At 44.6% G+C, this 57,671-nt stretch carries 52 protein-coding genes (1 of these 52 running past the window's edge); 35 read left to right on the forward strand and 17 right to left on the reverse strand.

Features of this window, described 5'->3' with window-relative positions; translation table 11 throughout:
- Window positions 1-267: 267 nt before the first annotated feature.
- The 8 genes from tatC to rraA form a co-directional block, all read right to left on the reverse strand.
- The gene (tatC, locus tag AB4135_RS04635) at window positions 268-1,035 is read right to left on the reverse strand and encodes a twin-arginine translocase subunit TatC (RefSeq protein ID WP_371990724.1); all 768 of its coding nucleotides are present in this window, start codon (window positions 1,033-1,035) and stop codon (window positions 268-270) included.
- 3 nt (window positions 1,036-1,038) lie between these two features.
- On the reverse strand, window positions 1,039-1,434 hold the full coding sequence (tatB, locus tag AB4135_RS04640) for a Sec-independent protein translocase protein TatB (RefSeq protein ID WP_371990726.1): 396 nt from the start codon (window positions 1,432-1,434) through the stop codon (window positions 1,039-1,041).
- Window positions 1,435-1,440: 6 nt separating this feature from the next.
- Complete coding sequence (tatA, locus tag AB4135_RS04645; protein ID WP_220736837.1) at window positions 1,441-1,680, reverse strand: Sec-independent protein translocase subunit TatA; 240 nt, start codon at window positions 1,678-1,680, stop codon at window positions 1,441-1,443.
- Between the two features lie 61 nt (window positions 1,681-1,741).
- The gene (gene ubiB, locus AB4135_RS04650; protein ID WP_371990728.1) at window positions 1,742-3,391 is read right to left on the reverse strand and encodes a ubiquinone biosynthesis regulatory protein kinase UbiB; all 1,650 of its coding nucleotides are present in this window, start codon (window positions 3,389-3,391) and stop codon (window positions 1,742-1,744) included.
- Entirely contained in the window at window positions 3,388-4,011 is a 624-nt protein-coding gene (locus AB4135_RS04655; protein ID WP_371990730.1) for an SCP2 domain-containing protein, read from the reverse strand. The genes ubiB and AB4135_RS04655 overlap by 4 nt, the downstream gene beginning before the upstream one ends.
- An 11-nt stretch (window positions 4,012-4,022) precedes the next feature.
- Window positions 4,023-4,778 (reverse strand): bifunctional demethylmenaquinone methyltransferase/2-methoxy-6-polyprenyl-1,4-benzoquinol methylase UbiE, encoded by a 756-nt coding sequence (gene ubiE, locus AB4135_RS04660; protein ID WP_220736840.1) that lies wholly within the window; start codon window positions 4,776-4,778, stop codon window positions 4,023-4,025.
- 202 nt (window positions 4,779-4,980) lie between these two features.
- On the reverse strand, window positions 4,981-6,012 hold the full coding sequence (locus tag AB4135_RS04665) for a formimidoylglutamase (protein ID WP_371990732.1): 1,032 nt from the start codon (window positions 6,010-6,012) through the stop codon (window positions 4,981-4,983).
- Window positions 6,013-6,207: 195 nt separating this feature from the next.
- Window positions 6,208-6,693 carry a ribonuclease E activity regulator RraA gene (gene rraA / locus AB4135_RS04670; protein ID WP_371990734.1) on the reverse strand — a complete coding sequence of 162 codons (486 nt, stop codon included), beginning with the start codon at window positions 6,691-6,693 and terminating at the stop codon, window positions 6,208-6,210.
- A gap of 335 nt (window positions 6,694-7,028) precedes the next feature.
- Here rraA and AB4135_RS04675 point away from each other — a divergent pair, with 335 nt between their 5' ends.
- From AB4135_RS04675 to AB4135_RS04690, 4 genes are all read left to right on the forward strand, one after another.
- Complete coding sequence (locus AB4135_RS04675) at window positions 7,029-7,280, forward strand: YgjV family protein (RefSeq protein ID WP_020910667.1); 252 nt, start codon at window positions 7,029-7,031, stop codon at window positions 7,278-7,280.
- A 501-nt stretch (window positions 7,281-7,781) separates the two neighbouring features.
- On the forward strand, window positions 7,782-8,294 hold the full coding sequence (locus AB4135_RS04680) for a phosphatase PAP2 family protein (protein ID WP_371990736.1): 513 nt from the start codon (window positions 7,782-7,784) through the stop codon (window positions 8,292-8,294).
- Between the two features lie 9 nt (window positions 8,295-8,303).
- A complete protein-coding gene (locus tag AB4135_RS04685) occupies window positions 8,304-9,359 on the forward strand; it encodes an MJ1255/VC2487 family glycosyltransferase (RefSeq protein WP_371990738.1) in 1,056 nt (351 codons plus the stop codon).
- A 108-nt stretch (window positions 9,360-9,467) separates the two neighbouring features.
- On the forward strand, window positions 9,468-10,139 hold the full coding sequence (locus AB4135_RS04690; RefSeq protein WP_371990740.1) for a Crp/Fnr family transcriptional regulator: 672 nt from the start codon (window positions 9,468-9,470) through the stop codon (window positions 10,137-10,139).
- Between the two features lie 50 nt (window positions 10,140-10,189).
- Here AB4135_RS04690 and tsgA read toward each other — a convergent pair whose 3' ends face one another.
- The 9 genes from tsgA to priA form a co-directional block, all read right to left on the reverse strand.
- Entirely contained in the window at window positions 10,190-11,359 is a 1,170-nt protein-coding gene (tsgA, locus tag AB4135_RS04695; protein ID WP_371990742.1) for an MFS transporter TsgA, read from the reverse strand.
- A gap of 96 nt (window positions 11,360-11,455) precedes the next feature.
- Entirely contained in the window at window positions 11,456-12,160 is a 705-nt protein-coding gene (gene deoD, locus AB4135_RS04700) for a purine-nucleoside phosphorylase (RefSeq protein ID WP_371990744.1), read from the reverse strand.
- A gap of 243 nt (window positions 12,161-12,403) precedes the next feature.
- Window positions 12,404-12,796: a gamma-butyrobetaine hydroxylase-like domain-containing protein gene (locus AB4135_RS04705; protein ID WP_371990746.1), complete on the reverse strand. Its 393-nt coding sequence runs from the start codon at window positions 12,794-12,796 to the stop codon at window positions 12,404-12,406.
- 383 nt (window positions 12,797-13,179) lie between these two features.
- On the reverse strand, window positions 13,180-14,505 hold the full coding sequence (gene hslU, locus AB4135_RS04710; RefSeq protein WP_371990748.1) for an ATP-dependent protease ATPase subunit HslU: 1,326 nt from the start codon (window positions 14,503-14,505) through the stop codon (window positions 13,180-13,182).
- Between the two features lie 45 nt (window positions 14,506-14,550).
- Window positions 14,551-15,075: an ATP-dependent protease subunit HslV gene (hslV, locus tag AB4135_RS04715; RefSeq protein WP_220736851.1), complete on the reverse strand. Its 525-nt coding sequence runs from the start codon at window positions 15,073-15,075 to the stop codon at window positions 14,551-14,553.
- A gap of 187 nt (window positions 15,076-15,262) precedes the next feature.
- Entirely contained in the window at window positions 15,263-16,411 is a 1,149-nt protein-coding gene (locus AB4135_RS04720; RefSeq protein ID WP_371990750.1) for a hypothetical protein, read from the reverse strand.
- Window positions 16,412-16,588: 177 nt separating this feature from the next.
- Window positions 16,589-17,158, reverse strand: coding sequence for an SPOR domain-containing protein (locus tag AB4135_RS04725; RefSeq protein ID WP_371990752.1), 570 nt, complete (start codon window positions 17,156-17,158; stop codon window positions 16,589-16,591).
- Between the two features lie 10 nt (window positions 17,159-17,168).
- On the reverse strand, window positions 17,169-18,914 hold the full coding sequence (gene argS / locus AB4135_RS04730; RefSeq protein WP_371990754.1) for an arginine--tRNA ligase: 1,746 nt from the start codon (window positions 18,912-18,914) through the stop codon (window positions 17,169-17,171).
- Between the two features lie 125 nt (window positions 18,915-19,039).
- Entirely contained in the window at window positions 19,040-21,235 is a 2,196-nt protein-coding gene (gene priA, locus AB4135_RS04735) for a primosomal protein N' (RefSeq protein ID WP_371990756.1), read from the reverse strand.
- A 105-nt stretch (window positions 21,236-21,340) separates the two neighbouring features.
- Here priA and AB4135_RS04740 point away from each other — a divergent pair, with 105 nt between their 5' ends.
- The 31 genes from AB4135_RS04740 to tldD form a co-directional block, all read left to right on the forward strand.
- The gene (locus AB4135_RS04740) at window positions 21,341-22,078 is read left to right on the forward strand and encodes a FimV/HubP family polar landmark protein (protein ID WP_371990758.1); all 738 of its coding nucleotides are present in this window, start codon (window positions 21,341-21,343) and stop codon (window positions 22,076-22,078) included.
- A 190-nt stretch (window positions 22,079-22,268) separates the two neighbouring features.
- Complete coding sequence (rpmE, locus tag AB4135_RS04745; RefSeq protein WP_012156969.1) at window positions 22,269-22,481, forward strand: 50S ribosomal protein L31; 213 nt, start codon at window positions 22,269-22,271, stop codon at window positions 22,479-22,481.
- A 276-nt stretch (window positions 22,482-22,757) separates the two neighbouring features.
- The gene (locus AB4135_RS04750) at window positions 22,758-23,537 is read left to right on the forward strand and encodes a thermonuclease family protein (RefSeq protein ID WP_371990760.1); all 780 of its coding nucleotides are present in this window, start codon (window positions 22,758-22,760) and stop codon (window positions 23,535-23,537) included.
- A 183-nt stretch (window positions 23,538-23,720) separates the two neighbouring features.
- Window positions 23,721-24,971, forward strand: coding sequence for a malic enzyme-like NAD(P)-binding protein (locus AB4135_RS04755; protein ID WP_371990761.1), 1,251 nt, complete (start codon window positions 23,721-23,723; stop codon window positions 24,969-24,971).
- A gap of 426 nt (window positions 24,972-25,397) precedes the next feature.
- On the forward strand, window positions 25,398-27,314 hold the full coding sequence (gene csrD / locus AB4135_RS04760) for an RNase E specificity factor CsrD (RefSeq protein WP_371990763.1): 1,917 nt from the start codon (window positions 25,398-25,400) through the stop codon (window positions 27,312-27,314).
- 214 nt (window positions 27,315-27,528) lie between these two features.
- Window positions 27,529-28,410, forward strand: a complete 882-nt coding sequence (locus tag AB4135_RS04765; protein WP_371990765.1) for an MSHA biogenesis protein MshI — start codon at window positions 27,529-27,531, stop codon at window positions 28,408-28,410.
- Window positions 28,407-29,018 carry a PilN domain-containing protein gene (locus AB4135_RS04770; RefSeq protein WP_371990767.1) on the forward strand — a complete coding sequence of 204 codons (612 nt, stop codon included), beginning with the start codon at window positions 28,407-28,409 and terminating at the stop codon, window positions 29,016-29,018. The genes AB4135_RS04765 and AB4135_RS04770 overlap by 4 nt, the downstream gene beginning before the upstream one ends.
- On the forward strand, window positions 29,015-29,671 hold the full coding sequence (gene gspM, locus AB4135_RS04775; protein ID WP_371990769.1) for a type II secretion system protein GspM: 657 nt from the start codon (window positions 29,015-29,017) through the stop codon (window positions 29,669-29,671). Before AB4135_RS04770 ends, gspM begins: the two co-directional genes overlap by 4 nt.
- The gene (locus AB4135_RS04780; RefSeq protein ID WP_371990770.1) at window positions 29,652-29,987 is read left to right on the forward strand and encodes an MSHA biogenesis protein MshK; all 336 of its coding nucleotides are present in this window, start codon (window positions 29,652-29,654) and stop codon (window positions 29,985-29,987) included. The genes gspM and AB4135_RS04780 overlap by 20 nt, the downstream gene beginning before the upstream one ends.
- Window positions 29,988-29,991: 4 nt before the next feature.
- Window positions 29,992-31,662, forward strand: a complete 1,671-nt coding sequence (gene mshL, locus AB4135_RS04785) for a pilus (MSHA type) biogenesis protein MshL (protein WP_371990772.1) — start codon at window positions 29,992-29,994, stop codon at window positions 31,660-31,662.
- 2 nt (window positions 31,663-31,664) lie between these two features.
- Window positions 31,665-32,573 (forward strand): ExeA family protein, encoded by a 909-nt coding sequence (locus AB4135_RS04790; RefSeq protein ID WP_371990774.1) that lies wholly within the window; start codon window positions 31,665-31,667, stop codon window positions 32,571-32,573.
- Window positions 32,570-33,793: a tetratricopeptide repeat protein gene (locus AB4135_RS04795; RefSeq protein ID WP_371990776.1), complete on the forward strand. Its 1,224-nt coding sequence runs from the start codon at window positions 32,570-32,572 to the stop codon at window positions 33,791-33,793. The genes AB4135_RS04790 and AB4135_RS04795 overlap by 4 nt, the downstream gene beginning before the upstream one ends.
- On the forward strand, window positions 33,793-35,529 hold the full coding sequence (locus tag AB4135_RS04800; protein WP_371990778.1) for a GspE/PulE family protein: 1,737 nt from the start codon (window positions 33,793-33,795) through the stop codon (window positions 35,527-35,529). The genes AB4135_RS04795 and AB4135_RS04800 overlap by 1 nt, the downstream gene beginning before the upstream one ends.
- Window positions 35,529-36,749 carry a type II secretion system F family protein gene (locus AB4135_RS04805; protein WP_371990779.1) on the forward strand — a complete coding sequence of 407 codons (1,221 nt, stop codon included), beginning with the start codon at window positions 35,529-35,531 and terminating at the stop codon, window positions 36,747-36,749. The genes AB4135_RS04800 and AB4135_RS04805 overlap by 1 nt, the downstream gene beginning before the upstream one ends.
- Before the next feature lie 21 nt (window positions 36,750-36,770).
- Window positions 36,771-37,262, forward strand: coding sequence for a hypothetical protein (locus AB4135_RS04810; RefSeq protein ID WP_371990781.1), 492 nt, complete (start codon window positions 36,771-36,773; stop codon window positions 37,260-37,262).
- Window positions 37,263-37,335: 73 nt separating this feature from the next.
- On the forward strand, window positions 37,336-37,944 hold the full coding sequence (locus AB4135_RS04815; protein ID WP_371991060.1) for a prepilin-type N-terminal cleavage/methylation domain-containing protein: 609 nt from the start codon (window positions 37,336-37,338) through the stop codon (window positions 37,942-37,944).
- 83 nt (window positions 37,945-38,027) lie between these two features.
- Window positions 38,028-38,528: a type II secretion system protein gene (locus AB4135_RS04820; protein ID WP_371991062.1), complete on the forward strand. Its 501-nt coding sequence runs from the start codon at window positions 38,028-38,030 to the stop codon at window positions 38,526-38,528.
- Window positions 38,529-38,541: 13 nt separating this feature from the next.
- Window positions 38,542-39,015, forward strand: a complete 474-nt coding sequence (locus tag AB4135_RS04825) for a type II secretion system protein (protein ID WP_371990782.1) — start codon at window positions 38,542-38,544, stop codon at window positions 39,013-39,015.
- A 232-nt stretch (window positions 39,016-39,247) separates the two neighbouring features.
- Entirely contained in the window at window positions 39,248-39,721 is a 474-nt protein-coding gene (locus AB4135_RS04830; protein WP_371990783.1) for a Tfp pilus assembly protein FimT/FimU, read from the forward strand.
- Window positions 39,711-40,274 carry a prepilin-type N-terminal cleavage/methylation domain-containing protein gene (locus tag AB4135_RS04835; RefSeq protein ID WP_371990785.1) on the forward strand — a complete coding sequence of 188 codons (564 nt, stop codon included), beginning with the start codon at window positions 39,711-39,713 and terminating at the stop codon, window positions 40,272-40,274. Before AB4135_RS04830 ends, AB4135_RS04835 begins: the two co-directional genes overlap by 11 nt.
- The gene (locus tag AB4135_RS04840; protein ID WP_371990787.1) at window positions 40,274-41,134 is read left to right on the forward strand and encodes a PilW family protein; all 861 of its coding nucleotides are present in this window, start codon (window positions 40,274-40,276) and stop codon (window positions 41,132-41,134) included. The genes AB4135_RS04835 and AB4135_RS04840 overlap by 1 nt, the downstream gene beginning before the upstream one ends.
- A gap of 16 nt (window positions 41,135-41,150) precedes the next feature.
- Window positions 41,151-41,633 carry an MSHA biogenesis protein MshP gene (locus tag AB4135_RS04845; protein ID WP_371990788.1) on the forward strand — a complete coding sequence of 161 codons (483 nt, stop codon included), beginning with the start codon at window positions 41,151-41,153 and terminating at the stop codon, window positions 41,631-41,633.
- The gene (locus AB4135_RS04850; RefSeq protein WP_371990790.1) at window positions 41,626-46,263 is read left to right on the forward strand and encodes a DUF6701 domain-containing protein; all 4,638 of its coding nucleotides are present in this window, start codon (window positions 41,626-41,628) and stop codon (window positions 46,261-46,263) included. The genes AB4135_RS04845 and AB4135_RS04850 overlap by 8 nt, the downstream gene beginning before the upstream one ends.
- A gap of 172 nt (window positions 46,264-46,435) precedes the next feature.
- Window positions 46,436-47,485, forward strand: coding sequence for a rod shape-determining protein (locus tag AB4135_RS04855; protein WP_371990792.1), 1,050 nt, complete (start codon window positions 46,436-46,438; stop codon window positions 47,483-47,485).
- Between the two features lie 39 nt (window positions 47,486-47,524).
- A complete protein-coding gene (gene mreC / locus AB4135_RS04860) occupies window positions 47,525-48,412 on the forward strand; it encodes a rod shape-determining protein MreC (protein WP_371990793.1) in 888 nt (295 codons plus the stop codon).
- Window positions 48,409-48,897 carry a rod shape-determining protein MreD gene (gene mreD, locus AB4135_RS04865; protein ID WP_371990794.1) on the forward strand — a complete coding sequence of 163 codons (489 nt, stop codon included), beginning with the start codon at window positions 48,409-48,411 and terminating at the stop codon, window positions 48,895-48,897. Before mreC ends, mreD begins: the two co-directional genes overlap by 4 nt.
- Window positions 48,898-48,985: 88 nt before the next feature.
- Window positions 48,986-49,582 carry a nucleoside triphosphate pyrophosphatase gene (locus AB4135_RS04870; protein ID WP_371990795.1) on the forward strand — a complete coding sequence of 199 codons (597 nt, stop codon included), beginning with the start codon at window positions 48,986-48,988 and terminating at the stop codon, window positions 49,580-49,582.
- 137 nt (window positions 49,583-49,719) lie between these two features.
- Window positions 49,720-51,186, forward strand: coding sequence for a ribonuclease G (gene rng, locus AB4135_RS04875; protein WP_371991064.1), 1,467 nt, complete (start codon window positions 49,720-49,722; stop codon window positions 51,184-51,186).
- Window positions 51,186-55,379, forward strand: a complete 4,194-nt coding sequence (locus AB4135_RS04880) for a YhdP family protein (RefSeq protein ID WP_371990797.1) — start codon at window positions 51,186-51,188, stop codon at window positions 55,377-55,379. The genes rng and AB4135_RS04880 overlap by 1 nt, the downstream gene beginning before the upstream one ends.
- Window positions 55,303-56,136, forward strand: coding sequence for a carbon-nitrogen hydrolase family protein (locus tag AB4135_RS04885; RefSeq protein WP_371990799.1), 834 nt, complete (start codon window positions 55,303-55,305; stop codon window positions 56,134-56,136). The genes AB4135_RS04880 and AB4135_RS04885 overlap by 77 nt, the downstream gene beginning before the upstream one ends.
- A 110-nt stretch (window positions 56,137-56,246) precedes the next feature.
- Window positions 56,247-57,671 carry the 5' portion of a metalloprotease TldD gene (gene tldD / locus AB4135_RS04890; RefSeq protein ID WP_371990801.1) on the forward strand. It continues 24 nt past the right edge of the window, so the window shows 1,425 of its 1,449 coding nt (coding positions 1-1,425); its start codon is at window positions 56,247-56,249; its stop codon lies beyond the right edge, outside the window.

A 57,671-nucleotide genomic window follows, 5' to 3' on the forward strand; every position in this document is an offset into this window, starting at 1 on the left:
TATACTGATTGGTATAACCATTTCTTTACCAATGTGTTTTGAATTGAAAAGACAGGGGGGCTCTGAACGGGTCAAATACTTAATGCCATTGGTAAATAGAGAGTTAAAGGTGGCTTGCTACTGCTGATTTAGGGTTGTAGGACGGTATGAATTGCAGAGGTGCTCTAAAGTCTAATCAAGCTCTAATGTTACAAACAAAAAAGGTATTGCTTCATCTTTGATGAACGGCAATACCTTTTGTTAACTCGTTGTATTTATATCTCTTGGCTACTTACTGCCTTCACTCTCTTCTGTGGTGTCTTCATCGTCCTCTTCTTCGGACTCACCTTTACTGTAGAAGCGTGCAGCGATTAAGCCACCTTCAAATAACACTAGCATTGGAATCGCGAGCATTGTTTGTGAAATGATATCCGGCGGAGTTAATAACATGCCGACAATAAATGCGCCTACCACAATATAAGGGCGTTTCTTCTTCAGCTCTTCCGGTGTAGTCACACCGGCCCAGCATAAAAGCACTACCGCTACAGGTATTTCAAAGGCTAAACCAAATGCGAAAAATAGCTTTAAAATGAAACTTAAATAACTACTGATATCAGTCGCAACTTCAACGCCATCTGGGGCTACGCTAGTGAAGAAGCCAAACACTACTGGAAATACCACGTAATAGGCAAATGCAATACCGAGGTAAAATAGCAAGGTACTGCTTGCGAGTAGTGGCACCACTAAACGCTTTTCATGCTTATAGAGCCCTGGCGCAACAAATGACCATATCTGAAACAGAACATAAGGAATGGCAATAAAGAAAGCCAATACTAAGGTCAGTTTGAATGGTGCAAAAAATGGTGCGGCAACATCCGTTGCAATCATGCTGCTCGATTCGGGCAGAGCTTGCATGAGTGGGATGGCCATATAATGGTAAATATCATTGGCCCAATAGACCAAACAGATAAACACCAAGAGAACACTACCAATTGCTCGAAGTAGCTTATTACGCAATTCAAGCAAATGGCTTATTAACGGCTGTTGTTGTGACATGGACTACCCGTTAGGTTTGTCAGACTTAGCGTTCTCTGTCGAAGTTGCCTCAGGAGTCGTTGTTTCTTTGGCGGGTGTTTCTTTTGCCGAAGGAGCATCTTCTACTTGATAAGGACGGTTAACAGATTCCGCTGCTTGTTTTAGTTGATCGATTGAATCCTGTAACTCAGGTGCAAGGTTTTTAAGGCCTTGGTTTTCTGCTTTCTTCAAATCAGTATGCAACTGCTCGATTTTAAGCTCTTGCTCTAATTCGTCTTTCACTGAGTTCGCCATCTTCTTCATGGCGCGGATCCAGCCTGAGATTGAGCGCACGGCGACGGGAAGTCTTTCAGGGCCGAGTACAACTAGCCCCAAGACTCCAATCAACAGCAACTCCATAAAGCCGATACCGTCGAACATAGTCGATTACGCCTGTTCTTTGTCCTTAGATTCAGCCTTTTTTTCGGCTGTGTCAGTGCTTTCAGCTGTTTTTTCAGCTGCACTGTCTTCTAGAGCCTTCTTCTCTTCTTCAGAAGACATGGCGTTCTTGAAGCCTTTAACTGCTCCACCTAAATCGCCACCTAGTGAGCGTAACTTCTTAGTTCCAAACAATAATACTACAATTAATGCAATAATAAGAAGTTGCCAAATACTAATGCCACCCATGTACGAATCCTCTTAATTTAGATACTGGTTCTATTATGAACCTTTGGTTATTTAGGTCTAGCTAAAATTTGCGATTCTTTGGCCTAGATCGCCATCCGAGCACCCATAAAATGAGGCCAGCGCCGATGCTGCCGTAAGAAGCCCATAGTGTAGCGTCTTGATTTAACAAAATAGTGCCACAGATCACTAAACTAGCGGATGTGATCAAAAGATAGTTACTTTTATGGGCTTTTTGCTGATGTTTTAGATATCGATCGAGCAATTTGTTATGGGTTTTAGCCAAATTACGACCCATTTTTAAATTGTCGTAGATGAGCTCTGGCAACTCTGGCAGCTGGTCAGCCCAATAGGGAAGCTGCTGCTTAATTTTTCCTGCCATGGCTTTAGGACCAACTTGCTCTGCCATCCAATCTTCTAAGAAAGGTTTAGCGGTTTGCCATAAATCCAGCTGAGGGTACAGCTGACGCCCAAGGCCTTCGATGTAAAGTAGTGTCTTTTCAAGAAGCACTAGTTGTGGTTGTACTACCATGTCGAATCGACGTGCGGTTCTAAATAATTCTAGCAGTACGTGGCCAAATGAGATCTCATCCAGTGGTTTGTTAAACATTGGCTCGCAGACGACTTTGACGGCTTGTTCAAAAGCGCTGACATCAGTATCGGCAGAAACCCAGCCTGATTCGATGTAGAGCTGCGCAATACGGCGATAGTCGCGATTAAAGAAAGCGAGGAAGTTCTCGGCTAAGTAGCGTTTATCTTCATCGGTAAGCGTGCCCATTATGCCGCAGTCTAAACCGATGTAGAACGGATCGTTTGGATGTTCTCGGCTGACAAAGATATTGCCTGGATGCATATCTGCATGGAAAAAATTGTCGCGAAATACTTGGGTGAAAAACAGCTCGACGCCACGCTCAGCCAATAATTTCAAATTGGTGCCTTGGGCTTCGAGTGCTGCTTTATCTGAAACGGGTACGCCGTCGATGCGTTCCATCACAATGAGTCGGGTGAAACAAAACTCTTCGTACATATAAGGAATATAGAGCGCATTTGAATCAAGGAAGTTATTGCGTAACTTTATTGCATTGAGCGCTTCGAGCTTAAGGTTTAGCTCGCCTTCAATGGTCGTGCGGTAATCTTCAATCACTTCAGCTGGACGTAGGCGATTATTGGCGCCTAGTAATGTCTCTAAAAAGTCAGCTGCTTGCGACATCAGCTGAATATCAGCATGCACTTTTTGCTCTACATCAGGGCGTAAAACCTTGAGTACTACTTTGGCACCATTGGACTTTAGTGTTGCAGTATGCACTTGTGAAATGGATGCTGATGCGAGCGGCGTATCTTCGAAATCATCGAAATAGGTTTCGATAGGGGCATTGAGTGCTTGTTCGATTGACGCGCGAGCAATGGCCGAATCAAAAGGAGGCACTCTGTCTTGCAACATCGCTAGCTCTTCTGCCCACTCATCGCTGAGTAGATCGCGGCGAGTCGACAGCATTTGGCCAAACTTTATGTAAACCGGCCCAAGCTCTTGCATTGCAAGCTTTAAGCGTTCACCACCGACTTTATCTTTGTGTTTATTTCTAAGCCAAAATAGACAGCCTCTTAACAACTTAAAATACCAAGGCGTTACCTTTGAGGGGATTAAATCATCGAGACCATAGTGGAGCGTGGTGCGGATGACTTGATAAGCGCGTTTGATACTTTTTACTGTCATTGTTTAGCTTTAGCCCTATTTAGTAGTAGCTCTATCCGTGAGCCTAAAGCATCGACGTCTAGTGCGATATCTTCGATAGTATCACTTAAGTGAATATATTCGAGTTTATGCGGTGCCAGTCGATACTCTTCGGTGGTTAATTGGCCCAAATGAGAGCGAGTCTTTTGAAATACTTGGCTGATATCTTGTTTTGCTTGCTTTAAACCTTGGCTAACAAAATGGGTTGGAGCATCACCTATATAATGAGAAAGCGGTTCAGCTATGTCTAGCTCGACACTTTGCATATAGTGGCTAAACGACTGCAGTAAACTGAGATCACCTTCAAGGCTAAGCTTGTCTTGCTTAATAAGCTCAGTCAGATTTGCGCCTTCAGTCAGTTGATACAGCGTCGTGATGTCGGCATTTACCTTGGTGGTTACATCACCTTCATATTGGCTAAACACTTGGACCTGTTTAGCAAATAATAGGTAAATAGGCCAACTTAATTGAGTCAATTGAATACAAAGCACTTTGCCATGAAGACTACGCAGTGATCTGTAGTCTTCAGGCGATTGAGCGATTAGCTTGTTTAAGCCCGTTTCAATTGCTGCGCAAGTGAGTAGAGACATGTCACGAGGCATAGTGAGTCCAATCAGAATTTGTAACCTTTATGCAAAGCCACGATACCGTCAGTCATATTGGTATAGTTTACTTGCTCAAAACCTGCGGTTTCCATCATCTGCTTCAAGGTCTCTTGATCAGGGTGCATACGGATAGATTCCGCAAGGTATTCGTAACTGTCAGCATCTTGGGTAATCAATGCGCCCATTTTTGGCATTACTTTAAAGCTATATAGGTCATAGACCTTACGCATAATCTCATGCTTTGGCTTAGAAAACTCAAGGATAAGTAGTTTTCCACCAGGCTTTAGTACTCTCAACATTGACGCAATGGCTGCATCTTTGTCGGTCACATTACGTAGGCCAAAAGCGATAGTGATGATATCAAAGTGGTTGTCTGGGAATGGCAGTGCTTCAGCATTTGCTTGCACGTAGTTCACGTTGCCAACAATACCTTTGTCACGCAGCTTCTCACGGCCGACCTTGAGCATTGAATCATTGATATCCGCTAAGGTTACTTGGCCTTTTTCGCCGACAATGTGCGAAAATTTAGCTGTCAGATCACCTGTACCACCGGCTAAATCGAGTACCTTCATACCTGGACGTGCACCAGCACTTTCGATGGTGAAGCGTTTCCACATGCGGTGGATACCAAAAGACATTACGTCATTCATTATGTCGTATTTAGCGGCAACAGAATGGAATACGCCAGCGACCATGTCGGCCTTTTGCTCAGCTTCAACGGTCTTGTAACCGAAGTGAGTGCTCTTTGGAGTTTCCTCTGACATCTATCTATTCCTATACGTTAACTGTTGAATTATGGCGATTGTAAGTCATCAAACCGAATTGCTGAATCTTTCATCTATCACTATGTGATGGATCTATCAATCAGCCACTGGATCTAGCGAAAAAAGCCGTAGATGCAGGCAATCGTAAAATTGACTGCGCATTACACCATAATACCAACCAATGTTGAATCGTTATTATTCACTACAATGCATTAATACGTCCGTGGATATAGCTATAGATCAATTCGCTGATACTTTGCCCTGTTTCGCGATATCCAGCCTCCACACCTGCAACATGACAGCTCGGCGCGGCTTCTGCTAAATGTAGGTATGCACAAGGACAGTGCTTAGCGACATAACTCACGTAGAAAAGGGCGTCAAGTAGCGGTACGCCAGCTGCCGTCGAGGCGCTGCTAGGCATATTGGTGATAGCATCCAAATCTAGTTCTATAGCAACAGGTAACTGGCTGTTGTTCAGCTCTTTAGTGATGGATTTCAGCGCAGTGTCTAAAGTCAGTTCTCGTCTAACCCAGATCTGTTGAAAAGTATGCCAATCACCACCAAACGCCTTAAGTTGCTCTAATGTCGCTTCGCTATTTTTAAGTTCGTGGAGCCCTAGCACATGATAAAGCCCTAAAGCGCCTGATGCTGCAGCGTAACTAAATCCATTACCACTATGACGACCCTCTCTGGGCCTGAAATCTGAATGAGGGTCAAGATTCACGGCTGCAATCGGACGTTTATGGCTGGCTTTCGCTGCCATGAGTAATCCATAGGCATTGTTATGGCCGCCACCAATCACAATAGGCTCTAGTCCTGCTTGCATTACCTGAGATACCACTGCAATCACGCGTTTATCTAAGTGTTCTACATTGTGACGAAGCTGCTCAGCATCAGTGCCATCGGGTAGTTGTAAATCTGTGGTTTCAATTTGCCCGAGTAGTAAACACTCTGCACCATCCAAGAAACGGTTAGACTGCATATTAGTGAACTGCTGCATGGCACTGTCAAAAGCATCGGTTGAGCCGCCGCGCCCCAAATTGGCGCGCGGGCCAATATCTTCACCAATACCTATGATTGCAAAGCGGCACTCTGCGGCTTTAGCCAGAGTCAGTTCGGTCGTAAGATCATTACTTGCAGGAATACGCAAACGTTGACCTAGCTTAGTTTCACCCTCTCTAGGGTTGAGTAAGTTGGTTAACTTGGTGCTGGTGAAGGGAGTGACGTACTTCATATTCTTATTCTTATTGTTTAAAGCCTGATGGGCGATAGTGTAATACCAATCGTAGCTGTTTGCCAAAATGCATCAGAGTCACGATTTGTAGCTATCAGCTGGACTTGTTGTGGTAAAACAGCCATTAAAAAAGCCAGCGGTTAGGCTGGCTTAACGGGTCGAATTGAAAAGAGCAGGGCTCTTCACAACTCATCGCTAGTCAATATCTAGCGGCTCTGGAGATAAAATAATACCAGTATTATCGGCATAAACATGGTCGCCTGGTAAGAAAGTCACACCGCCAAAGTTGACTGGGATCTCAGGTTCACCAACCGCATTGCCATCGGCGCCGACAGGAATAGATGCCAAAGCTTGTACGCCAATATCTAAATCTTCTAATGCATCAACATCACGTACAGAGCCGTAGATGATAATCCCTTCCCAGTTGTTATCGACAGCAACCTGAGCGATTGATGCATCGAGTAAGGCGCGGCGCAGTGAACCACCACCATCAACTAATAGTACTTTGCCTTCGCCATCTTCTTGCAGAGCATCGATGATAAGGCCATTATCTTCGAAACATTTTATGGTGCTGATAGAACCACCAAAAGAGTTACAACCACCGTAATTACTGAACATCGGTTCGACAACATCAACCACATCGATATAAGTGTCACAAAGTTCTGAGGTGTTGTATTCCATAAGAACGCTCCTGCTGGGTAGGCATAGCTCATAAATCTGAGCAAATAAGTAATTTAAACCAGTATATAAGGGATTCTTGAAAAGAAAAGTGTTATCAATCACGCAATTGTCCATAAAGGCACCGTTTGGCACTCTTGTGGTAATATTTCAACACCTAGGTTACTAAAACAGCAAAAACATGACTTGGGTCATTATATAACGTTTTTTTATTACCAATTTGGTTCAATTTTGTTAGCATGCATGCAGATATATTAACTTAACTTAATTTTGAGTCGCTTTAGGGGCACGGATCCCCCAGTTAGCTTAGGGAAGGCAGAGGGCCTAAAAGGTGCCTTATGGAAGCTATTAATACTATTGAAATCATTGGTTACGCTGCATCAGTGATGGTCGCGATTTCACTGATGATGAAAGATATAATCTGGTTGAGATGTTTAAACTTTACTGGTTGTTCACTGTTCGTCATTTACGGTGCATCAATCGAAGCTTGGCCTGTAGCGGGTATGAACGCTTTCGTAGCGTGTATCAATATCTACCACCTACTAAAGATCTACCGCAATCGCAATAATGCTGAACTGGCTGCTGATTAAGCCTGTTTAAAATTATATACCCGTTCTACTTGAATATGCTCGTTTCAGAGGCATTGTGCCAGTTCAATTCTAGGCGCATTAATGTAGAAATGGTTATTCCCTTTTAAGTTAGTGCAACAACGAAGTGGGCTGGCACAAGGCCTTCTGCGATGGGCGTTTCCTATATAAAAAGCAGGGGCTTTACTCGGTGTTATTGATTTTACTAAGGGAGCGACCATTAATGGCAATCAATGCAAGCACCAGGGATGGTGCGAATGTCAGTTTAGCAGGAGCAATAACTGACTTTGATTAAAGCCCATTAAACTCCCACTGAATCCTGCATATTCAGGTAGCACGGGTATACTAGCCTGATCGTCTGTCGATGATTGGGCTAGCAGATTGACTCCTCATCCAAAATATCCCAGCCAATTTTCTCTATGTCATAAAACTTTAGACTCTTTGTCACTTAGGCGTCATGCACATTTCATAGCTTGCTATCAAACAATGTTTTGGGAGCTTGCAATGTTCGCCTCAATTTCAAGGTTAGATAAACGCTGTTATCGATTTGTAGTGCGCCATGGTCAAGACAATGGGCTGCAGCCAATAGCATTAACATTATCCTCCTCGGGTAATGGCCCTGCTTATCTCTATGTTGCGCTGCTATTTTTATTGTTAGACAGCAATGGCGAGTCGCTACTTAACATGTTGTTAGCAGCTTATTTGATTGAACTCCCTCTGTACCTAGTCCTTAAAAATATGATCCGCAGACAGCGTCCTTGTCATGCTTTAGCTGACGGTGTCGCGCGTTTTGAACCTGCTGATAAATTCAGTTTACCATCTGGCCATACAGCAGCTGCCTTTGTAATGGCGAGCAGTATTTACCTTCTCTATCCACAACTGTTTTATATTGCCGCTCTATGGGCAATAGGTATTGGTTTATCACGGGTGATCCTCGGGGTTCACTACCCATTAGATATTGTCGCTGGAGCGGCACTTGGTGTGTTTTCTGTTGTATTAAGCCAGCACATATTTTAGGAGCGAGCATTGAAAATCCTTTATGGAGTACAAGGCACGGGCAACGGCCACTTAAGCCGCGCTAGAGTGATGGCCAAAGCCATGCAAAAACAAGGAGTCGATGTTGATTTTTTCTTTTCAGGCCGCTCTGCCGAGCAGTTCTTTGATATGCAATGCTTTGGTCAATACCGGGTGCAGTCAGGGCTGACATTTGCGACCCAAAATGGTCGAGTTAATGTGGCACAGACCGCAAAAATGAATGCATGGTTAGGGTTTGTGAAGGATGTCAAAAACCTCGACTTAAGTGGTTATGACTTGGTGCTCAATGACTATGAACCCGTGTCTGCTTGGGCAGCGAAGAACCAAGGGATACCGTCGATAGGAATTAGTCATCAAGCAGCGCTTAACTTTGCAGTCCCCAAAGCGGGGGATAGCTGGTTTAACGAAACCATGTTGAACTACTTCGCTCCGGTTGATATCGCACTGGGCTGCCATTGGCATCACTTTGGTTTTGCTATTTTGCCGCCCTTTGTCGAGGTAGATAAAATCGATAAGGTGCTGTCATCTCAAGTATTGGTATATCTGCCTTTTGAGTCGCCACAGTCGATTGTTGAGTTTTTAACGCCTTTTTCTGACTACGTATTCTTGGTCTACCACGCAGCTAAAAGCCCGCAAGGGTTGCCTGCACATATAAAGTGGCATGGCTTTGATAGAGAAGGCTTTAAAGGGTCTATGGCAAGATGTGGTGGCGTGATTGGTAACGCGGGGTTTGAGCTGGCCAGCGAGGCGCTAACGTTAGGTAAAAAATTACTAATTAAACCGTTACTTGGTCAGTTCGAGCAGCTATCAAATGTTGCCGCGCTTGAACTACTGGGCGCCGCAGAATGTATGAAGTCACGGCTTGAACCAGACGTACTTCGCCGCTGGTTAAAAGCGCCTATGCCAGAACCTATTAGCTATCCAGAAGTCGGGGATGCACTGGTGAGTTGGATCCTTAAAGGTGATTGGCGAGAGCCAGAGGCTTTATGCCAGTCACTTTGGTCACAAGTTAGCTTACCATTAAGTTGGCAAAAGAAGAGTGGTTAGCGGCTAAAGGTTGTTGTCTTTTGGCTTAGCGATCAAGCGAGCAATTTAAGATGACTTAAGTATACTACTTAGGTCTTTCGCCAAACGACTCGCTAAACCGATATTATTATGCAACTAAAACCACTTGAAAAAGGGCGCTTTCACGCTTTATGGCAGCAAGAACATGATGCTATTGAGCAGATCATGCGCGAGTGTATTACCGAAACGAAAACGGTTGCTGCTCAATATAAGTTAATGCAGCAGGGGCAGCAGGTAACCGATTTATATTTGGTGCCCCATGGGCGGATCTCAATGGGTTACACCGCTAGAAATGGTCGCAGTTTTCAACTCGGCACCATGACTTGTGATTCGCAATTGTTTGGTGAGATGGAGTTTTTTACCGATTACTTATGTCAGCTGGATATTGTTGCCGAAGAGCCGTTAGAACTGTCGATTATTAATGGTGATAAGTTACAGCAAGCATTATTGAAAACGCCGCAGTTTGCGCTGTTTTTTGCCAGTGCAATTGCAATAGATTACCAAGATACCGTTGATATTTTTACTCGCAGAATGCTTTATCCTATTGCGTATAACATCGCTTATGACCTCTACCATCAGTATTTGCAAGATCAACCCGTTGAAGGTTTCACTAAATGCTATTTAGAGGCAGAACGCTTTGCCACGACCGACAGAGTGTATCGCCGAGCGGTTAAGAAGCTTGAAGATCTGCAGTTGATTAAGCGTGATAAGGAGGGGTTGATTATTTGCGATCTTGAAGGCTTAAAGGCCTTTATAGAATAAACCTCAAGCCGTAGCTCGAGGTTTATTTTGCACCGTTTAATCAATAATCTTTAGGCTGTTTGCGCCGTTAGAGCCGCTTTTTGTTTATTAGAGATAAGCAGCATCGCGATAATTAGGCCGTAGATAACAGGGATGGCGTACATCACCGTTTGTAGGCCAATGATGCTTTCAAACATTGAGCTAATCGCTGGGCTGAACATCGCACCGGCACTACCGCTTATCAAGATGTAAGAGACATTGCGGCTGCTGGCGGTTTTTACAAATGACACGCCGTAAGCGATAAAGGCGTTGTAAAGCGCCGCACAGGCAAAACCGTAACCGTAAGTTAGGTAGCCAATCCAAGCTAGATTTTCAGTCGTCACGATCATGCCAGTGATAATCAGCGCCAGTGAAATCATCCCCATGATAAAGTGCTCAATTTTCACTCTTGATACAATCACAGTTGATACGAGTGCGCCAATAAGTGCTGCTGACCAATACTGGGTGATGATGTTACCCGCTTCTTCAAAAGGAATATCAAATTTCTCTTTGACGAACATCGGCGCCCAAGTGAGGAAGGTATATAGCGCGAGCATACCAAGGAATAAACCTAGACCACCGCTAATGATGCCAAGGTTCCACTCAGATTCATCTTTGCCGGTTTCATTTGTTGTTTGGCTTTCAACCAGCGAGAAGTTGGTCGCAAGAGCGATAGCGGCAGTCGCTAACGCCACAATACCAACGGCTAGGTAGCTGTAACTCCAAGAAAGGGCATTACTTAATGCATAAGTAGTGATGAGTGGGAAAACAACACCTGCAACATTGAAGGTGGCATCTTGTACAACTAGCATGGTGCTTTGGATTTTATCTTTCCAGACTGATACTACAATCGTGCCAGCGATACATAAACCAACGCCGCCACACAGACCAATAACGGTCATGGCAATCATCACCACAGATAATGAGCTGGTGAAGTGAAGCGCCGCAGCACTTAGTGCAATGCTGAAATAGCTGATGAGGGTGATACGTTTGACACCGATTTTTTCTATTAAGAAAAAGGCGGCAATAGTACCTGCGAGTGCGCCACCGTTGAGCAGCGAGAAAATAGAGGCCACTTCGTTAACGTTAGCGGAGAATTTCTCTGCAATAGGTTCAATCAACATACCAAACTGGGTTGCAAAGCCTGCCATCACAAAGTTGGCTAAAAAGCTGAGCAAAGTTAAGGATATTTTATTTTTCATCATCTGTTCCTAGATCTAATTTGCTGTATCAAATATTTATACTGGTTGGTATAAAGTTAAGCCGCGTGACAGCGAGTATCATGCGGCTTAAAAGTGTTACTGACAGGCTGTTTCTAATGCCAGCTCAATCATGTGGTTAAAGGTTAACTGACGGGCTTCTGCACTGGTCTCTTCGCCAGTTAAGCAGTGGTCAGATACCGTTAGAATAGCTAATGATTCAAACCCTAGGTGGTGGGCAAGGCCATATAGACCAGCAACCTCCATATCAACACCTAACACGCCAAAGCGTTCTAGCGCTGGGATCATGTCTTCATCGGGGTCGTAGTACATGTCGCCACTGAACACGTTACCCACTTTGACATTGATCTGCTTTTGCTGGGAGATAGCGTACGCTTTGTGTAGTAGATCAAATGTGGCAGATGTCGCCATTTGGTAACCACTACTACGCTTAGCATTAGTTGGTGAGTCGGTACCTGCGGCTTGGGCTAAAATGACATCGTTAATTTTTACATCTTGCTGCGTAGCCCCAAGGCTGCCAACACGAATAATGCGTTTCACATTAAAGTCTGTGACCAGTTCGTGGGCGTAAAGCACCATAGAGGGAATGCCCATTCCGTGACCCATTACTGAAATACGCTGGCCTTTATAGAAACCCGTATAGCCAAACATATTGCGGATATTGGTCACTTCTACCGCGTCATCTAGAAAGTTTTCAGCGATATATTTAGCGCGAAGTGGGTCGCCAGGCATGATCATTGTTTCGGCAAAATCACCGGCTTTACCATCGATATGTGCAGTCATGAGTAATCCTCTTTTTTGATTACAACCGATAGTAATAGCCTGATTGTGATCCGTAGAGGACATAAGTCCGCATAGGCTGATTAATACACTATATCAGCTGTTCGATCACAAAAAAGGCGCCGTTAGGCGCCATTTTTGTGAAGTTAAATTGATTGTCACAGCCTGATACGTGACTTAGCTCATTGGTTAATCCCAAAGCCACTAAACTCTCGCTGAGCGAGTAAACCTTTGTGCTTGCTGGCATTACTTATGATATTTAACCGCCATATCGATTAATGGCTCACGGCTGGCTTTTTCAGCGCGTAGGCGTGCGAGGTATTTCTCCCACAGATCCACTTGATGTGTTGCTAGGTCATACAGTACTTTCCATGAGAAAAGACCTGTATCGTGGCCGTCATCAAACACAATTTTAACCGCGTAGTTACCAACGGGTTCAATCGCAGAGATGTTGACGTTCTTCTTGTGAGTAACCAGCACAGGGTTGCCGTGGCCATGGACTTCTGCTGATGGTGAGTAAACTCTTAGCATTTCGCAGCTAAGCTGATAGCTTTCGCCATTATCAAACTGCATCTCTAACTGGCGCGATTTACGCTTCAACTTTAAGGATTCAACATTCGGAGTACTGTCTTGGGTCATAAGTTTGTTTCTTTAAAGTGCTAGGGTCTAAAAACAGCATAGCGGTTAAGCACCTAAAAGTCCTTAACCGCCATCACTCATTTAGCTTTTGCCTAGGGGCTGTTGATCTTTCGAGCTTAGTTTTTGTTCGGTTCTTTACCGTAAAGAATAATGCTTCTAGTACAAGGCTTGAGCGATGAAGCTTAGCTGGCTAAGTGAAAAGCTCATAACGCCGTAATAGAAGCATTGAATCGACCCCAAAGGGCCGCGTTTCTTGGCTATTTTTACTGTGTTGTAGACTATTTGTGGAGAATAACTAAACGGCATAGCCTTCGCCTTGTAAAAATAGCCAATAAACTGCGGCAAAAACAACCGTGAAAGACCAATAGTCCCTAGTAATGACACTAGAGAATAAAGCGGCTCAAGTCTTCGTCTTGTACCAAGTTATCTAAGTGCGCTTTGACATAGTCAGCATCAACAACGGTCACAGAACCTGATTTATCAGAGGCTTCATAGGACAACTCTTCCATCAAACGCTCCATAACCGTGTGCAGACGACGAGCACCAATATTTTCAGTACGCTCATTAACCTGCCACGCTGCTTCGGCAATAGCGTCGATACCACTTTCGCTGAATTCAACTTTTACCCCTTCAGTACCCATTAAGGCAACATATTGCTCAGTGAGCGAGGCAAACGGTTCGGTCAAAATGCGTTTAAAGTCACCCGCTGATAACGCATCAAGTTCAACGCGAATTGGCAAACGACCTTGTAGCTCAGGGATCAAGTCAGACGGCTTCGACATCTGGAATGCACCTGAGGCAATAAATAGGATGTGGTCAGTCTTGACCATGCCGTGTTTAGTGTTGACCGTACAACCTTCAACTAATGGCAGTAGATCACGTTGTACACCTTCACGGGAAACATCAGGACCAGAAGACTCGCCACGTTTACAGATCTTATCTATCTCATCGAGGAACACGATACCGTGCTGTTCAACCAATTCGATTGCTTGCTCTTTCAGATCTTCCTGGTTGACTAATTTAGCGGCTTCCTCTTCGATTAAAAGCTTGTGAGCTTCTTTAATCGGCATCTTACGACGCTTACTCGCACCAGGACCCATGTTCTGGAACATGCTTTGTAGCTGATTGGTCATCTCTTCCATGCCTGGAGGAGACATAATTTCAATGCCTGCTTGCGGCGCAGAAACATCAATTTCAATCTCTTTGTCGTCTAGCTGACCTTCACGCAATTTTTTACGGAACACCTGGCGAGTGGCATTGTCGCTTGGCTTTTCGTTGTCCCAATCTTCTTTTGGCTTAGGAAGCAAAGCATCGAGAATACGTTCTTCAGCAGCTTCTTCAGCTCTAAACTTACATTTGCTCATCTGCTCTTCACGAGTCAGCTTAATTGCAGAATCGGTAAGATCGCGGATGATCTGCTCGACCTCTTTACCGACATAGCCAACTTCAGTAAATTTGGTCGCTTCGACCTTAATAAAAGGCGCTTTCGCTAGACGGGCTAAACGGCGAGCAATTTCAGTTTTACCGACACCGGTTGGGCCAATCATTAGAATGTTCTTTGGGGTGACTTCTTGGCGAAGATCCGCAGCAAGCTGCATGCGGCGCCAGCGGTTACGCAGCGCAATGGCAACAGAGCGCTTGGCTTTTTGCTGGCCGATAATGTGGCTATCTAGCTCATGGACGATTTCGCGTGGTGTCATCTCAGACATAATCTTTCCTCATGCTTTAGCAGCAGTCATCGAAGTGAGTACTATTTAGTACTTAAGCTCTTCAATGGTTTTAAATTGGTTAGTGAATACACAGATGTCGCCTGCAATAGTCAAAGACTTTTCGGCGATTTCAAGAGCACTTAGATCGGTGTTTTCAAGTAGTGCCGTTGCCGCTGATTGGGCAAAGTTGCCGCCAGAGCCGATGGCAATCAAGTCGTTTTCTGGCTGAACCACATCACCATTACCGGTAATAATGAGTGACGATTCGCCATCTGCAACAGCTAATAGTGCTTCTAGTTTACGTAGCACTTTATCTGAACGCCAATCTTTAGCCATTTCAACGGCAGCGCGCATAAGATGACCTTGATGCATTTCGAGTTTGGCTTCGAAACGCTCGAATAGAGTAAATGCATCTGCTGTACCGCCAGCAAAGCCTGCCAATACCTTATTGTGGTATAGACGACGAACTTTTCTAGCATTGCCTTTCATCACGGTATTACCGAGAGAAACTTGGCCATCACCGGCGATAACAACTTGGTTATTACGGCGTACTGATACGATAGTGGTCACGATAAATCCTCTTCTCTAGCCAGCGACAATGTGCCTGCTGGTTGACGATATAACCGATATGGGGATGGATGAGTAAATATCAAGGGCGGTGCCGATGATGTTTTGAATCGCTAACTGTGTCAGTACTAATAACTGACACAGTTAATAAGGTTAATTCTCGCGGTAAGCTCGCGGCGAGCATACTCGGTTATATCTTTAGTCGCGTGATAAGCGCTTGTCTTTGTTGCTCGAGTTTATCTAAGGTCATTTGGTAGGCATTAAATGAAGGCATGCCGGTGCAGAGGATGTATTTTCCCAGCGGGTTGTAGATATAACTACTTATGCCGTCGATAGATAAGCCCTGGTCACAGTCAGTTTGTATGCCTGAGTTAGTTAAAATCGCGGCATAACGATTGGCAGTATCTTGGTTTTGCATTAAAGGAGACAGTAAACTGCTGGCTATTTGGCTTGCGGTATCTGCGCTAACATCATCGGCTTGAGCTGAAGCGATAGTCCTTGTGAAATAGATCCACTCACCTAACTTAGCCTTGTTTAACGATAGTACTGCGGCCGCCATTGGCTTATTCCAACTTGTAGGGAGAGTTGCAATATTTGGCTCTATTGGGGGCTGACTAAGAATAACTTCACCAAGTTGCATATTCACTGATATAGCACTGACACTAACCATTTTATTTAGCAGTATGTGGGTATTGCTAGATATCTTTAGCCAAAAAAGCATATCTCGCTCGATTGCTGCAACAATTAATTCTGCTGATGTGCTATCGATATTTTGGTAAATATCAAGCAGGTATAGCTTTTGAGCCAGCAAAAGTTGTTGAAATGGCATGGCACTGATATCTGCATTGAAATGAGGGCTGTCTTGCCATCTAGGCATTTGTAGCAGCTGTTGATAGCGCTCAATTAACCAGTGGTTTTTAGCTAAGAGTTTAGCAAGATTACTGCTTTGTTCGAGGTTTGCTTTACATACAACCAAAAAGTCATCTTCAGCGAGACAGCTTTCAAGTGGTAATTGAACTAACTGATAATGCGGCTTTTGCTGGCGGTTGACTGGATTTAGCAGATCTTTTTCTAACAGAACTTTTTTAAGCTCGAGCCCAGTAGTCATCGGCGAGTCGTCTTTTGCCGCGTCAAAACCTAAGGTAAAAATATAAGCGTTATCTTGCTGATTTAGAGTTAGGCTGTGATCGATTTCTGCTATTTGCGCCAGGTATTGCTTTGACTGCGTTGATGGTGCTGTATCTTGTAAATTGATGAATAGCACAGTCACATACATAGCTATCGGAGCAAGCAGCAGTGTCAAAAGAGCCCATTTGAGTAGACTAAAAAACTGGCGCATGAATGAGTCCTTTATTCATTGCTTTAACGATAAGATATTCTGATTGCGATTAGTGTACCTGACTTATCCCAATAACAGTTGCGATTGTACGCTACTATGCAATCTGAATGTAAACTATGTATGAAATACAAAAAAGCACTGCATTAGCAGTGCTGTAATTTTGTTGATTGCTGGAAGTTAACTTTCCCAGAACCAGATTTGGCAGCCGTTAGTGCCGGAGTTTTGCAGCACATGACGTTGCCTTTCGGCATCGCGCTTCTTGTCATAAGGGCCAAGAACGACCTTATACCAAATACCGCTGGTGCCTTTAACTTTGCGAACTTGCGCTTCCAAACCTTGAAAAGCAATCATCGCTTTAAGTTGATTAGCCTGAGATTCCTTTCTAAACGAGCCACATTGCATCTGATATGGACGCTTAGGCTTGTCTGAAACCTCTGGAAGATCAACCTCAACCTTTTTATTCTCTAGCTCTTCAAGATAGGTCCACTCCTCTTGAGGTGCTGGTGGCAGCGCATTAGGGTCTTTCTTCACCGCTGTTTTCTTTGGTTTTTCAACCACGACCGGTGTTGTTACCGTTTCGTCTGAATCACTCAGTAGCCATAATAAATAGCCAAAACCTGCGAGACCGACGAGGGTAATGATAAATACTAATACTGGGAAACGCTTAGGCGGATTTCCCTTTGACCCACGCTTTTTGGCATTGCCTTTGCGCGTGGGTTTACGGTTTGCGTAGTCACGACTGGTCATGGTGTTACGATTACATCCGCTCTAAAGTTTCTAGTCCTAGCAAGTTAAGCCCTTGCTTCAGTGTTTTAGCTGTTAGTTGAGCGAGTAGCAAACGGCTCTTCTTCTGCGCTTCAGTATCGGCAGCTAGTACTGGACAAGCTTCGTAGAAGCTTGAGAATGCGCCCGCAAGTTCAAACAGGTAAGCACAAAGTGCATGTGGCTGACCTTTATTCACAACGCGGTTCATCACTTCACCAAACTGGGCTAACTTAGTGCCAAGATCTTTCTCTTTTTCATGCTCAAGCACTATTTTAGCATCGCTTAAATCAACATCTTGTGCACGCTTAAAGATCCCTGCAACACGAGTGTAAGCATAAAGTAGGTATGGCGCTGTGTTACCTTCAAAACTGAGCATCTGCTCAAAGCTAAAGATATAATCGCTAGTACGGTTTTTAGATAGATCGGCATATTTCACCGATGCAATACCGACAACGCGCGCAATTTCAGCGAGTTCAGCTTCATCCATATCAGGATTCTTACTGCGTACTAATTCTAGTGCTCGAGTATCGGCCTCTTTTAGCAGGTCAATAAGTTTTACAACGCCACCAGAACGAGTCTTAAATGGACGGCCATCTTCACCATTCATGGTGCCAAAGCCCATGTGCTCGAAGCTCATCTCTTCACGAACAAACTTAGCCGTTTTAGCCAGTTTAAAGACTTGTTGGAAATGCAGCGCTTGACGTAGGTCGACAAAATACAATGCTCTATCAGCTTTTAATACGTTTGAACGGTAACGCATTGCGGCCATATCGCTGGTGGCATATAGATAGCCGCCATCTGCTTTCTGGATGATAACCGGTAGCGGTTCGCCCTCTTTATTCTTGAACTCTTCTTGGAAGACAACTTTAGCGCCATTACTTTCAGACAATAAGCCTTGGCTATCTAAATCAGCAACCACTTGCTCTAAGTCATCATTGTACGAGCTTTCGCCACGCACATCTTGGCGAGTTAGACTTACGCCTAAACGCTCATAGATCTCATGGCAATGGCTCAGTGAGATATCGTTAAATTCACGCCATAGCTTATTGCAGTATTCATCGCCAGATTGCAATGCAACCACAAGCTTACGGGCACGATTGGCAAAATCTTCTGATTCGTCGAAACGAACTTTAGCGGCGCGGTAGAAGTTTTCTAAATCTGAAAGCTCCATTTGTGCTTGTTCGCCATTGGCTGCACGCAGCTCTTCCATGTAAGCCAGTAGCATACCGAACTGAGTACCCCAGTCGCCAACATGGTTTTGGCGGATAACATTGTGGCCCATAAACTCAAGTGAGCGTACTACGCTGTCACCGATAATGGTTGAACGTAAATGACCAACATGCATCTCTTTAGCAAGGTTTGGCGACGAGTAGTCGACCACCACTGTTTGCGATTCAGGCAAGCTCACGCCTAAATGGTCACTATTGAGCGCATCCATTAATTGATTGGCGAGTGCGTTGTCATCAATAAAGAAGTTGATGAAACCTGGGCCAGCAATTTCTACCTTTTCTACATGGCTAGATTGCGGCAGGTTATCGATGATCAGCTGGGCGATTTCACGCGGGTTCTTGCGTGCGGCTTTGGTTAGCATCATCGCCAAGTTAGTCGCAAAATCACCGTGACTCTTATCTTTGGTTCGGTCTACTTGAATGCGGGCTTCAAAATCAGCAGGAACAACACCTTGTTGTTTAAGGGCATTTAACGATTCAGCGAGTAAAGATTGAGTATGTGATTTCATTGGCGTTTAATCGGCACTTACAAGTAGTGAAAAATAATAGGAGTAACCGACTATTTTAGCCGTTTGTGGTACCTAATTACTATCCTCTAGCGAACTTTTTCTGCTTTAGTTTAAATAAACTCGATTTAAAGTAGATCTTGTGGATCACGATCGAGACTCCAGCGACACTTTTTCGCCAGTGGTAGTTGCTCTATTTGCGGCAGCGCTTGTTCGAAGGCTTGTTGCAGTTGATTGCGATTTTTAGTCTGAAATAATAGTTGGCGACGATACTTACCGGCTTTTCTGTCGAGCGGTGCCGGCATTGGCCCAATCACTTCACACTCCTCGTTTTGTGGCAGTAGCGCACCTATCTGACTGAGCAGCGCATCGGCGTCCGATGCTTGATGCGCTTCGGCGCGAATAAGGATCATGTGCCAAGCTGGCGGCAGTAGCGCTTGCTTACGTTCATTAAGCTGATTACGTGAAAACTCACCGTAGCCTTTATGCATCAATTCACGCAGCATGGCGTTATCGCTCTGGTGGGTTTGCAATAGCACAGTGCCAGGTTTGTTTGCACGACCCGCGCGGCCTGATACTTGAGTGTAAAGCTGACCAAAACGCTCAGGCGCTCTAAAGTCGGCACTAAAAAGTGCACCATCGACATCAAGTAAGCCGACCAAAGTGACATCGGGAAAATGATGGCCTTTGGCAAGCATTTGGGTGCCGACCAAAATTTTATATTCTCCTTTATGGATTGCATTGAGGTGACCTTCCAGCGAGCCCTTATTGCGGGTGGTGTCGCGATCAATGCGCACAACAGGATGGTTAGGAAACTCTTTTTCTAAAAAGCTCGCCAGTTGCTCGGTGCCTACGCCTTGACCTGCCAGCATGGTGCTACCACATTGATGACATTGCTTAGGGATAGCATATTGATTGCTACAGTGGTGACAACGGATCTCTCCTAGTGCTTGATGCACCGTAAAGAAGGCGTCACAACGGTCGCACTCATGTAGATGGCCGCATTCATGGCAAATTAACGCTGGAGCAAAACCGCGGCGGTTAAGAAATAGAATGACTTGATTGCCGGCATCGAGATGAATGCGCATCTCATTTAGTAGTGCGTGGGACATACCTGAACGCAGCGGCTGATTGCGAATATCGACAATCCCTTGGCGCACTTTTTCGGCGTTACCTGCGCGCTTCCCCAGCTGTAGATGCTGATAACGGCCGCTTAGGGCATTCTGTAAGCTCTCTAGTGATGGTGTCGCAGTGCCTAACAACACCGGGATATCTTCTAAATGACCGCGCATAACTGCTAAGTCACGAGCGTGATAACCGACCCCCTCTTGTTGCTTAAAGCTTGAGTCATGCTCTTCATCTAAAATAATCACCCCTGGATGCGCCATCGGGGTGAATAGTGCCGAGCGCGTACCAATGATGATCGCAGCTTCCCCCGTTTTGGCATAACGCCATGCATCTAGCCGCTGGTTATCGGTCAAGCCAGAATGAATCACGGCCACTTTGACATTAAAACGTCGTCTAAAGCGGTTAATTGTTTGCGGGGTTAAGCCAATTTCAGGCACTAGCACGAGTGCTTGCTTTCCCTGCTTGAGAATGGTTTCAAGCAGCGCCAAATACACTTCTGTCTTGCCTGAGCCTGTTACGCCTTCCAGCAGAGTGCAGTGATAATGTGATTGCTGGGTCAGTGTTGCAACAGCGATGGCTTGCTCCGGGTTAAGCCTGTGGGGCTCCTCTGTCATCTCAAGCTCAGTTCGCCAGCTTAAATCGACAGTGCCAATGCGTGATTTTTTAGTTATCCAGTCCTTATCTTCAAGGGCTTTAAGTGCTGCTTTACTCAGTGCTAATGTGGTTATCTCATGATGCTCTAGTTCGCGCTCAGTGAGTGCATTAAATAGTTTTCGCTGGGCAGGAGCACGGTTGAGTTGGTTAACATCAGCTTCGCGTCCGGCATCGGTTAAACTCCAGTAGTTTACGGTTGCAGCTTTGGCTTCTGCACCTTTTCTTAGGGCGACCGGTATAGCCTGAGAGAGCATTTGACCTAGACTACAGAAGTAATACCTTGCAGCCCAAGCTGTTAGTTTATAGAGTGAATCAGGTAATAGTGGAGCATCGTCTAAAATGCTAATCACAGGCTTTATTTGTTTTGGCGTTAAGCTACAGCTATCTGTTACCGCAGTAATTAGACCGATCAGCTGCTGACGACCAAATGGCACTTGGACTCGCATGCCTTTTTGAGGCGCGATGTCAATATGGTCTGGTACTTGATAGCTAAAGGTTTGCCGCATTGGAACAGGCAGTGCGACCTCAACAAACAAAGGCATAAAACTCTATTTCGATAGGAGATAAGCCGTTAGTGTACCGAGGCGAGTCAGTCAGAGCTAGTCAGATTTAACTAATATGTGGATTCAATGCTAGGAAAGGAAACGATGAAAAAAATAATAATATTAGCATTCGCAACGTTAGCGCTATTTAGCACAACGGTTATTGCAGAAGTCTCTCACGTCAGCATCAATCAACGGCTGTTTGAGTTGGGTGGTTATCCTAAGCTAAAGGTCAATATTGTTTCTAGCCATAAAAACCCTAATAAGGTGCAGTTCTTTTTGCGCCAATCAGTTGGAGAAGAACGTTTGGTAGCAAAATCTCTAAATAGTTTTTCATTATTAGTTAGCGGTGTTGAGGATGTGGTTGATAACGAAGCGGTACTGGTAGTTAAAGAGCATCGCATTAACCGCTGGCGAGAAGTCAGTGTGCTCAGCATATTTAACGGTGAGAGTGTCGATAGCCAAACGGTTAATAAGGTGACTAGCAAACCGGTGCCAGTTAAAACTCAACAGCCCGTTAAGGATAGTAAAGAGATTGTCAGTACTCGAACGGCAAGCACAGCGACTGTTAAAGTGAACATAAAAGATAACTGCAATATCGGCTTTAATGGCAGCGAAACACTGTGGCGCATTGGTTTACGTCAGTCTAAAGCCTGGAGCATCAGTACGTACGGCGCGATGCTGGCCATCTTTGATGCCAACCCGAGAGCATTTAGAAAAAGTAGCATTAACGGCTTAAGAGCTGATGCAAAATTACAATGTCCGTCTCAGGCTATATTGGATCAATATAGTGATGCGGTCACGGCTGAAGAGCTTTACGACTCGATGGATCAACCTTTATAGATCGTAAGTTACTTTTTGTAAGTTATAAGATAATAGTGCGGTGTAAGCGGCTTGGATTTTTATTTACGGGTCGCTTGAATCTCTGGGGGAGTTACTGTATCATCCTGCGCCCTAAACTATCTATTAACTGCATGTGGTGTCCGACTTCGGGTTGGAAGAGCGACATGGCCTTAAACTTGAGGTAATTCCAATGAAAGCAGGCATTCATCCTGATTATGCAGAAATCACTGCAACTTGTACTTGTGGTAACGTTATCAAAATTAACTCTACTGTAGGTAAAGACTTACATTTAGACGTTTGTGGTGCATGTCACCCATTCTACACTGGTACCCAGAAAGTTATGGATACTGGCGGACGTATCGATAAGTTCAACAAGCGCTTTGGTGCACTTGGTAAGAAGTAATTTTACTTCTACACTGAATTTTAAAAAGGCGCCTTTCGGCGCCTTTTTGCTATTCTGGATTTGAGATTGAGATTGAGATTGAGATATTAGGCTTGGCTTTATCGAAACGCATTGAGTCATAGTCGCTTGAGATGGAATTCAAAATGCAGAGGTAAGTAGGCCATTTCTATTTAGCCCTGTCTCGTCATGGAGTGCGCATTAAGATGCTTATCGAATTGAAAGGTTTAGGGCTTTAGAATTGATTAACGACTTAAATGCAATAGGTATGAGGTGCCAATGAGATTACTGCAACTATTCGCTTGTTTATTATTGGTGTTTACAGCTCCTCTATTGCAGGCGAGTCAATGTATGCCTATGCGTTTTGATGAGTCCGTAGTGCTCGACTATGTTAATGATGGCGATACCCTTACTCTGCAAGATGGCCGGAGGGTGCGATTGATTGGAGTCGATGCGCCTGAAATAGATTTCAAGTCTAGCGAGCTATCACAACCATATGCTGTTGAGGCTAAGTCGTTTCTACAAAGTCACCTTAAGTCTGGGCAAACACTCAAATTAGCATTTGGTCAGCGTAAACTGGATCCATATGGGCGCACACTCGCCTATGTGTATACCGAGCAGGGCGAACATCTGCAGGAGTTACTGCTTGCTAATGGTTTTGCTAAATCAAAGGTGTTTCAAAATGATATGTTTTGGCAGTGTTTAGCCAACATTGAAACTGTTGCACGACGCAGTAATATCGGTCTCTGGCAGCATCCAGACTACAAAGTCCGTTCGGTGGAAACTCTTTCAAGAGAGGATAGCAACCGTTGGTTAGAGATCCGAGGAGTTGTAACAGGGTTTGAAAGAAAAGGTCAGCTTTTTGAGCTTATAATCGATGAAAAGTTAGTTTTGATGGTAGCTAAGCAAGATATTAGTAAGTTTGACAACATTTTGAACCTAAAACTGCTACAAAGCCCCGTTTTAGTACGAGGTAAGATGTATTTTTCTTACAGTAAATGGCGGCTAAATGGCACTCATCCATCGCAGATAACCGTTGAAAAAGACAGTTTGAAATAATATATAGCGATAAAGTTAAAAATTTGGCAGATCTTATTTGAAATGCTTCTATATTCGAGTATCTTAGCGGCTATCAGTATACGATTTTATTTAGGTTTACATTTTAAAGACCTTAACCTAAACAAACGTTTTACTGTCGACCTTTCGCTTTGGATTATATTAGTCGCACTCAGGATTAGAAAAATGGCAGATCTTCGTCAACAAGCCCTCGATTATCATGAATTACCCGTACCAGGTAAAACAGCAGTTTGCCTTACAAAACCCGCTGAAACGAGCATGGACCTAGCACTGGCATACAGCCCTGGTGTTGCTGAGCCGGTTCGTGAGATTGCAGCAAACCCTGAAAATGCATATCGTTACACAGGCAAAGGTAATACTGTTGCCGTGATCTCTAACGGTACCGCTATTCTTGGTCTTGGTAATCTAGGCCCATTGGCATCTAAACCTGTGATGGAAGGTAAAGCGTTATTGTTTAAACATTTTGCCAATATTGATGCGACGGATATCGAAGTTAAACATAGAACTTCAGAAGAGTTTATTAATACTGTTGAGGCCATTGCCGACACATTCGGCGGTATTAATCTTGAAGATATTAAAGCACCTGAGTGCTTTGAAATAGAAAAAGCCTTAATTGAACGTTGTAATGTTCCAGTCTTCCATGATGACCAGCATGGCACTGCAATTGTTACTGCAGCAGGTATGATCAATGCTTTAGAGATCCAAGGTAAGTCGATTGAAGAAGCTGTATTTGTTTGTATGGGCGCTGGCGCTGCAGCCATCGCCTGTATGACGATGATCGTTAAGTGTGGCGCGCAACGCGAAAATATCTACATGCTAGATAGAAAAGGTGTTATTCACACTCGTCGTGAAGACATTAACGAATATAAAGCCCTGTTTGCTAACAACACTGATAAGCGCACGTTGCAGGATGTGATTAAAGGCGCTGATGCTTTCTTAGGTTTATCTGGACCTGATGTACTGGGTGCTGAAGATGTTGCTTTGATGGCTGAAAAACCTGTGATTTTTGCTTGCTCAAATCCAGACCCTGAAATTAGACCTGAAATCGCTCATGAAACACGTAAAGACTTAATCATGGGAACAGGTCGTAGTGACTACCCTAACCAAGTTAATAATGTATTGTGTTTCCCATTCATTTTCCGCGGAGCACTCGATGTACGCGCTTCGCAGATTAATGATGAGATGAAAATTGCTGCAGTGCATGCGATTGCAAACTTAGCGAAAGAAGCGGTTCCTGCTTCAGTACTTGCCGCATATCCTGATGTGAGCTCACTAGAGTTTGGTGCGGACTACGTTATTCCTAAGCCTATGGACCCGCGTTTATTGCCAAATGTGGCAAAAGCGGTAGCGCTTGCAGCTATAGAATCTGGTGTAGCAAACATTACTACGTTGCCAGTGGGTTATATGGAGTCGTAATCTCTCATTTTAATGATATTATCAAAGGGGCTTCGGTCCCTTTTTTGTTTTCTAGCGTTTTATTTTGCCTTTTACTAACGGCTGTTTAATAATCGCTAATAGCTGGCAATTCAGTTTTATTGTTAATATCAAAATAATACCAATTGCATTAAGTATTTGACCAGTTCAGAGCCCCCCAGCCTTTTCAATTCAAAGCGCATTGGTAAAGAAATGGTCGTTCCCTTTTAAGCCAATGCAAAGCAGAAGTGGAAAGACTGAGGAGCTCACGTAGTGCGGGTTTCAAAACGCTGTATGATTCGCTATGGGATTTGGATATAGAATAACTATTAGCTCAAATCCCACTACTTTCCTACAGCGTTTTGAATTCCCGCTGAATGGTCAAACTTTTAATGCAATTGGTATAAGATCCTGCAGGAAGCGGACAGAATGATACTCACTCGAATTCTTACCAAGAAGCTCACCAGTTTTTGGCTAATGTCATTAGCCGGTGTTGCCTTTATCTGTTTTATTACAGCTATGTTTAGTTTCTTTCAGCTTACATATGCCTTTCAGCAGCAAAAAGTCTCAGAGCTTGAAAGTATGTTGCAGCAGCAATTCGCAGTAAGTATTGCGCCAGAACAGCGTTGGGAGCTTAATAATTGGTTGCCACCGTTATTACATGCTTATCAGGCGGAGTCATTCGTGCTTAGCAGGGGCACTGAAACACTGTTCGAATATAAGCAGGATAAAGCGCAGCAGCAGGGTGTGCGATACAGTAGCGAACTAGAATATGACCTAAAGATGGTGCTGGTGTTACCTCAACCGTTTAATAAGCATGAAGTGAGTGCTTACGAGTGGTTGATTCTTGTCATAGGCTGTATTGCAGTGATGTTATTTGTGCGGTTTGGTTTTAGATGGTTTTCAGAGCAGCTGAACGGCATTGAAGATTTAGCACAGCGAGCCAACCTTATTTTGAGCGGTCAGCGTGATAAAGCTCTGGCGGAGAGGGGGCATGGTAGACCTAGAATGATTAATAGGGCAATGACTCAGCTGTTATTGGAGTTAGAAGACGCACATAAAGAGCGCGCTCGGTTTGATCAGTTTATTCGTTCAAACACCTTTCTTGATGGTGAGACAGGTATTGGTAATCGTCTGTTTCTTAAAAATCGTATCGATGCTCTAAGCAATAGCAACGGCATGATGACTCCGGGCGTTTTGTATCTGTTTGAGATGGAAGATTTGGATCTGTTAAGCCGAGAAATTGGTGAGCAAGAGCTCAATGAAATACTGTCTCAAATTATTACGACCATTAACCAAATCCTAGTGAGCAAAGCGAATACCATCTTTTCACGTCGCTCTTACAATCAGTTTGCTGTTGTCGTGCCACAAATTTCGCAAAAAGAAGCAGATCAACTGGCAGCAAAATTATTAAAAGCAAGCTTAAGCCGAATAGACAGCCTTATCGATACCCCCGATGATTTCCTGCATTTAGGCGGAGCCTACTTTGAAGAGGGTAATGACAAAGATGCATTAGTTGAAGAGGCTGAGCTTGCGCTGCGTTCGGCTCAATTTCAGGGAGGCAGTAGTTGGTTTATGTATGATAAAGGTGCTGTTAACGGCGACTTATCAAAAGGCTCTGTACGTTGGCGTAGCTTTTTAGAAAATGTGCTAGTCAGTAAAAGAGTGTTTTTGTTTTCTCAACCTGTCGTCGACAGTGATTTAAATGCGCATCATCAAGAGGTTTCTTGTCGGTTGCGTGATACCCAAGGTAACTTGGTGCGTGCAACACTATTTTTACCGATGGCAATTAAGTGTGGTTTAACGCCTCAAATAGAGAGGCAAGTGATTGAGATGGTGTTGTTTGATCTATTGCCAAAACAAAATGATACTAGCCTTAAATTCAGCATAAACCTAAGTTTAGACACATTGACCAGCCGCGCTTTTGTTCGTTGGTTAAAAACCACTTTGCTGGAATATCGACACTTAGTTCCGCGGATTATCTTCGAGATCAATGAGGATATTTTAGTCAATAATCAAGAGGTGTTAACCGAACCTCTGGATATGATTAGTAAGATGGGAGCTGGTGTCTGTGTTGATCGAGTTGGGCAGCAGGTTGTTAGTACTGAATATTTACAGCGTTATCCTATTTCGCTAATTAAAATACATCGGTCTATTGTTAACCAAATACACTTGCGTGCGGAAAACCAATTGTTTGTTAGAAGCTTAATCGCCGGTTTATTTCGCACTGAGGTGCAGGTATGTGCCGAAGGGGTTGAGTTATTTGAAGAGTGGCAGACACTGCAAATTTTAGGTGTGAGCGCTGGGCAAGGGAGCTACTTTAGCGAACCTGTAGAAGAGATCTAGTTGTACATAAATAGTACAGCTGTTCAACGCAAAAGGTTTTATGGATGTTTTTTCTATAATATTCAGATATTAGTGGTTACACTAATGACATAAGAAGACTATTGTTCTAACCTCAATAAGTGCTCCTAACAAACTAATATAAAGTCGTTCTCAGAATTCGACACAATTTAATATTTTTTTCAGTAGAAATTGACAGTATTTAAGGCATGGATGAATGGAAGATAGCTTGCTAAGCAAACTTCACTTTTGGAAGAAATCTGCTCCGACTATAGAGTTAGGGCTGTATGTTTGTGTCGATAAAATATATGCATATCAAAGTAGTAGCGATACTTCTCCTGAAAAATTTTCGAGTTTTAGTTTTAAAGAGTTTGACTGGAAAGATGCCTTTGAGCAGCTAGTCAAAGCGCTGGGGTCTGCCAAAGTTCAAATAGTACTCTCTGTCGACTTTTACCAGCTGATCCAAGTAGATAAGCCAAATGTTGAGCCAGAAGAGATGAGCGCTGCACTGCTTTGGTCGGTAAAAGATCTGGTGAGTCAACCTGTCACTAATATCCACCTAGATTATTTCGAATCATCTAAACAAACTACCAATAAAGTTAGTGTTGTCGTCGCAGAAAAAACTCAACTAACTAACCTTTTAATGGCAGCTAAAGCGGCTGGAATTGAAACGTATGGCGTAACCATCGAAGAGATGGCAGTCACTAATTTATTCAATGACAATCAAGCAAGGTTGCTGCTGAGCCATCGAGCGGGTGGGGAATTGCTGCTTGCGGTCGTGAAAGATGGCGAGTTATATATGCAGCGCAGAGTGAGAGGTTTTTTGCAGCTAGATACCGTAGCAGCAGAAGACTTGGCTTTTGGCTTAGCTGATAACTTAAGCCTTGAGATCCAGCGCTCAATGGATTTCTTTGAAAGTCAGTTGCGAGAAGCACCTGTTGCGTCTATTGATTTTCTCATGCTCGGGGCGCGTGATCAGTTAGCCACTTTAGTGAGTGATAACTTCAATCAAAGCGTGAGCCCCTATCAAACCGAGTCAGTGGAAGGTGTATTCGCTCAGATGGCGTTAGCTGAATTTTCAAGAGGTGAATCACAATGAAGTTAAGAGTTAACCTTTATTCTGAATCACTATTTCCGGCTGAGTTACGCTTATCTTTTTTACGTTTAAATCAAGTACTCGTAGGCCTAGTACTAATTCTGCTGTTTGGCAGTGCGCTCGCTTATGGCTTTGTGTCTAGTCTTGAGTCTGAGAAGCACGAACTGCAGCAATCCAAAGCCTTACTTGATGAGCAAAAAGCTGAACTTGAAGATGAGATTGCTAAGAGGAAGCCAAGTGCTCCTTTGGTGGCTGAAGTTGAATTGAAGGCGCAGCAGCTTGAGCTTAAACAGATGCTTATGGGCAAACTAAGCCAACAAGAGGAGCTAACTAGTTATGGCTATTCGCCATTGATGACTGATTTAGCCAGTGTGGCGGATCGCAGTATTTGGCTTAACCGTATTCAGGTTAATGAGAATCGCTATATTTTTGAGGGATACACGTCAAACCCTCAAAGTGTGCCTAACTGGATTGATAGATTAAAAACCACCACCACACTCAAAGGACATGCATTTGCATCGATGACGATGAGCCTAGGGGAAGATCAGCCATTAGCATTTAAATTAACCAGCGACGCTATGGAAGCCAACGCGACGGAGGTTAACAAATGAAGCAGTATTGGAATGATTTAGCAGCCAAGTTTGATCTGCTTAGCCAGCGTGAAAGAGTTTTAGTCGCTGCGGCTGTGTTAATTGTGGTGGGGATGATTCTATATCTACCACTAGAGTCTTTATTGACCAAGCATACTCAGCTAAAACAACAGATAGCGTCGCTTAAAAATGACAACAATATCTCTGAACAGCAGATCGCTCTTTATCAGCAAAGTTTAGCCACCGATCCCGATACAGAATATCGCCAGCGTTTAGCCAATATCATTCAACAGACCAAGCAGATTGATGAAAAGCTGTCTTTTGAGATGGTTGATATGGTGCCAGCTGACCATATGCCTGCTTTGCTTGCAGGGCTACTTTCAAATGTAAAAGGTATTAAATTAAAAGCGTTTACCTCTATTGCACCTACGCCATTGTTAGAGGTGGGTGAAGAGAAAAAGATGAATTTATATAGTCACGGTATCAAGCTCGAATTTACTGGTGATTACTTTTCAGTATTACGGTTTGTTGAAGCTGTAGAAAACATGCCCAATAAACTCTATTGGCGTAGCATGGATTACAAAGTTGATGCTTATCCGCAAGCCGCTATCACGCTAGAGCTTTATACCCTAAGCATAAATAAGGACTTTATTAGTGTCGCTAAAACCAATTAGTCACTCGTTACTTCTCCTTGTTGTGAGTGGCATGTGCTTTAGTCTCAATGCCGCTAGCTTGCGTGACCCAACGCTGCCAGGCGCTGGGTCGACTTCAACGACCTCGGCAGCAGTGAAAGTTGATAAAACATTAACGCTCAATAGTGTCGTCATCAAGCAAAGTGGCGCTTTTGCGGTGATCAATAATGTAATATATAAGAAGGGCCAGCGAGTACAAGGCGTTAAAATTGTGCAGATTGGCAAGGATACTGTGTCGTTAGCGGATGGCCGTAAATTGACAATGTTTAAAGCGATTACAGAGATTAAGGGACAATAACCAGATGCGCTCAATATACTACATAACCCCTTTAATGACTTTGTTATTGGTGGCCTGTCAGACTGTTGACCGACCAAATCCTGTTGAGTCAAAACAGGCGATAGCAGAGTCATTAGCGACTGCGGAAAGTGCCGCCTTGGCACCGCCTCCTGCAGTATTGCCTGACGAAGTGCAACGAGAGCTAGCCTCAAACAGTTTGCTGGCTGGTTTTACTCCAGCTAAAAGAACTGAACGTCGATTTGATGTATCGGCCCACGATGTTGATGCCAAGGTTTTCTTCCCAAGTTTAGTGCAAGGAACACCGTTAAGTGTTGCTGTTCACCCTGATGTCTCTGGGACTATATCTCTTTCTTTAAAAGGGGTAACACTTAACGAAGCGTTGCAGGTGGTTGAGGATATATATGGCTACGAAGTTAGCCGAGAAAGCCGTATTTTACGGATCTACCCAGCGGGAATGCGTACTGAAACCTTTTCTTTGAATTATCTGTATATGGAGCGCCAAGGTCTATCGTTAACGTCGGTTAACTCTGGACGGATTTCAGACAATAACAATAGCTCAAGTGGCAGTAATAATAGCGACAGTAGCAATAGTAACTCTAATAACAGCTCTAACAGTGACTCAAGTTCAAACGGCGAAAGTAGTGAGCAAACTAACGGCACTTTTATTCGCTCTAAGACTAAATCTGATTTTTGGGGTGAGCTAAAAGAAACGCTGGTCTCAATCGTTGGTGACAGCGGAGGCGGACGTCAAGTGGTGGTCACTCCGCAAGCTGGACTGGTGACTATTAGAGCTTATCCGAATGAAATTAGACAGGTGCGTAATTTTATTAAAACCGCCGAGAGCCACTTACAGCGCCAAGTTATTCTAGAAGCTAAAGTGTTGGAGGTAACGCTTTCGGATGGATACCAGCAAGGTATTCACTGGGAGAGTGTATTGGGTCATGCTGGCAGCACTGACATCACGTTTGGAACTAGCCCAAGTACCGGTCTGAGCGATAAGATCACTAGTGTATTAGGCGGCGTAACCTCTCTTCAGCTTAAAGGTTCTGATTTCAGTACCATGATTAGCTTGCTTGATACGCAAGGTGACGTCGATGTACTGTCTAGCCCACGAGTTACCGCATCAAATAACCAAAAAGCGGTGATTAAAGTTGGTACCGATGAGTATTTCGTTACCGATGTCTCTTCAACGACAGTTGCAGGCACAACACCGGTGACTACGCCCGAGGTCGAGCTCACCCCGTTTTTCTCTGGTATTGCACTTGATGTGACTCCGCAAATTGATGCCGAAGGGAATGTGTTATTACACATTCACCCATCTGTTATTGATATTAAAGAGCAGACGAAAACCATTAAAATCTCCGATAGCACATTAGAGCTACCATTAGCGCAGAGCGAAATTCGTGAATCCGATACTGTGATTAAAGCCGCAAGTGGCGACGTCGTGGTGATTGGTGGTTTGATGAAGAGTGAAAATGTCGAGCTGGTCTCAAAAGTACCACTGCTGGGCGACATTCCGTATTTAGGTGAGGCGTTTACTAACCGAGCCAATTCTACTGTCAAAACAGAATTGGTCATCTTGCTTAAACCTGTGGTCGTTGGCGCAGATACTTGGGAGACTGAACTTAAGCGCTCTCAAGAGCTGCTTGACCGTTGGTATCCTGAGGAGGAGTAGGCTTGTATCTGCAGCATTTTCGGTTAACTGAAACGCCATTTTCATTGACGCCGAATACAGAATTTTTCTTCGGTTTAGCACCGCATGTAGAAGCATTACAAGTGCTGCAAACAGCGCTGCAAACCGGAGAGGGTTTTATCAAGGTGACGGGTGAAGTCGGCACCGGTAAAACCTTAATTTGTAGAAAGCTTATCAACGAGCTGCCTGAGCGATTTCATTGTGCTTATCTGCCTAATCCATATTTAACCCCCGACGAGCTTCGTTGGGCGGTGGCAATGGAGCTAGGGCTTAAACATTCTGCTCAAATAGGTCAACAGCAACTCACCGGACTGATTCAACAGCAATTGATGGCACTCAGTGCACATGGCCACTCCATTATCTTGGTGTTAGATGAAGCGCAAGCGCTGCCCGATGACAGTTTAGAAGCGTTGCGATTATTTACTAATTTAGAAACAGAGAGCCGTAAGCTGTTACAAGTGGTGTTGTTTGCCCAACCAGAACTAGATGAAAGGTTAGCTCAAAGTAAATTTAGACAATTAAGGCAGCGGATCACCTTTAGTTATAGTTTGCGCTCGCTCACATTAGAGGAATCATCGGCCTACATTCAGCATCGCCTGCAAGTCGCTGGAAGTGAAGGTGAAACGTTATTTACCCCTTTGGATTCGAAACGTTTAGCGAAAGCTGCGCGAGGGATCCCAAGACTCATTAATATTTTGTGCCACAAAGCGTTGCTGGTTTGCTTTGGAGAAGGCGCTATTAAGATTTCGAAACAGCACGTTGATGCCGCTATTGCTGACACTGAAGATGCCACAGTATCCAAGGTTTCTTTGTTAGCTTGGCTATTAGCGATAGGCGCAATCATTGGCATGATATCCGCTGTTATTTATTGGCTAAAAGGAGGCGTTGCATGAGTGTCATCAACAAAATGCTCAAAGACTTAGATAAACGACAGCAGCCTCATGGTATTGAAAGCATGGCTAAGCCACAAAGTGCAGTCATGCCAAAGCGCCAGTCAAAGCGGCCATTGTTTTTTGCCTGCTCATTATCATTATTGCTTGGCGGTTTAGTCGTTTATTTTGTTATGGAAACTGTGTCGACTGATACAGAGGCTAACCAGCTAGTGGCGCAGCAGAATCACGTAACTCAGTTGCCAGCAACACAACAAGAACTTAGTTCAAGTGACGCCGTTGATGGCGTTAAGCCAGGTACTGTTCCACCGACTGTGATTGATACTGTTGATGTTGATGCTGAAGTTATCACTCAAGCTGTTAAAGATAATCCCGTTGATGTAGTTAGAGTTGCTAAAAATATCCCGGTGGCAGAAAGCACAGCAGCAGACAAAGTGACGGCAGATAATGCATTAACGCCGCAAGCAGAGACTAAACCGGTGAAGAGCAATCAAGTCGATGTCATTGCTCAGACAACATCGAGTCAAGCTGAAGACAAACAACTTGCTAAGAAAACAGTGAGCTCGATGAGTATTGCGCCGGCTAAACGGGAAAATCGAGATAGATATTCCGGCAGTAATATGGCGGTTAAAGAGGTGAAGTTAACCCCACAGCAGCTAGCACAAAAGCAGATGATTTTGGCTAACGACGCTCAGCAGCAAGGCTTACACAGCGATGCATTAACTTACTATAAAGCAGCTTTATCCTATAACCCTGCGCTCCATCAGGCGAGGAGACAAGCAGCAGCACTTTATTATGGCCAAAATAAGCTCTCTGAGGCTGCTCTGTTATTGAAACAGGGACAATTATTATTTCCACAGGAATATGAATATGCACTATTGCTTGCTCGAGTGCAGCAATCTGCCGGACAAAATAAGCAGGCATTGAGCAGTTTAGCGCAGATCCCCGATACCAGCCCGCTGGCGGTAAAAAAATGGCATCAGCAGAGCGATCTCGCTCAAAAAGAGCAGAATTTTCCAGTCGCAGAACAGAGTTTTAGGCAGCTTGCTAAAAATGAACCTAGCCAAGGACGTTGGTGGATGGGACTCGGCTATGCGCTTGATGCACAAAAGAACTATACCGAGGCTAAAAATGCCTACAATCAAGCCTTGGCACAAGGAAACCTGTCATCGCAAGCGCAAGCTTATGTCGATAATCGATTGGTGCAGTTAGGAGCATACTAGTGAAACCTAAGTTAAAAATGCGGCTCGGTGATCTGCTCGTTCAAGAGCACATCATTACTGACGAGCAGCTCGGCCAAGCCCTTAGTGAACAAAGAAACTCGGGCAAGAAGCTCGGGCGCACGCTAATCGATCTCAACTGTATTACTGAAGAGCAGTTACTAAAGTTCTTGTCACAGCAGCTCAATATTCCGTTTTTAGATATCAGTAAGCGCTCAATATCCTCTACTGTTGTTGGGCTTTTACCTGAGGTTCAGGCACGTAGATACCGCGCTTTGGTGGTTGAAGATAAAGGCGAGTCTGCAGTTGTCGCCATGAGCGATCCCGCCGATCTGCAAGCGATGGATACCTTAGAAGGCTTGCTGGCACCAAAGAGAATAGAAATTGCGGTCGTCACCGAAAATCAGCTACTTGATGCTTTTGATAATCTTTATCGTCGTACAGAAGAGATCGCAGAAATAGCCGGTAAGTTAGAGGAGGAGTATGCCGCTGATGATCTGTTCGATCTGGCTAATCTAACTGATGGCGATAGTGACAACGAAACCACAGTTGTTAAGTTATTGCAGTCGATATTTGAAGATGCGGTGCAGATGCGTGCCTCGGATATCCATATCGAACCTGGTGAAAATGCCTTAAGGATCCGCCAACGTATTGATGGGCAGTTACATGAAAATGTTTTGCCGGAAGTGAATATTGCTGCAGCATTGGTATTGCGCCTGAAATTGATGGCTGGGCTTGATATCTCTGAAAAACGTTTGCCGCAAGATGGTCGTTTCCATATGGAGATTAAAGGCCATAAAATAGATGTGCGTATGTCTACCATGCCCATCTACCATGGCGAATCAGTGGTTATGCGTTTGCTGGATCAATCCGCAGGCTTATTAACACTGAACGAGACCGGCATGCCGCCCGAGATGTTGGCGCGCATTAGAAGACAGATTAAGCGTCCTCACGGTATGTTGCTGGTTACAGGGCCAACGGGTAGTGGTAAAACCACCACTTTGTACGGTGTACTGAGCGAATTAAATACCGCTGACAGAAAAATCATCACCGTTGAAGATCCGGTAGAGTATCAGCTGCCGCGCATTAACCAGGTGCAAGTTAACCATAAGATAGGCCTGGATTTCTCTAACGTACTCAGAACGACCTTGCGTCAAGATCCCGATATTATCATGGTGGGTGAGATGCGAGACCAAGAGACAGTGGAGATTGGCCTGCGTGGTGCATTAACCGGTCACTTTGTCCTTTCAACGCTGCATACCAATGATGCGGTAACCAGTGCGTTAAGACTGTTAGATATGGGGGCGGCGGCTTATCTTGTCGCCAGTGCACTTAGAGTGATTATCGCTCAGCGCTTGGTGCGCCGGGTATGTCAAAACTGTGCTAGCCCTTACACGCTTACTGCACAGGACAAAGTCTGGTTGTCTACTGTTAGCAAGCTAGACTTTTCAAATGCGACCTTTAGAGCAGGCTCAGGTTGTCAGAGTTGTAATGGTAGTGGTTACCGTGGTCGAATTGGTGTGTTTGAGATCTTAGAGCTCGACGAGCCGATGATTGATGCGATGCGCTCAGGTAATCCGCAAGAGTTTACTAATGCCGCTTATAATAGCCCTAATTTTACCCCGTTAGCAGATTCAGCCTTAGAGTATCTTGCCCAAGGGATGACAACCATTGAAGAGGTTGCTAAGTTGGTTGAAGATGTTAGTGATGACACGCTCGTGATCGGTGAGGGAGCATAATGCCAAGTTATCAGTATCGTGGACGCAGCGCTCAAGGAGAGCAGGTGACTGGCCAGTTAGATGCTAGCTCAGAAAGCGTCGCGGCTGACCAACTGATGTCTCGTGGTGTGATCCCGCTTGAGTTATCGCTTGCCAAAGAGGTGAAGCAGTTTTCGCTCAAGTCATTGTTCAAGGGCAAAGTCGCACTTGATGAGTTACAGATTTTTACGCGGCAGATGTATTCATTAACGCGTTCGGGCATTCCGATTTTAAGAGCTATCGCCGGTCTTTCTGAAACTACCCATTCACAACGCATGAAAGATGCCTTAAATGATATTTCTGAGCAGCTAACATCGGGTAGGCCGCTGTCCTCTGCGATGAACCAGCATCCTGATGTATTTGATGCGCTTTTTGTGTCGATGATCCACGTGGGCGAAAATACCGGTAAGTTAGAAGATGCCTTTATTCAACTATCAGGATACATCGAGCGCGAACAAGAGACCCGCAGGCGTATAAAAGCCGCTATGCGTTACCCGATATTTGTTCTAATCGCTATCGCGATAGCCATGGTGATCCTCAATATTATGGTGATCCCTAAGTTTGCCGAGATGTTCTCACGCTTTGGCGCTGACTTGCCTTGGGCAACCAAGTTACTGATTAATACTTCCAGCCTATTTGTTAATTACTGGCCGGTGATGATCGTGGTGCTAGTCGCCTCTTTTGTTGGCATTCGGTATTGGCACAGTACCGAAAAGGGCGAACGGCAATGGGATCGCTGGAAACTGAATATTCCTGCTGTTGGCAGTATTATTGAGCGCTCGACCTTGTCTCGTTATTGCCGCAGTTTTTCGATGATGCTCAGCGCTGGTGTTCCTATGACTCAAGCGCTTAGCCTAGTTGCCGATGCGGTTGATAATGCCTATATGCATGACAGCATAGTGGCCATGAGGCGCGGGATTGAGTCGGGTGATTCAATGTTGCGGGTACATAATAGCAGTCAACTATTCACACCACTGGTGCTACAGATGGTTGCCGTCGGTGAGGAGACAGGCCAAATAGATCAGTTACTTAATGATGCGGCAGATTTTTATGAAGGTGAAGTCGATTACGACCTTAAAAACTTAACGGCAAAGTTAGAGCCGATACTGATTGGCTTTGTTGCCTGTATTGTATTGGTACTTGCATTAGGCATATACCTGCCGATGTGGGATATGCTCAATGTTGTTAAGGGTGGCAGCTAATGGGCTTTGTAGGTAGTACCTGTGCTTAGTCAACAAAAGGCTGATAATGAACTTTTAACGCTTTTTGGCAAGATTTTTTCGCTAGTTATACTACTGTTAGTATTATCCTATTTAGCTTTTAATTATTTTGGCAGTATTAAGCAGGCAGGCCAGCAACATATTCAGGTTGATCATAATAGGCTACTGAATACTTTGGGCGTTATCCGCTCTCAGTGGCTGATTAGAGGTAAACCTGCACAGTTAAAATTAGATTGGCGCAGTGAATTAGATGGAGATATTGAATCAACTGGTTTTGTCTCCATGGCAAAAGGTGGTTGGCCACTGCCCAGTGAAACAACGGTTACTGGTTGTCGTGATCTGATTGATGAATTGTTGGGGGTTGGTTATTCGCAACAAATTGTCACCAAGTTCAATTCCAATTCAGGCGTGTGTCGGTATATTGGCGAAAGTGGCGGAAGTATAAGCTATCAAATAGGTTCTGGCAGGGTCATTTTTTTGACAGGGGTAAAGTAAATAGTGAAATTATCTGTTTTCTATTTTTAACAAGCTGATAGAATAAGCATATAACCAAATGGGGATTAAAATGATTAGACAGTATCAGAAGGGTTTCTCCCTTATCGAATTAGTAATTGTGATTGTAATTTTGGGCTTGTTGGCAGCAACAGCAATCCCACGTTTTTTGAATGTAACTGAAGAAGCAGAAGATGCCAGTGTTGATGGCGTTTCTGGTGGTTTGGCTACAGCAGTGAGCTTTGTGCGCTCACAGTGGGAAGTCGATGGGCGTCGTAATGATAATGTCGTACTTGATGGTGCACGTGTTCAGTTAGATACACGTTTTGGTTTCCCGACGGGAACCGGTGGGAACTCAGCAACTGCAATGAATGTTACTCGTTGTAGTGAAGTTTTCAATACGGTACTGCAGAATGCTCCACGGAATGTTTTTGCTAGCCAAGATGCGCGTAAACAAAGGTATGTTGTGAGTATCCAGCCTAACGTAGGCGGAGATAATAGCGATGGGATTGGTATTGATATTGATGGTAATGATGTCGCTGGTCTAGATTTGTGTGTGTACCATTTGGTTGAATCGTTAGTTCTAACCGATGGGACTGGCGTACCTGAATCAGCGGAGCTAACTGATGGTAAAGGGGTTACTTACAGCCCAGGTAACGGTCAGGTTCAAAGCTTTATTAACTAATTTTTTGTAGCTGGTGCGTGGTTTAGATTAAGAGCTTCCATCAGCTGTAACTCGTATTTTGAGGAATTAACATGAATATCAATATGCAAAAACAAAATGGATTTACCCTAATCGAATTAGTGGTTGTTATCATTATTCTAGGTATCTTGGCAGTGACTGCAGCACCTAAATTTATCAACCTACAAAGCGATGCACGTGCTTCAACACTTCAAGGTGTTAAAGGCGCAATTCAAAGTGCTAACAGCCTGGTTTTTGCAAAAGCAGCTTTGGCTGGTGAAGAGAAAATCGGTGACGATCCTTATGGTGACGTTGATATAGGCGCTGCAGATAACGCCGAGACTCAATTTGGTTACTTACAAGCAACAGTAGCAGAGCTCAACAATGCCATGGATACCGACTTTGGTGTTGCAGCTGACGATCCGGATTGGGTTGTATCTGATGTCGCTGGTGGTTCAATGACAATTACCCAAAATGGTGCACCAGCTGAAGACGTAGATGCTGCTACTGCTTGTAAACTTGTTTACACTCAAGCTGAAGACGAAAACACAAACCCTACATACGTTATTACCGACAACGGTTGCTAATCGGAGCTCATAGATGCAAAAGCAAAATGGTTTTACACTAATTGAATTAGTGGTAGTTATTATTATTTTGGGTATTCTTGCGGTAACCGCAGCACCTAAATTTATTAACTTACAAGGCGATGCTCGTGCATCTGCGCTTCAAGGTATGAAAGCTGCTTTGCAAAGTGGTAACTCTTTGTATTATTCCAAAGCTGCTATTGGTGGCTTTGAGAAGAAAGTATCAACTGATACAGACGCTCCTTTACCCAAAGTGGGTGATGTAACGCTTAACTATGGTTATATTCAAGCTACTAAGGATGAAATTGTCAAAGCTTTAGATATTACAGAGTCAGATTGGGTATTCACTCCAGTAGCGAGTAGTGACCCAGTTGAAATTGAAATGTCACAGAAAGGTGCACCTAGCGATTGTAAGTTCAAATATACTCAAGCTGATGATGCTACAACACCACCTGTTTACGGTGCGGTTCCGTCTGCTGATGACTGCTAAATCGAAAAGTTAATGACTAAGGCCTGCTAAGCAGGCCTTTTTTGTAACTAATACCGTTACTAACTCGTTTTATTTGCCATACTTATTAAACTGTTACACACTGGGAATAAGTGTTTGCAGTATTAGCAGCTAGCACTGCTAGTGCACGAGCCTAGAACTAGAACCAATTGCTTTCAAATATAGCACCTTGTTCGAATTTAGACATACTCCGCGGCATCAATCAGGACTGACAATGCTTACAGCGCATCGACGCGCAGGCTTCACCTTAGTTGAGCTTGTGACCACTATTATTCTTATAGCCATTCTTTCGGTGGTGGTGATTCCGCGTCTTTTTACCACCTCTAGTTACAGTGCTTTTACCTTGCGAGAAGAGTTTATTGCTGAACTGCGAAAAGTGCAGATTATGGCGATGAATAACCAAGACCGTTGTTATCGCTTGTCTGTTACAGCTAGTCAGTATCAAGTCTCGCGTTATAATGGCGACTGCAGTGGCACACCGACCCGAACTGACGCAGCACAAACCTTTCAAGGCGGTGCCTCATTAGTGTTAACCAATACCACAACCACCAATTTCAACGTCGAGTTTAATGCCCAAGGCGTACCTATAGTGAATGGTAGCCTTTGCAGTGGCCGCTGCATTACCGTTCTCGCTGATGAAACTCAGTTTATTGCAATTGAGTCGGAGGGTTATATCCATGCGGGCTAGTTGTGCGATAAATCCTTCCAAGACATCTCATAAGGGGTTTACCTTAGTTGAGCTTGTGGTTGGTATGGTGGTTATCAGTATCGCTTTTGTGATGCTCAGTACCATGTTATTTCCCCAAGCTGAAAGAGCCGCGGATACCTTGCATCGAGTGCGCTCGGCAGAGCTAGCTCACTCGATATTGAACGAGATTTGGGGCAAGCGTTATGATCAAAATACCAATGCGAATGGCGGCGTGCCTGCTTGTGGTGCCGTTGCAAAACCGCTGTTGGGTCTGCCTGCTGGGGAAGTTTGTACTGATGAGAGTGATTTTGGCCCAGACGCCACAGAAGGTCGTAATGACTTTAACGATGTTGATGATTATCACGGGCTGAAAATTAGCGATAACATGCTCAATAGTAATGACACCTATGCCAGTCGTTACATCAATTACGACTTAGAAGTAATCGTTACGCACAACAATCCACCCAGCTTAAACAGTAAATTGGTAACTATTAATGTCACAACGCCAAGCGGTGAAGTGATCACCTATAACGCGATACGGAGGAATTATTAATGTCTAAGGCATTAACATTTGCTCTGCGTCGTAATACTCGTGGCTTCACTTTAGTTGAAATGGTCACTGTAATCATTATCCTCGGTATATTGGTGCTCGGGGTAAGCAGCTTTCTAATTTTTGGCACACGGATTTTTATCGATTCAACCTCGGTAGAGCAGGTGATGAGCCAAAGCCGCTTCGCGATAGAACGTATGACTCGAGATATGCGTAACGCAGTGCCCAATAGCATTCGTGTTCGCAGTAGTGGCAACGATTGGCAGTGTGTTGAGATGATGCCTATTGCCTCTAGCGCTTCCTATATTCTAGCGCCAGTAGCCCCTTTACCTGCTGCGAATAGCGCTACAGTGATGCAAGCAAGTAATAGCGCCCCGCTAACGAAAGATCAGCAATTACTCATCTATCCGTTAAAGCCTGCAGACGTTTACACCTCTGCCAATGGTACTACGGGGAAGTTATTTTCGATAAAAGAGATTACCAATAGTGCAGTTACCAATGCCACCAATGTTGAGTTTGACAACACAGTGCAGTTTACTGAAATGTCGCCACGGCAACGTTATTTTGGGGTGACAGGAGCGGTAAGTTACTGCTTTGAGAAAGTGACTGATGATCTCGCTCAGCTTAATCGCTACGCTGGCTACGGATTTAATAACCCGACAACCCAACCAGCTCCAGCGAGTATGGGGACTGCGGTATTAATGGCTGAGAATATCGCTAATACCATAGCGGTGAATAACCCGATGACATACACGCCTGGCACATTGCAAAATAATGCCATGGTACATCTCAACCCGCTGTTTGATGTGCAGGGGCAAACGCTGCAGTATCATCATCAAGTGCAGGTGATCAATGTTCCCTAATCCGTCGCAGAATAGAATGAAGCATACTCTTCAACAGCCTTTAGCCAAGCAGCGCGGTAGTGCATTGATCATTGGTGTGTTTATCATCACTGTGATGTTCTTACTGGCAGCGACGCTTATCAATGTACTCGATGATGCAGACCAGCAAATCAGCCTTGAAGTTTGGGGCACTCGCGCTTTCGCTGCGGCCAATAGTGGTGCCGATCGGGCTTTAGCTGAACTATTTCCAGTTGATCAAGTCGGTGTAGGAACCTGTAACGCCAACCCTACTGGAGTGCCATGGAATATCGGAACTGATACAGGTTTAGTCGGCTTTCATGGTTGCTCTGTTATTATCAATTGTAATGCTGTGACTACTACAACACTACCGATAAACATGACGCAATATTTGATTACCAGTACAGCCACTTGCAGCACTGGACAATGTGACTCGGGCAGCAATAGCGATGCCAGTTGTATCCGTGTTAACCGCACCGTGGAGGTCGAAGCCCGTGATTAGGTTAGTTTATATTTTTAATCTTTGTCTCATGTCGGTACTCGTTTCAATATTGTTTTTGACACCGAGTGTAAAAGCAGCTGATTGGAGTCAAACTTTCATTGAAGGAACAAACTCAATTGCTTCTGATGGTGAGATTAAGTTTGAATCATCGGCATCTCTACTCAATGCACCTCAAAATGGTCAACTACCATCAAGGAAAGTTGATGACAATGGAAAGTCTTGTTTTCCTAGCAATAGTAATAATGGAAAGGAATGCAAAGCGTCTGGAGTGCTTGCGCAATTGCCCGCTGAAAGGATTCCATTCGCGCAGTGTGAGTCAAACAGCAATAATAATGTAGGTCCCCCAGTTTGGAATAACAAAACCATCGAAATTTCAGCGGGTGAATATGGCGATGTTAAATTGGATGGTGGGGCAGATAGAACTCTAAGATTTACTGGTGTGGATGGTGTTTACAAACTGAAAACACTGCAAGCAACAAGCGGAAGGTTAGAATTAGCTGCAGGGCAGTATTGGATCGGAGATCTGGAAATAGCTAACGGTGTCACTCTTGTTTTTCCTGCGACTGGCGTGGTGAGTTTCTTTATCGAAGGCGGCTATGACATTCAGAATGATTCATCACCAGCCGATGCTTCTCGTTTCATCATTTATAGCTATGATGATATCAAGTTGAATGGTGGGGTGTCATTGAATGCACATATAGTTGCTGAAGATGATGTCTTGTTAGAGGGTAGTTCAAGATTAACAGGAGCCGTTACGGCTCAAAAAATTGAACTAAAAGGCGGTGCCGTCGTTGACTTTACTGATCAAGCAAGTGCAATTTCAGTAAGCCCTAACTGTGATGTTAGCCCACCGCAAGCATTGAACTTCCAATTTGGCAAAGCAACGTCTGGCACAGTCTCGTTTGATACAGCTTTTGAGGTTGGTGTTACGCCGTTGGTTTTTTTAATGCCAACAATTACCGAAAGTACCCCAAATAGTAGTGACGGCCCTGCATCTGTTTTTATCACTAGCATTTCAAATACAGGCTTTAGTTGGAGTCAGCGTTCACCTCAAGGTTCCGATATTTCCGCTAAGCCGATGGAAGAAGTTCACTGGATTGCCACCACTGCAGGAACACACGAATTTTCTGACGGCACTAAATTTGAGGCTGGCATTAAGGCTGTTGATGAGGTGCTTTATAAAGCTCTTGGCAGCTATGAGAGTGTCTCTTTAAGCGAAAGCTTCGATGTGGTACTTAGTCAAATTCAATCGACTAATAATAATTGCTGGCTATCGAGTATTGCAGATCCTAATGGCAGTCAAATTTCCATTGGAATGGATGTCTCTGAAGTGGTCAATGCTGGTTCAGGTAATGGCTATGGTAATAAATACTGTCAGCCCGCGAACACTAAACTCAATCAGTTACAAAGTGAAAATATTGCCTATTTAGCATTGGAAAGTGGCAACGGTACTATCTCGCTTAATGGCAAACAGACTAAATACCATTTCGATAGTGGTTATTGGACTATTCCTAGAAGTACAGTCCAAAATCTAGATGCTCAATGTGCCTATGAAAGCAATCTTACTGGTTTTGATACGCCGCCGGTTTTTGTTGCAGGTAAAAGTTCGAGAAATGGTCCTGATGGTGGCTGGTTAAGACGATGTGTGCTTACAAACGATAAAGTCAGTATTGGTGTTGATGAGGATCAGTATCAAGATTCAGAACGTACTCATATTGCTGAAAATTACGCTTTTGTAGCGCTGTCATATGACGATGAAACGCCTGTTCTACAGTGTTTTTATGATGATTTTAATCGGGATGACCTCGGAAGCGATTGGGCAATTAAAACCCTTGGTAACTCTACGGCTCCTGCAATTGAATCTAATCGAATGCGCATTACCCCAGCAAGAGGTAATCAAGCAACATCGAGCACTTATCAACGCCTATTTCCGGCGGCTGATAACTTCGTAAAAGTCGAGTTTGACTACTACGCTTGGTCTCCCTCGTCAGGAACGGGTGGTGATGGTGTAGCGATTATTTTATCTGATGCATCAATCACTCCACAACCAGGCAGCTTTGGCGGAGCATTAGGGTACGCTCAGCGTAATAATGGTACCCCAGGTTTTGCTGGCGGTTGGATGGGGGTGGGGTTAGATGAGTATGGTAACTTCTCCAATCCAACCGAGGGCAAAATCGGAGGACCCGGGTTTAGAACTCAATCCGTCACAATCCGTGGTTCAGCTAACTCTAGTTATATGTACTTAGCTGGCACTGCAGCCAATTTAAACCCGGCTATTGATAAAAGACCGACTAATACAGCTTCGCCCAATCATAGGTATAGAATAACAGTTGACTCGCGAGTAGCAGGTCAAGCATTAGTTTTAGTTGAGCGGGATATCAAAGACGGCAACGGTTTTCAAATATTAGTACCTGAATTTGATGCAAGAAATATCTCTGAACAGGGCGGCGTTCCTGATGATTTCTATCTATCTATAACGGGCTCAACAGGTGGGGCTAATAACAACCATGAAATCGATAACTTTGAAGTTTGTGCTTTAGATTCAAACCCTTTAGGTCAACTAGTGCATCACTTTGAGTTTGATTACTCAAGTAGCCCACTAACCTGTAATGCTGAAGAGATGACCATAAGAGCTTGTCGTAATGCTGAGTGCGATCTGTTTACTGATCCCGTTACTGCAAACCTACTTCCAGCATCAATGACTAATGGTGGTTGGGTTGGTGGCAATGTGGTTAATTTAGTCAATGGCTCGGCAACAGTGAGTTTGCGTTCCAATACGGTGTCACCTGTGACTATTGGTGTTTCTAGTTCTTTCCCATCAACAGTAGCAGGCAGTAACACTCTTTGTAGGCAAGGTAGTGGAGCGTTAAATACCGCTAGTTGTACGCTTGCCTTTGCCGAAAGCGGTTTTATTTTTGAGATCCCTGATGAGCTTTCAAATAAGCCTTCAACGGATATTTTAGTAAAAGCTGTTAAGAAAGGTGATGCTGGTCAAGCGTGTGTGCCTGCATTTAAGAGCCAAACCAAATCGCTTAATTTCTGGAGTGATTATTCAGACCCTACGACAGGCACCATGAAGATCTCGGTTAAATCAGCCAGTGTTGAAAAGGAAGTCGGTATCTCTTTGGCAACAGCTGAGAGCCTGAACCTTAATTTTGATGAGAATGGCGAAGCTAAAATTGATGTTAACTATGCCGATGCGGGTGAGGTGCAGTTAAACGCTAGATATAGCGGCACAGGTGATGAAGCAGGCCTAGTGATGGACGGTAGTAATAAGTTTGTTCGCCGGCCTGTGGGGATCTGTTTAGAGTCCGATTCCTGTGCCAACTGCAGTGTTAGCAGTGCGAAATACAAAAGAGCTGGAGAGGAGTTTGATATCAAGGTAAAAGCTATGGCTTGGGAGTCAGATAGCGACAGTGATATCTGTAGTGGCAATGCGATTACCCCCAACTTTTCTCATGACGAAATGCTATTGACTCATGAGCTTATCAGCCCAACAGTTGCTGAAGGTGGTGAAGCTGGCACTTTGGGCAAAAATGAATATGAACAAAATGCTGGTGAGCAAATGATCGCGCAATCAGTGTCTGAAGTGGGTATTTTTACTTTTTCAGTAGAGCCTAAAGTTGGCAGCTATTTTGGTTATAGTATCCCGGGAGCTACGACTGAAAATATTGGGCGCTTTACCCCCTATTACTTAACGGTAACTCCTAACAATCCGGCGCCTCAAGCAAGTTGTGGTGTGTTTACTTATATGGACGAACCGTTTTTATTCAAAACTGGGGCTGAACCTAAGTTGCTGGTGCTTGGTAAAAATATCGATGGAAATCAAACGAAAAACTATCAGGTGGACAACTGGTGGAAGTATCAAAGCCAATGGACTAATCGAGCATTCAGTAATATTGCCGGCTCGACATTCCCTGTGCTAGAAGAGTTAGAAGCTAATACTCGCACTGTTGCATATCTTGATGGTACTGACACTGAAGTCAGATCGGCCTATTTGGTCGACGGTACACTAAGGTACAATCGCACCACAGCATTAATAACACCTTTTGATGCCGTCTTTGAACTCAGCCTTGAGGTGAATGATCTCAAAGACACTGACGGTATCTGTTATCAAGAGAACTCAGCTGCTGCTTGTAGCGGTTTTACCTTCGAAGACATAGCCAAAGATGACAGCTTTGAAATGCGTTATGGCCGTTTAGTGATGCAAAATGCCTATGGACCGTCATCGGAAGAGCTGCGTCTTGAGCTTGGCACTGAATACGTAAATGCCAGTGCCGAGTGGGTCAGCAATGCTCAGGATAGCTGCTCTGTTTTCGATACCACCACCGCAACCGTTGTCGAGGATACTGGCTTAGTGCTCACGCCAGATGCCGGGCTTGGCGCCGTCGAGGGCTTCACCAATACCAGTGGCAGCGGTAAAACAGGCTCGATAGGCTTAGGCAATAGCTTTATCTATTTCCCTGCACCTAATGCCGAAGGCGAGGTGGGTTTACAGCTGCATGTTGATAAGTGGCTACAGTGGTATTGGAACTATGATAGTGGTGCACTGGAAGACCCAAGAGCGACAGCTTTCTTTGGTACCTATAGAGGCCACGATCGCATTATATATTGGCGAGAAGTTAACTAAGCGTCATCAAGCCGTGACCGTGGCAAACTATTGACTCACAGTTTGCCTCGTTTTTGCAAAAAACTTAGCTTCATTAGCAAATGTTAACGTCTACGGCCTTGTGGAATATACAGAGCATGATAAAGTTACCTGATTTCTTTTTTCTTCGACTCCACTGAGACAGGCTGGTTACATGTTCAAGAAGCTACGCGGCATTTTTTCTAATGATCTTTCGATCGATTTGGGTACAGCAAATACGCTAATTTACGTCCGCGAAGAGGGCATCGTTCTGAACGAACCTTCAGTGGTTGCCATCCGTGGAGAACGAACGGGTTCGGGTCAGAAGTCGGTTGCGGCCGTCGGTACTGAAGCTAAGCAGATGCTAGGTCGTACTCCTGGAAACATTCAAGCAATTCGCCCAATGAAAGACGGTGTGATTGCTGACTTTTACGTCACTGAAAAAATGCTACAGCATTTTATCAAGCAAGTGCATAACAACAGCGTGTTCCGCCCAAGCCCTCGTGTTTTGGTTTGTGTCCCTGTTGGCGCTACCCAAGTTGAGCGACGCGCTATTCGTGAATCTGCAATGGGTGCGGGTGCTCGTGAAGTGTATTTGATTGAAGAGCCAATGGCTGCTGCAATCGGTGCAGGTCTTCCGGTTTCTGAAGCAACCGGTTCGATGGTTGTTGATATCGGTGGTGGTACTACAGAAGTGGCGATTATCTCGCTAAACGGCGTAGTTTATTCTTCATCTGTACGTATCGGTGGTGACAAGTTTGATGATGCTATTATCAACTACGTACGCCGTAACTACGGTAGCTTAATTGGTGAAGCAACGGCTGAACGTATTAAGCACACTATTGGTACTGCATACCCTGGTGATGAAGTATTAGAAATTGAAGTTCGCGGTCGTAACCTTGCTGAAGGTGTACCTCGTAGCTTTACTTTAAACAGTAACGAAATTTTAGAAGCACTGCAGGAGCCATTATCAGGTATCGTTAGTGCTGTTATGGTTGCACTTGAGCAGTCTCCACCAGAATTGGCATCTGATATTTCAGAGCGCGGCATGGTATTGACCGGTGGTGGTGCGCTTATTCGCGATCTGGATCGTCTACTGATGCAAGAAACAGGTATTCCTGTCATGATTGCTGACGACCCACTCACTTGTGTGGCTCGTGGTGGCGGTAAAGCCCTCGAGATGATCGATATGCACGGTGGCGACCTATTCTCCGAAGAAAATTAAGACGGTTAAAAAGGGCGGTGATTACCGCCCTAGCTTTTTATGAAACCTATTTTTGTTCGCGGTATATCCAACCAATTTAGATTGACCTTAGCTGTCATCATGTCAGTGATTTTACTTGTCGCTAATGACAGGCTTGAGCCTGTGCGCAATTCCCTCTCTTCACTGCTAAGTCCACTGCAGTATGTCGCCAATATCCCTGGGGTATTGCTCGACGAGTCCGCTGAAAGTCTAGCAACTCGCAATATGTTGGCTAAGCAAAACAAAGAGCTGCTACGCCAGCAATTGCTGATGAGCGAGCGCTTACAGCGTTTTGAACATCTACGCCAGGAAAACGATCGCTTGCGGGGTTTGCTTGGCTCTCCAGTACATATGGATTCTAAAAAAGTGGTTGCTGAAGTGATGGAGGTCGCCAGCGATCCTTTTCATCAATATGTAGTGCTTAATCGCGGATCTCGTAGCAGTGTTTTTGTTGGCCAGCCAGTGGTTGATGCTCAAGGTGTCGTCGGTCAAGTGGTACAGGTGAGTGAGCTCACTAGCCGAGTGTTGCTGTTGTCTGATACTTCCCATGGCATTCCCGTTCGAATCACCCGTAATGACGTGCGCATGATGGCAATAGGTACAGGTTCTATAGATGAGCTTGAGCTGCGCCATGTAGCTAAAAGTACTGATGTACGCGCTGGGGATTTATTAGTCTCCTCCGGTTTAGGTAAGCGATTCCCTGAAGGTTACCCAGTTGCTCGGGTGATGTCGGTCGAAAAAGATGATGGTAAAAATTACGCCACGGTGATTGCACAGCCGTTGGCTGCATTAGATCGTATCCGCTATTTGCTGTTAATTTGGCCTGATATAGAAGCCGATGAAGAAGAATTGATTACACCTGAAGATGTGAAAGCAGTTATAGCAGCCAGCAAGGAGGCGACACCATGAGTTTACATGTCGCAAATGGTCGTTGGATCGTTTGGCTGAGCTTATTAGTGGCGATGCTGTTTCAGATTATGCCATTGCCAGAGTTAGTACAGGCATGGCGGCCAGATTGGTTATTGCTCGTTATTATATACTGGGCGATGGCGTTACCACATAGATACAACATACTCACGGCTTGGCTGCTGGGTGTGATGTTGGATATTTTGCTGGGGGCGACGCTAGGTATTCGTGCCTTTGCGATGTCGATTGTGGTGTATGTGGTAGTGTTGCACTTTCAACGCTTGCGCAATTTCCCTATGTGGCAACAAGCTTTGCTAGTGGCCACTCAAGTGGCACTGTATAACCTGATTGTTTTCTGGGTACAGTTTGTCACTGGCACAGCAACTTTTGACATAACCTTGTTTTATCCAGCATTTTCAAGCTTGGTCATGTGGCCTTGGATATTCTGGATCTTACGCCGTGTCAGACGTTTATATAAAGTCCGTTAGTGAGTTGAGCTGGTCACTATCCTTGTTTAATTGTTTTCCACTTGCACTGCATATTCTTTGCTAAGTGTGAGCTAATAGGTATTGTAGAATGAAGTTAGTACTCGCTTCGGCGTCACCAAGACGCAAAGAATTATTGGCCCAATTAGGTTTTTTGAATTCAACTGAAAGCGCTTCATTTAATTTCGATATTCTGGCAACAGATATTGATGAGAGCCACCGCAGTGGTGAGTTGGCTGAAGAATTTGTGGTGCGCTTAGCCACTGAAAAAGCACTAGCGGGCCTTAATTTACATCCTGATAATGGTCAGATTGTGGCGTTAGGCTCCGATACCATCGTGGTACTAGGCGACAAGATATTGGGTAAACCAGCAAATGATGCAGATGCTAAAGCAATGCTCACTCAGTTATCAGGCCAAGCGCATCAAGTGATGACAGCTGTAGCCGTTACCGATGGTGATAAAACGCTCAGTAAGTTGGTCACAACGGGCGTAAAGTTTTGCACTATGACCGAAGCTGATATTTTAGCTTATATAGCGACAAGAGAGCCTATGGATAAGGCTGGTGCATATGGGATCCAAGGACTCGGAGGCAGTTTTGTAAAGGCTATTGAGGGAAGTTATTCCGCAGTAGTTGGGTTACCTTTGGTAGAAACCCGTGCGTTGTTGTGTGAGATGAAAGTTTTATAACCCTACAAATTAATAAAAAGAACATTGTGGTTGTAAAAATACTCAGTAGCGTCGAATCCTTTTTAAGTTAGCTATTTCCCTAAGTGGGGTGAGTTTTGAATACAGGTCGAATCGTACCAGGCAGAGTACAACGAAAAATTGGTTCTGAACTGCTGATCAATGTGACACCAACTGAAGCTCGAGTGGCTTTGGTTGAACATGGTGTTTTGCAAGAGGTGCATATTGAGCGACGTATGAAGCGTGGCTTGGTTGGTAATATCTATAAAGGTAAGGTTAGCCGCGTACTACCAGGTATGCAGGCTGCATTTGTTGATATTGGCCTTGATAAAGCGGCTTTTTTACATGCCTCAGATATTGTGCCGCATACAGAGTGTGTTGCTGATGTCGAAAAAGGCAATTTTGTTGTCCGTGATATTGCAGAGCTTGTTAGGCAAGGCCAAGATATTATGGTGCAGGTGGTAAAAGATCCGCTTGGCACTAAAGGCGCGCGCTTAACCACAGATATTACCTTGCCGTCTCGCTATCTGGTCTTTATGCCTGGTTCTAGCCATGTTGGTGTTTCTCAGCGCATTGAAAGTGAAAGTATCCGCGCTAGGCTTAAAAAAATAACTGAACCCTTTGTCGATGATGATGGTGGGTTTATTATCCGCACCGCAGCTGAAAGTGCAGGTGAAGATGAGCTAGTGCAAGATGCCGCATTTCTAAGACGTGTTTGGGCAAAAGTCAGTGAGCGTCGTAAGCGTCGTGGCGTATCACTACTCTATCAAGACCTAGCACTACCCGTTCGAATCGTGCGTGACTTTGTCGGTACTGAGCTCGACCAAATTCAAGTTGATTCAAATCAGACCTATGAAGAGCTGCAGCAATTTGCCCATGAGTTTATGCCAGAAATAGCTAATAAGCTTGAGCACTATAATGGCCCAATTCCTATTTTTGACCTCTATGATGTTGAAAATGAAGTGCAGCGTGCATTAGGCCGTAAGGTAGAGCTTAAGTCTGGTGGCTACTTGATTATCGATCAAACTGAAGCAATGACGACGGTTGATATCAACACCGGAGCATTTGTCGGACACCGAAATCTAGAAGAAACTATCTTTAATACCAACCTAGAAGCAACCCAAGCGATTGCCCGCCAGCTAAGGCTACGTAATTTAGGTGGCATTATCATTATCGACTTTATTGATATGCTAGAAGCTGAGCATCAAAAGCGTGTGCTTTCTAGCCTTGAAGCTGCATTATCAGTTGATAGAGTTAAGACTAATATTAGTGGTTTTTCGGGCCTCGGCTTAGTTGAGATGACACGTAAGCGTACCCGTGAAAGCTTAGAGCATGTGCTATGCGGTGAATGCCCCTCTTGTCTTGGAACTGGCAGCTTAAAAACGGTAGAAACGGTTTCATACGAAATATTTAGAGAGATCATTCGTTTGAACCGAGGCTATGATGCCGATGAGTTTTTGGTTTATTGTGCCCCCGCGGTTTACCACAGCCTTAAAGGTGATGAGAGCCATCTGTTAGCTGAGCTTGAAGTGTATATCTCAAAGCATGTGCGTTTACAAAATGAGCCAATGTACGCGCAAAACAAGTTTGATGTGGTGATAATGTAGTGTCACCCAAACCGGTTAAGTTTAATTTTTTAAGAGTTTGTCTGCAGTCTCTGGCTATTGTACTGGTGCTTTTTGCACTAGTCGTTAGCCTGTTTCGAGGTTTACTGCCACAGCTTGATCAAGTCAGGTTGGAGCTGGTCGATTATATCTATGAGCAGTATCAAGTTGAGGTCCAAGTAGGCCAATTGCAGGCTGAATGGCAAGCGTTTGGCCCTGCATTAACGGTAAAGAATTTTGTATTACCTTCACAAGAGAACCTCCCGGTTACACTGCTCTTTGAGCAAGTTCACTTAAAATTTGATTTCTGGCAAAGCCTGCTGACAGCAACACCACAGATTGAAGATGTCATTTTTGACGGTGCGAACGTGGCAGTGGATCTAGACAGATTGGCGTCAAGCTCGACTTCATCGAGCGCCAAGGTAGAAACAGACTGGATCTATAAACTGATGCTCGAGCAGCTCGAACGCTTCTCCATCGTTAATGCTCGGCTGCAATTGCTGAGCAGCAAGCACCAGTATCGACCTATCTTTATTAAAGATATGAAATGGCGTAACTCCGCTAAACGCCATCGTGGTCAAGGTAAACTGTTTTTGGACGAGCAAGCCTCCGAGGTTGAGCTGCTCTCTTTAAATGTCGATATCAAGGGCGATGGTTATAAACCAGAATCTCTAATTGGTCAGTTTTATCTTGCTGCTGAATCACTGGATATCGGTGAGTGGGCATCTCGTCAACCGAATCCATTTGATGCTGATAAGAGACTGGAGCTCGAGGGTGTGGTTAACCTTGAGGCATGGGTTAGCTTTGCCAATAGAGAGATAAAAGATGCAACTGTAGCCTTTCAACCTAGCTGGCTGGAATGGCTCTTAAATGACGAAGCACAAAAGTTCGAAATTAAGTCGGGCGCTATGCGCTGGCAGCCGAATGACAGTGGCTGGCAGGTTAGCAGTCACGATCTTACGTTTGCGACTAATGATGAGTATTGGCCATTGCCTATACTGAGTGCTAAGCAAGATGGCGATAGTATCGACGCTTATTTAAGTAAGTTGGATCTCGCCACAGTATTGCCTTTGTTGCCACTTATTCCAGGGGTTGATTTAGCCGCGTTATATACTTGGCAATCTTTAGATCCTAAAGGGGAAGTCGATAACGCGCACTTTCAGTGGGCTCGAGCAAGCCAGCCGCCGAATTTGTCGGCGGATATTGATGGTGTTAGTTGGCAAGCACATGATGGGATCCCCGGTATTAGCCCTATCGATGCCAAATTGGTGGTAACGGGCGAGTCAGTTAGTTTTTTGCTGCCCAAGCAACAGTATATTGTCGACTTTGATGGTGGTTTCGAGGCGCCTTTAGCGCTAGAAGGTCAAGCATTTTCTGGTCAATTTGATTTCCAAACCTCGGTACTCACATTGCCCAAAGTTCATTTTAGTAACGCCGATATTTCACTTGATGCCTCAACTCGACTGGAGTTTTCTGATGCCGCTCACATGGCGTTATTGGCTGAACTTAAGATCAACGATGTGGCCAATGCACATCGCTACTTTCCACTAAAAGGGATGAGTGATGGCTTAGTTACTTATTTAACTGGGGCGTTGAAGGCAGGCAAAACTGATGATGCCGTGATCGTGTGGCATGGTGCTTTTAAAGATTATCCTTATGCGCAGAGTGCAGGTATTTTTCAAGCAGACTTTACACTCGATAAAGCCAATTTTGAGTTCCAACAGACTTGGCCAGCTGTCTCTGATCTCAACCTATCAGCGCTGTTTGAGAATGCAGCAATGGATTTATGGGTAAATAAAGGTCAGCTGATGGATGTGTCTGCCACTGGTGCCTATATTGGTATTCCCACCATGAATCATGAAAGTTTACTGGTGGTCAAAGCCGATTTAGCCACTAAGGCTGCAGCCGCTAATGCAGTTATTCAGTTGTCACCTTTAAAAGACTCCGTTGGCTCAACCCTTGATGTGGTGCAGATTGCAGGGGATATTACCGGTGAGCTTGACCTTAGTATTCCTTTATACGATGGCGCAGATGCGGTAATTAAGGGCACAGTCGATTTTGATAAAACACCTGTTTTCATTAGTGAACCAGGTATCGCGCTCGAAAGTGTCACTGGCCAAGTGCAGTTCACCAATGATGTGGTGACGGGCAGCGACATTAGTGCGTTGATGTACGGGCAACCGTTACAGCTTAGTTTTGATACTGGTAATGTAAATAAAAACTATGCGGTGAATGTTGATCTAGCAGGTCAATGGCAATTGGCCAATTTACCTGTAGAGCTAAATAACCCTCTGAGTGATTACTATAAAGGCAATGTCGATTGGTCTGGTGGCTTGATGCTGATTTTTGATCCTATAGGCTATCGAATTCAAGCAAGAGTAGATAGCGATCTCATTGGTACTGAGTTTAACTTACCGGCCCCATTTGCAAAGTCACCAGAACAAGCTGTTGCGTTTACAGCTGAGCTCATTGGTGACAATAAACAGTCATCTTTAGGGATTAAGCTCAATAAGCAGCTCGAGTTTTGGGGGGGCTTCGATATTGAGTCCGGCAATGGGCTGGCACATTTTGACCTGCTGCTGGGACGCTTATTTAAGCCTGGCGATCAACTACGTAAGAAGCAGGGTCATCTGCAAATAGAGCTCGACAAAACGGAATTCTCACCTTGGTTACCGATTATTCAGAGCTTCACTGCTAAATCAGAATTAGCTACTGAAGCTGAACCAGTTGTTGCTTCAACAAGCTTCTTTCCGCCATTGGTGTCAATTGAAGCTAATTTCAATGAACTTGATTTGATGGGACAAGCGCTCAACGATCTGCATTTTAACGCAGCACCAACAGAACATTCTTGGCGTTTTGATGCAACATCTGAGCAGTTTGATGGCAGGATAGATTTTTACCCTGATTGGGTTAAGCAGGGGCTTAAAATTGTCTCCAGTAAACTTTATCTATCGCCAGATGCTAAGACAGATGCTACCGCGCATTATAAATCGGATACGGTGTTAGCAAACCTGCCGCCGCTGGCTGTGGATGTCGATGACTTTAGGATGTTTGATCGTCCTATGGGGCACCTAGTATTGCAAGCGACACCTAAAGATAATACTTACAACATTCAAACGTTGTCTATGACAACTGATGAGGTGAAACTTCGAGGCAATGGTACTTGGTCTATCACAGATGGCGAAAGCTTAACCTCATTTAGTTTGACCCTGGATGCGACAAAATTTGATCACCTTTCAAAGCAACTTGGGTTTGATCCCGGTTTGAAAGATGCGCCGACTGCAGTGACTGGAGAGATCTCTTGGAGCGGCGCGCCTTATGCATTTTCACTGCAGACATTAAACGGTCAAGTTGGCTTTGAACTCGGTAAAGGACATCTATCTGAAGTCAGTGATAAAGGTGCGCGAATATTCTCATTATTTAGCCTTGATTCATTACTGCGTAAATTATCTCTCGATTTCTCTGATGTATTTGGCAAAGGGTTATACTTTGACTCATTTACAGGCACCTTGAAATTAGATAACGGGGTGGTAAAAACTACCGATACCGAAATGAAAGCGGTTGCTGGCAATATGCGTGTGCGCGGTTATACCAATTTAATGAGCGAAAGCCTGAATTACGATATTCGCTTTGTGCCTAAACTTGCCTCTAGCGTACCAACAGTTGTGCTACTTAGTACCGGTGGTTGGACATTAGGTCTTGGCGCTTTTGCACTAACGAAAGTATTGGAGCCAGTCATTGAGGTTATCTCTGAGATCCGCTTTAGGTTAACCGGCACTATGTCTGAGCCTAAACTTGAAGAGCTATCACGTAAGAGTAAAGAGATTGAAATTCCTGAGTCGGTATTGCCTAAAAAGGCTATAGAGCCCACGAGCAAGGTAGAGCAGCAGGGCGGTGCTATTGAGGCTAATTCGAGCCCGTCAGGGTTAAGTTCGGCTGTGGAGAGCAGTCAAACGACTTCGTCAGAGCCGAACGAACAAGTTGCCGTGGAAGCTGCCGCGAGCCCGCAAGCCGAACAAGTTCCAACACCAGCAAATCCAACTGACAAAGCGGTTGAGCAATTGAACTTAGAGCCAGTAAGTGGGCAGCCCACTTTGAAGTTGATACAAGGAGAGTCTGATGCAAGTGAACCTTTTGCAATGTCAAAGCAGTCGCAGCGTAGCCGAGAATCTAGAGTTCATCGAGTCGCAGCTTAAACAGCTAACGCGTCAAATTGATAGCCAGCAGCTGGTGGTTCTACCTGAGTGCTGCTTGCTGTTTGGTGGACGAGAGAGCCAGCAATTAGAGTATGCCAGCGATGAAGCTCATAGCCAGCTTAAACAAGACTTAGCTGGATTAGCATTGAAGTACAGCGTAGTGCTTGTCGCTGGCAGTATTCCTATTCTGGCTGAAGACGGCCGTATCTATAACCGTTGCTATGTATTCGACACCGATGCCAGCATACTGGGTTTTTACGATAAGCTACACTTGTTCGATGTCGAGGTGTCTGATGGCACCAAGCAGTATCGTGAAAGTGATGCGTTCTGCCCGGGTCAACATATCAGGGTCGTTGACACTCCCTTTGGTAAACTCGGTTTGTCGATTTGCTACGATATCCGTTTCCCCGACCTATTTAGAGCGCTGCGCGAAGCAGGGGCTGAGATTATTGCACTGCCAGCCGCCTTTACTAAGGTGACAGGCGAAGCGCATTGGCAAGTGCTGCTGCAAGCTCGCGCCATTGAGACCCAATGCTTTGTTTTAGCCGCTGCGCAGTGGGGAGTTCATAACGATGGTGGACGTGAAACTTGGGGGCAAAGTATGATTATTAGCCCTTGGGGGAATATCATTGCTGAAAAGCCGTCTGGGACGGGCTGGCTTAGTGCTGAACTGGATATGGGTGAGTTGCTAGATGTTCGCGCTAAAATGCCAATAATCAACCATAATCGTTTTCAGTCACCTAAATTGAGCGAGTAAGTTCAAGCTAAAGTTATTTGGCTTTAGCATGTAATATCAAATCATATAGAGCTGCTTATTGTTAAGCGCCTTTTTAAATAGAATTAAATTTGGTCGAAGAGAGAGAATTGATGTCATTTTTAACCCAAGTTGGACAAAGCCTTCTGCAAGATGGATTAGCAATAGACGATCTACAAAGCTATTTAAAGCGTATCCATGAGCACAAGATCGATTTCTCTGATCTTTATTTTCAAGGTAGTCGTCACGAATCTTGGGTGCTAGAGGATGGAATAGTTAAAGATGGTAGTTTTCATATTGAACGTGGCGTGGGTGTTAGAGCAATAACCGGTGAGAAAACCGGTTTTGCCTACGCAGATGAAATCAACCCAACAGCTTTAGAAGCTGCAGCAACCGCTGCGCGTGGTATTGCACTCTCTGGCGGCAGTGGCAAAGTAAATGCTTGGAAGCAGCAAAATGAGAAAGCACTTTACCTGAGTGCCGATCCTATCGCTGCAATGGAGGAGGTCAAAAAAATAGCCCTCCTTAAAGAGGCTGATGCCTATATACGTAGTCTGGATGAACGGATCATTCAGGTAGTCGTGAGTTTATCTGGAGTGCACGAAGAGATATTAGTCGCCGCCAGTGATGGCACTTTGGCTGCCGATATCAGACCATTAGTTCGTTTTAATTGCAGTGTTATTCTGGAAGAGGGTGACAAGCGCGAACGTGGTGGTTCAGGTGGTGGCGGGCGTCATAGTTACGATGTCTTGCTGGCTGATGGCGACGATGGTCTACCCTACTGTTTTGCTTTTGCACGAGAAGCTGTCCGCCAAGCACAAGTTAACCTGTTAGCGATAGATGCGCCAGCAGGGGAAATGCCTGTAGTGCTGGGCGCAGGCTGGCCTGGGGTGTTACTGCATGAAGCTGTAGGCCATGGTTTAGAAGGTGACTTTAACCGTAAAGGCAGCAGTGCTTTTAGCGGTAAAGTTGGCCAGCAAGTCGCCTCTAAATTGGTTACTGTGGTTGACGATGGCACTATTGCCGATCGCCGTGGCTCATTAAGTATTGATGACGAAGGCACACCAACCCAAAAGACCGTGCTCATTGAAGATGGGATCTTAAAAGGCTACATGCAAGATAAGCTCAATGCTGGTCTGATGGGTGAACGTTCGACTGGTAACGGTCGCCGTGAATCTTATGCTCACCTGCCTATGCCACGTATGACGAACACCTACATGGAAGCTGGAGACTCTGATCCGGCAGAGATCATCAAATCTGTTAAGAAAGGGGTTTATGCGCCTAACTTTGGTGGTGGTCAGGTTGATATCACTTCAGGTAAATTTGTCTTTTCTGCTTCTGAAGCCTATCTTATTGAAAATGGTGAAATTACCCAGCCAATTAAAGGCGCAACCTTAATTGGTAACGGCCCAGAGTCAATGAGTCAGATCTCGATGGTCGGCAATGACCTCGCACTGGATAAAGGTGTTGGAGTTTGTGGTAAAGATGGCCAAAGTGTACCAGTCGGTGTGGGTCAACCAACACTTAAACTGGATAAG

This window comes from Shewanella sp. 10N.286.54.B9 (assembly GCF_041468565.1).
Taxonomy (GTDB): domain Bacteria; phylum Pseudomonadota; class Gammaproteobacteria; order Enterobacterales; family Shewanellaceae; genus Shewanella.

What these genes read in the sequence shown, in the direction of transcription:
- tatC (WP_371990724.1), bottom strand. Translation starts at nt 1,035, where the DNA reads ATGTCACAACAACAGCCGTTAATAAGCCATTTGCTTGAATTGCGTAAT.
- tatB (WP_371990726.1), bottom strand. Translation starts at nt 1,434, where the DNA reads ATGTTCGACGGTATCGGCTTTATGGAGTTGCTGTTGATTGGAGTCTTG.
- tatA (WP_220736837.1), bottom strand. Translation starts at nt 1,680, where the DNA reads ATGGGTGGCATTAGTATTTGGCAACTTCTTATTATTGCATTAATTGTA.
- ubiB (WP_371990728.1), bottom strand. Translation starts at nt 3,391, where the DNA reads ATGACAGTAAAAAGTATCAAACGCGCTTATCAAGTCATCCGCACCACG.
- AB4135_RS04655 (WP_371990730.1), bottom strand. Translation starts at nt 4,011, where the DNA reads ATGCCTCGTGACATGTCTCTACTCACTTGCGCAGCAATTGAAACGGGC.
- ubiE (WP_220736840.1), bottom strand. Translation starts at nt 4,778, where the DNA reads ATGTCAGAGGAAACTCCAAAGAGCACTCACTTCGGTTACAAGACCGTT.
- AB4135_RS04665 (WP_371990732.1), bottom strand. Translation starts at nt 6,012, where the DNA reads ATGAAGTACGTCACTCCCTTCACCAGCACCAAGTTAACCAACTTACTC.
- rraA (WP_371990734.1), bottom strand. Translation starts at nt 6,693, where the DNA reads ATGGAATACAACACCTCAGAACTTTGTGACACTTATATCGATGTGGTT.
- AB4135_RS04675 (WP_020910667.1), top strand. Translation starts at nt 7,029, where the DNA reads ATGGAAGCTATTAATACTATTGAAATCATTGGTTACGCTGCATCAGTG.
- AB4135_RS04680 (WP_371990736.1), top strand. Translation starts at nt 7,782, where the DNA reads ATGTTCGCCTCAATTTCAAGGTTAGATAAACGCTGTTATCGATTTGTA.
- AB4135_RS04690 (WP_371990740.1), top strand. Translation starts at nt 9,468, where the DNA reads ATGCAACTAAAACCACTTGAAAAAGGGCGCTTTCACGCTTTATGGCAG.
- tsgA (WP_371990742.1), bottom strand. Translation starts at nt 11,359, where the DNA reads ATGAAAAATAAAATATCCTTAACTTTGCTCAGCTTTTTAGCCAACTTT.
- deoD (WP_371990744.1), bottom strand. Translation starts at nt 12,160, where the DNA reads ATGACTGCACATATCGATGGTAAAGCCGGTGATTTTGCCGAAACAATG.
- AB4135_RS04705 (WP_371990746.1), bottom strand. Translation starts at nt 12,796, where the DNA reads ATGACCCAAGACAGTACTCCGAATGTTGAATCCTTAAAGTTGAAGCGT.
- hslU (WP_371990748.1), bottom strand. Translation starts at nt 14,505, where the DNA reads ATGTCTGAGATGACACCACGCGAAATCGTCCATGAGCTAGATAGCCAC.
- AB4135_RS04720 (WP_371990750.1), bottom strand. Translation starts at nt 16,411, where the DNA reads ATGCGCCAGTTTTTTAGTCTACTCAAATGGGCTCTTTTGACACTGCTG.
- AB4135_RS04725 (WP_371990752.1), bottom strand. Translation starts at nt 17,158, where the DNA reads ATGACCAGTCGTGACTACGCAAACCGTAAACCCACGCGCAAAGGCAAT.
- argS (WP_371990754.1), bottom strand. Translation starts at nt 18,914, where the DNA reads ATGAAATCACATACTCAATCTTTACTCGCTGAATCGTTAAATGCCCTT.
- priA (WP_371990756.1), bottom strand. Translation starts at nt 21,235, where the DNA reads ATGCCTTTGTTTGTTGAGGTCGCACTGCCTGTTCCAATGCGGCAAACC.
- AB4135_RS04740 (WP_371990758.1), top strand. Translation starts at nt 21,341, where the DNA reads ATGAAAAAAATAATAATATTAGCATTCGCAACGTTAGCGCTATTTAGC.
- rpmE (WP_012156969.1), top strand. Translation starts at nt 22,269, where the DNA reads ATGAAAGCAGGCATTCATCCTGATTATGCAGAAATCACTGCAACTTGT.
- AB4135_RS04750 (WP_371990760.1), top strand. Translation starts at nt 22,758, where the DNA reads ATGAGATTACTGCAACTATTCGCTTGTTTATTATTGGTGTTTACAGCT.
- AB4135_RS04755 (WP_371990761.1), top strand. Translation starts at nt 23,721, where the DNA reads ATGGCAGATCTTCGTCAACAAGCCCTCGATTATCATGAATTACCCGTA.
- csrD (WP_371990763.1), top strand. Translation starts at nt 25,398, where the DNA reads ATGATACTCACTCGAATTCTTACCAAGAAGCTCACCAGTTTTTGGCTA.
- AB4135_RS04765 (WP_371990765.1), top strand. Translation starts at nt 27,529, where the DNA reads ATGGAAGATAGCTTGCTAAGCAAACTTCACTTTTGGAAGAAATCTGCT.
- AB4135_RS04770 (WP_371990767.1), top strand. Translation starts at nt 28,407, where the DNA reads ATGAAGTTAAGAGTTAACCTTTATTCTGAATCACTATTTCCGGCTGAG.
- gspM (WP_371990769.1), top strand. Translation starts at nt 29,015, where the DNA reads ATGAAGCAGTATTGGAATGATTTAGCAGCCAAGTTTGATCTGCTTAGC.
- mshL (WP_371990772.1), top strand. Translation starts at nt 29,992, where the DNA reads ATGCGCTCAATATACTACATAACCCCTTTAATGACTTTGTTATTGGTG.
- AB4135_RS04795 (WP_371990776.1), top strand. Translation starts at nt 32,570, where the DNA reads ATGAGTGTCATCAACAAAATGCTCAAAGACTTAGATAAACGACAGCAG.
- AB4135_RS04805 (WP_371990779.1), top strand. Translation starts at nt 35,529, where the DNA reads ATGCCAAGTTATCAGTATCGTGGACGCAGCGCTCAAGGAGAGCAGGTG.
- AB4135_RS04820 (WP_371991062.1), top strand. Translation starts at nt 38,028, where the DNA reads ATGCAAAAACAAAATGGATTTACCCTAATCGAATTAGTGGTTGTTATC.
- AB4135_RS04825 (WP_371990782.1), top strand. Translation starts at nt 38,542, where the DNA reads ATGCAAAAGCAAAATGGTTTTACACTAATTGAATTAGTGGTAGTTATT.
- AB4135_RS04830 (WP_371990783.1), top strand. Translation starts at nt 39,248, where the DNA reads ATGCTTACAGCGCATCGACGCGCAGGCTTCACCTTAGTTGAGCTTGTG.
- AB4135_RS04835 (WP_371990785.1), top strand. Translation starts at nt 39,711, where the DNA reads ATGCGGGCTAGTTGTGCGATAAATCCTTCCAAGACATCTCATAAGGGG.
- AB4135_RS04840 (WP_371990787.1), top strand. Translation starts at nt 40,274, where the DNA reads ATGTCTAAGGCATTAACATTTGCTCTGCGTCGTAATACTCGTGGCTTC.
- AB4135_RS04845 (WP_371990788.1), top strand. Translation starts at nt 41,151, where the DNA reads ATGAAGCATACTCTTCAACAGCCTTTAGCCAAGCAGCGCGGTAGTGCA.
- AB4135_RS04855 (WP_371990792.1), top strand. Translation starts at nt 46,436, where the DNA reads ATGTTCAAGAAGCTACGCGGCATTTTTTCTAATGATCTTTCGATCGAT.
- mreC (WP_371990793.1), top strand. Translation starts at nt 47,525, where the DNA reads ATGAAACCTATTTTTGTTCGCGGTATATCCAACCAATTTAGATTGACC.
- mreD (WP_371990794.1), top strand. Translation starts at nt 48,409, where the DNA reads ATGAGTTTACATGTCGCAAATGGTCGTTGGATCGTTTGGCTGAGCTTA.
- AB4135_RS04870 (WP_371990795.1), top strand. Translation starts at nt 48,986, where the DNA reads ATGAAGTTAGTACTCGCTTCGGCGTCACCAAGACGCAAAGAATTATTG.
- AB4135_RS04885 (WP_371990799.1), top strand. Translation starts at nt 55,303, where the DNA reads ATGCAAGTGAACCTTTTGCAATGTCAAAGCAGTCGCAGCGTAGCCGAG.